The following is a 57,671-nucleotide window of genomic DNA, read 5'->3' on the forward strand; positions in this document are numbered from 1 at the left end:
TGGTTCTATCTTACTCTTTCTGAACATGAAAATACCCCCATATAGGACTTTTATATTTCATTGTCCTATATGAGGGTAGCATATCAGAATACACAGGGAGCCTTTTGCATATTTTTATTTTTTTGTGCTATCAGCATCGATGACAGACTGAATCTGTTTCATCAGAGTATCATAATTGTCTTGATTATCAATCCCGCCGAGCATCGGATCACCTACAATATTACCATTTCTATCGACCAGTATTGTTGTAGGAAATGCCATGATATCGGATGCGTATTTCCCTGCATCTGAAGAAGAGTCAATGGAAAGATTGCGATATTTAGCACCCTGGCTCTTGAGAAGAGTCTTTGCTTCTTTTATGGCAGTTTTATTTCCATCGAAGGTTTCTGTATTGATGCCTACGACTTCACCGCCCATTGATTTGATTGCATCGTTTAATTCGTTAAGTTTAGATAACTCGGCAACACAAGGCTTGCATCCGGTGAACCAGAAATTGATGACAGTTACTGCATTTTTGGAAAACAGGCTTTCATCAACAGAATTCCCATCATAATCCTGACCAGAAAAATTCTTGAAAGGAGATGCGTCGTTGGAACTGTTTTTCTGATTGGTGTTATCAGATCCTGTATTTTTCTTTTCAATCTCAGCGATCTGTTCCTCGATTTTTCGGATAGTTTCAATATCAGCGGTAAGTGTTTTCAGCTCGTCATCTGTAAAAGAGTCTTTGTTTGATTCAACAGTGTCAGCCAGATAATCCGCATAGTTTCCATTTTGATCTGCAGCACTTTTGCTCATCATGCCAAATGCTTTGTTCCATACATCTTCGTGATCTGCGAAGATCTGATTCTCCTGCTGATATAAATTGTCTAGTTTAGAGTTGGAATCGTCCGTAGATACGGAACTGGATTCAGTTTTTGTATCCTGCGATTTTTCTGTGCTTGCAGCTTCTTTTCCGCTACATGCTGTAAATAATAATGCTATGCAAAGTGTTAAAATAGAGAGAAATGTTCTTTTTGTTTTCATAAATAATTGCTCCTTAAAATAATAGTAATAAAATTAATAGTTACCGGTTGGTTATGGTTGATTGCTGCTGTTCTTTTTGGGGGCATGTTTTTCCCAGAAACTGATATTGGATCGCATCTTTTGGACAAGCCTTGATGCAAGCCCCGCATCGTATACATTCTGGATGATTTGGAGTCTTGCACACATCAATATCCATTTTACATGCCTTTGAACATTGATTGCATCCGACACATTTGCTGCCTTCAACCTTAATATTGAGAAAGCTGATCTTATTAAATAATGAATAGATCGCTCCAAGAGGACAGATCCATTTACAGAAGGGTCTGTAAAACAAAATACTCAACACAACAACTGTAATCAAAATAAGGCATTTAAAAGAAAAAAGTGTTCCAAGTGCAGACCTTATAGCGGTATTTCCAAGTGACAATGGTATGGCTCCTTCCAAAACACCTTGTGGGCAAATGTATTTACAGAAGAACGGATCCCCCATTCCTACAGAGTTCGTTACAAACATTGGCAGAAGGATAACGAAAACAATGAGGATCATATATTTTAGGTATCTTAGCGGCTTCAGCCGGGCTGTGGAAAATTTTTTTCCGGGGATTTTATGAAGTAAATCCTGAAACCAGCCAAACGGACATAAAAAACCACAGATAAATCTTCCGAGTGTCATACCGAGTAGAATGAAAAACCCGGTTATGTAATATGAAAATTTAAATCGGGAGGATCCGATAACCGCCTGAAAAGCTCCAATGGGGCAGGCGCCTGTTGCAGCAGGACAGGAATAGCAGTTTAATCCTGGCACACATACTGTTTTAATCTTGCCCTGATATATTTTGCCTTTAAGTAAATTGGGAATATGGATATTGGTAAGTAATGTGGCAATTGCCTGTATCCATCCCCGTATTCTGGCAACTTTTTTTGATAGTAATTTCGTTTTTTTATCCAATTCCAACACACTCCAGACATAATTTTATTGCTTTGCCAAAGACGGCAGCAGCTTCACCTCGGATCACACCATAGCCAATCATGGCTGTACCTGTGATGAATATTACAAATTGAAATATTTTTTTGCACTTCAAGATTTTGTTACTCCTTTCGTTGGTTGTATTTGTTGACCAGCTGACTTCGGTATTATACAATAGTTAGTGTGAAATTTTCGTTAAGAAGCGGGTGGAATGATTTTGAGATTATTAATAGTTGAAGATGAAAAACAAATATGTGATGCGGTTGCGAAAAGTCTGTATGATGCCGGGTACGAGGTGGATACCTGTTATGATGGGGAAGAGGCATTGGAATACATCCTGACAGAAAATTATGATTTGATTGTTCTGGATCTGAATCTGCCCGGCATGGATGGGATGGAAATCCTAAAAGAACTCAGGCAGAGCAATGAGGAGACAAAGGTTCTTATATTATCGGCAAGAGGGCAGATTGCAGATAAAGTCGAAGGGTTGGATGCTGGTGCGAATGATTATATGGAAAAGCCGTTTCATCTACAGGAACTTGAGGCTCGTATCAGAAGTCTGACAAGAAGGAAATTTGTACAAAAGGATGTATGTCTGGAAAGCGGCGATATCATGTTCGACACGATAAAACGTGAGGCATATGCAAAGAAAACAAAGATTTCCCTGACAAGAAAAGAAAAAGGAATTTTGGAATATTTGCTTCTTAACCTGGGAAGACCGGTAAGTCAGGAGGAATTGATGGAGCATGTCTGGGATGCATCTGTGGATAGCTTCAGTGGAGCCATCCGGGTGCATATGTCTTCGCTAAGGAGAAAGCTTAAGGCAGTGCTTGGATATGATGCAATTATGAATAAGGTGGGAGAAGGATATAAAATACGAGAGGAGTCTGATTGATGAAAAAAATGTCACTGCAGTGGAGACTTACTTGTATAACTACATTGTGTATTGCGATTATATGTGGGTGCCTGACAATGTTTGTCTATAAAAATGGTGTGTATTATATGGATTCCCTGCAAAAGGCTGTTGACGCTCAGGGAGATGACAGCGGAGGTGGTTCGGAAGAAATATACATCAGCATACCAGAGGATAAGTGGGATGAGTTCTCAAATGATTTTTCTGTTCAAGTGTACAATAATAAAGAAGACTACAAAAGAAACAGTCTGATAGTTTCGGCTTTATTGGCTCTCCTTGGTGGAGTGGCCGCATATTTTATAAGTGGACATGCGCTTAAACCAATTCGTGAGTTTTCTGATAAAATTGAAGAAGTACAGGCTCAAAACCTGGCAGATTCAGGAATAGAAGAATGTAAGATTAAAGAACTGAATCAGCTTAGTGTTTCGTATAACAAGATGCTTGAACGCCTCTCGGATGCATTTGAGATACAGAGACAATTTACTGCGAGTGCAGCACATGAGCTTCGAACTCCATTATCGTTAATGCAGGTACAGCTTGACTTGTATCATTCCACTCAGCATCCGGGCAGTGATGCAGACACCGTACAGATGATAAAGATGTTGACGGAACAAAATGACAGGCTTGGCAAGATGGTAAAAACACTTCTTGACATGAGTGAGCTTCAGACTGTAGGACGGGATGAAAAAATTATCCTTAATGATCTCGTTGACGAGGTATTGGAAGATTTGGAACCTCTTGCACAGGAAAAGAATATAAAACTTATTGGAAAATATAAGAATATAACGATGATTGGAAGTGATATCCTTATTTATAGGCTGGTATACAATCTTGTTGAGAATGCTATAAAATACAATCATTCAGATGGACAGGTTACAGTAAATGCATACAAAAACCAAAAACATATTTACCTGTCAGTAGAGGATACCGGAAGCGGAATTCCGAAAGAACTCAGGGAACGTGTATTTGAACCATTCTTTCGCGTGGATAAATCCAGAAGCCGAGAGCTTGGTGGTGTAGGACTTGGACTTGCTCTGGTTCATGAGATCGTGAGAGTACACGATGGCAGTATCAGCATTAAGTCAAACCCTGCAGGTGGAACAATCTTTGAGGTGATTTTTGACCAGAAATCAAAGGAATAGTTATTCAAAAAAAGAACAAAAAAAGATGCTTGTAAATAGGATTGACTCCTAACTGATTACCATATATTATTATATATTGGTAAACATTACTGAACGTTGATAAACGTTAGTCAGCATTTAGTGTTTTACAGGTTTTGTAGTAATTTACGATTTTGATCCCAAAATGCAACGAAAAACAGTAAAAAAACAGGCAGAAAAAAAGCCCAAAAAAAAGAAAATAATTAAAGATTTACGAAAAAAACAATAAGAAAATTATTGTGCAACATGTACAAAAATACAAGGAGATTTAATGAGAAAGCTTGCGTTAAATGATGAAATATTACTAAAAATAGAGAAACCGGCACGTTATATCGGGAATGAAGTGAACTCGGTCATGAAAGACCCTGAAAAGGTGTCTATTAGATTTGCCATGTGCTTCCCGGATGTCTACGAAATAGGAATGTCGCATCTGGGAATACAGATCCTTTATGACATGTTCAACCGCCGGGATGATGTGTGGTGTGAACGTGTCTATTCGCCGTGGACCGATCTGGATCAGATTATGAGAGAACAGAAGATTCCGTTGTTCGCACTGGAGTCGCAGGATCCGATTAAGGATTTCGATTTTCTTGGAATCACGATCCAGTATGAGATGTGTTACACCAACATTTTACAGGTGTTGGACTTAAGTGGGATTCCGATGCAGGCAGCAGACCGAACCTGGGATGATCCAATTGTGATCGGTGGGGGACCTTGTACGTATAATCCGGAACCGCTGGCGGAGTTCTTTGACCTTTTTTACATGGGGGAAGGTGAGACAGTCTATGATGAACTGCTAAATGTCTACAAAGAGAACAAGAAACGTGGCGGGACGAGAAAAGAATTTCTGGAGATGGCAGCAGAAATCGAAGGAATCTATGTGCCTGCGTTCTATGATGTGACATATAAGGAAGACGGAACGATCGAGAGTTTCCGTCCGAACAATCCACATGCAAAAGAAAAGATCAAAAAGCAGGTGGTTATGGACATGACCAGTGCAACGTATCCGGAGAAACCGGTCGTACCGTTTATCAAGGCAACACAGGATAGAGTTGTTCTTGAGATTCAGAGAGGCTGTATCCGCGGATGCCGTTTCTGCCAGGCCGGAATGTTATACCGTCCGACACGTGAAAAGGATGTAGAAGTCTTAAAAGATTATGCATATAAGATGTTAAAGAGTACCGGACACGAGGAGATTTCCCTCAGTTCATTAAGCTCCAGTGATTACAGCCATTTAAGAGAACTGGTAACTTTCCTGATCGATGAGTTCAAATCACAGGGAATCAATATCAGTCTTCCGTCCCTCCGTATAGATGCATTTTCACTGGATGTGATGGGACAGGTACAGGATATCCGAAAGAGCAGCCTGACATTTGCACCGGAAGCCGGATCGCAGAGAATGCGTAATGTGATCAACAAAGGCCTTACGGTAGAGGACATCATTGGGGGAGCCGGACAGGCGTTTGACGGTGGCTGGAATAAGGTAAAACTTTACTTTATGCTGGGACTTCCGACTGAAACCGAAGAGGACATGCGGGCAATCCCGGAACTTGCAGATCAGATCGCCAGACGTTACTATGAGATCCCGAAAGAGCAGCGGAATGGAAAATGTCAGATTACAACGAGTACATCATTCTTCATTCCAAAGCCGTTCACACCATTCCAGTGGGCAAGAATGTATACGAATGAAGAATACATTTCCAGAGCAGCGATCGTAAAGCATGCATTTAATGAACAGCTTAACCGAAAGAGCCTGAAGTATCACTGGCACGATGCGGAAGTTACTGTTCTGGAAGGTGTATTTGCAAGAGGTGATAGAAAAACTTCTGAAGTCATCAAAGAAGCTTACCGTCTAGGATGTCTGTATGACTCCTGGAGCGATCAGTTTGATAATGACAAATGGATGCAGGCATTTGAAAATACGGGCATTGATATCGCATTCTATAATCTCAGGGAAAGGCCTTTAGATGAGGTGTTCCCATGGGATTTCATCGATATCGGCGTAACAAAAGAATTCCTGAAACAAGAGTGGAATCATGCAATGAATGCAGAAGTAACACCGAACTGCCGTATGAAATGTTCCGGCTGCGGTGTCGCAAAATGGAAAGGAGGTGTCTGTATTGAAAGTAAGAATTAAATTCCGCAAATATGGAGTCATGCGTTTCATCGGACACCTGGATGTGATGCGTTATTTCCAGAAGGCGATCCGCAGGGCAGAGATTCCGATTGCATTTACAACTGGATACAGCCCGCATATGATCATGTCATTCGCACAGCCGCTCGGAGTCGGTGTGACAAGTGACGGGGAATATTTTGATATCGAGATCACGAAACCGATTTCTTCCGAAAACGCGGTTGCGCAGTTGAATGCAGTGATGGTGGAAGGAATAGAAGTCATAAGCTTCCGTGAGATTTCATCGGATAAGAAAGCCAGTGGTATGACGATCGTTGCTGCCGCAGATTATAAAGTAACATTTCCTGAGACGTTCAGGCATGCAGAAGAGATCCGCGTGCTCCCGGAAAGCTGGAAAGGAAAGGTGGAGTCATTCATGGCGCAGCCGGAGATCGTGGTGTTGAAAAAGACCAAGCGAAGTGAAAAAGAAGTTGATATCAAACCGATGATCTACAAGATGGCTGCACTGGACGATGGCATCTATCTGTATCTTGCAACCGGAAGTGAGCAGAATCTGAAGCCGGATCTGGTGGCAGAAGCGTTCTTGAAATTTGCAGGAGAAGATCCGGAAGAAACACCGGTGCATATTCATAGAATTGATGTGTATGCAAAGAATCCGGACGCAGAAGAAGGAAAGACAGAGTTCATTTCTCTGGATGGACTTGGGAAAGATATTTTATAAAGATATAACGGACTTCCATCAATCTGACAGGAGTGATTAAACATGAGTAAAAAGGAAGTAAAGACAAATGCCATGCGTATGCTGGACCGCGTAAAAGTTTCATATAGTTATGAAGAATATGAATGCGATGATTTTACAGACGGTATCCAGACCGCAGACAAACTTGGATATGACCACAAGCTGGTCTATAAGACGCTGGTAACAACAGGAAAAACAGGGAACCATTATGTATTCGTGATTCCGATCGAAGCCGAGATTGATTTTAAGAAAGCGGCAAAAGTTGTTGGTGAGAAATCACTGGAGATGCTGCATTTAAAGGATCTGACGAAAGTGACCGGATATGTCCGCGGGGGCTGCACGGCGATCGGCATGAAGAAGCAGTTCCCTACCGTGATTCAGGAAGATGCAAAGGAACTGGAATATATGCATGTCAGCGGCGGGAAACTTGGAATGCAGATTCGGCTTGCACCACAGGATCTTCAGAAGGTTGCAAAAGCAGAATTTGCAAATGTGATCCGCCCATAACCGCATGCAGTGATGCTGTGGGGAGAATCAGAGAGTACCTGAAAAGCATGTATATTTATGCAGTAGTTCTAAAAATCAATCGTTATTCCCGCACATATTAACACATTATTGCATTGAAGTGCGCGCAAAAATGATGTAAGATAAATACAGTTACGTTTTTATAGCGAAAGAATATGAATGCATTTCAGAAAATACTTGGTTGGAGGAATACGAAAAGTGAAAAAAGTTGTAAAATTTGGTGGTAGTTCGCTTGCAAGTGCCGAGCAGTTTAAAAAAGTAGGTAACATTATCAGAAAAGAGGAATCCAGAAGATATGTCATTCCGTCTGCACCTGGTAAACGTACGCCGGATGATACAAAAGTAACGGATATGTTATACAGTTGTTATGGACAGGCAATCCTTGGGGAAGATGCGGAAAAAGACTTTGAAGAGCAGTTAGAAGCAATCAAAGAGAGATATAACAGCATTATCAGCGGATTGGATCTGGAACTGAGTCTGGATGAGGAATTTAAGACAATCCGTACAAACTTCAGCAAGAAAATCGGAAGAGATTATGCGGCTTCCCGTGGAGAATATCTGAATGGTATCATTATGGCGGCATATCTTGGATATGAATTTATCGATGCTGCAGAAGTGATCGTATTTGATGAGAATGGTAATTTTGACGGAGATAAGACGCATGAGATCCTGTCTGCAAGACTGGAGAATACGGAACGTGCAGTCATTCCGGGATTCTACGGGGCAAAACCTGACGGAAGTATCCAGACATTTTCCCGTGGCGGATCTGATATTACAGGATCGATCGTTGCAAAGGCTGTGCATGCAGACATGTATGAGAACTGGACCGATGTATCTGGTTTCCTGATTGCTGATCCTAGAATCATCAAGAATCCAAAGCCGATCGATGTGATCACATACAGAGAACTGCGCGAGTTGTCTTATATGGGAGCAACCGTACTTCATGAGGATGCGATCTTCCCTGTACGTAAAGAGGGAATACCAATCAATATCCGTAATACAAATGCACCAGAAGATAAGGGAACGCTGATCGTAGAAGACACATGCAGAAAACCTCGTTTTACGATCACAGGTATTGCCGGTAAGAAGGATTTCGCTTCTATCACAATCGAAAAAGCAATGATGAACTCAGAAGTCGGATTCTGCCGCAAGGTATTAGAAGTTTTTGAAAATAATCATATTTCTATTGAACACATGCCGTCAGGAATCGATACTATGACGATCTTCGTTCACAGAGATGAATTTGAAGAAAAAGAACAGGATGTCATTGCGGGAATCCACAGAGCCGTAGAGCCTGACTTTCTGGAACTGGAGTCAGATCTGGCACTGATCGCTGTTGTTGGAAGAGGTATGCGTGCGACCAGGGGAACTTCCGGACGTATATTTGCAGCACTCGCACATGCAAATGTCAATGTCAAGATGATCGATCAGGGTTCCAGTGAGCTGAATATCATCATTGGTGTCAGAAGTCATGATTTTGATGCTGCTATCAATGCGGTTTATGATATTTTTGTAAATACAATAGTTTAATAAATTGGGGAGGCTTTCATTAGCTATGAATATTATGTTTTTTCTGAAGCCGAAAAGTGATCTTGCTTACATTTATGATTATCACACTTTGCGACAGGCTTTGGAGATTATGGAATATCACAAGTATTCCTGTGTACCGATATTAAATAAAGAGGGGAAATATGTCGGTTCTATCACAGAGGGAGATCTTTTATGGTCACTGAAGGAGCTGGATTTATTTAATATTAAAGAGGCAGAATCAATCAGTATCATGAAGATTAAAAGACGTGTGGATTATCAGTGCGTGACAGCAGAATCGAATATGGAAGATCTGATCGGACGCGCAATGGAACAGAATTTTGTTCCAGTGATCGATGATCAGGGACATTTCATCGGAATTATCACCAGAAGAGATATTATAGGTTACTGTTATGACAGATTAAAAGAATGTGGAGAGTAAAATGATCATTGATTTTCATACGCACATATTTCCAGATAAGATAGCCGGGCGGACGCTCGACTATCTTTCTGACATTTTTGGAGCAAGTCCGTTTGCAGACGGAACACATACCGGACTTTGTGATTCTATGAAGAAAGCGGGAGTTGATGTTTCTGTTTCACTTCCGGCGGTGACGAAAGTATCGCAGGTAGAATCTATTAACCGTTTTGCGTCTGCTTTTACAGAAGGGGCAGTTATTTCATTCGGGGGAATCCATCCGGAATGTGAAAATTATAAAGAAATATTAAAAGAGATCAAAAATCTGGGATTGAAGGGAATCAAACTTCATCCGGATTATCAGGATATGTATTTTGATGATATCCGCTATGAACATATTGTCGATACAGCATCGGAACTTGGACTTATCACGGTAGTCCATGCCGGAGCGGATCCGAAATGTCCAAAAGATGTACATTGTACGCCAAAGATGGCAAGAAAGCTTCTGGATGATGTAAAGCCGGAAAAACTGGTACTTGCCCATATGGGTGGAAACGAAATGTGGGATGAGGTGGAAAAATATCTGGTGGGGCAGAATGTATATTTTGATACGGGTGTCATTCTGGATAGAATGCCGGAGAAACAGTTCTTGCGGATGGTACATATGCATGGCGCAGACAGGATCCTGTTCGGAACGGATTCTCCATGGGCCGATCAGAAGAAATTTGTGACATTATTCGATCAGATGCCGTTGACAGAGGAAGAGAAGATGGCAGTCTTTTCAGGAAATGCAAAAAAACTGCTTGGAATATAAAAGATAAAAAATATTTCTGATAATGCTTGCATTTTCGGAAAACATATGCTATTATCTTCTAGTATGCCGCACAGTGAGGTTGAAGTTCTGCCGGAATCATCAGTCAGACACCGTAACTGGCGAGTAATGATAATAGGAGGTGCCATATGTACGCAATTATAGCAACAGGTGGTAAACAGTACAAAGTAGCCGAAGGCGATATCATTAAAGTAGAGAAACTTGGTGTAGAGGCTGGAGAGACTTTTACATTTGACCAGGTTCTTGCAGTAAGTGACAACGGATTAAAAGTTGGTAATCCGACAGTTGCAGGTGCAACAGTTGAAGCTTCTGTAGTTGAAAACGGTAAAGCTAGAAAAGTTATCGTTTACAAGTACAAGAGAAAATCTGGATACCACAAGAAAAACGGTCACAGACAGCAGTATACTGCAGTTAAGATTGAAAAAATCAACGCTTAATATTGGAGAGCATCCATGATTCATGTAACGATCTTTCAGAACAAGTATAAAGAGTGTGTAGGTTTTCAGACGGAAGGACATGCCGAATATGCAAATCCGGGACAGGATATTGTATGTGCCGCTGCTTCTATTCTGGTAATCAACACAATAAATGCAATTGAAGAATTTACGGAAGATGACGCAAGTCTGATTTCGGAAGATGAGACGGGAATGATTTCTTATCATCTGAATCATCCTTCAAAAGATGCAAGGCTTTTGCTGAATGCAATGATTCTTGGCCTGGAACAGATGGTAGATGATGACAACTATGCAGAATATATTGATTTAACATTCGAGGAGGTGTAACAACCATGATGAAATTAAACCTTCAGTTTTTCGCTCATAAAAAAGGTGTAGGTTCTACAAAGAACGGTAGAGATTCTGAGTCTAAAAGACTTGGTGCTAAAAGAGCTGACGGACAGTTTGTAAAAGCTGGTAACATTCTTTACAGACAGCGCGGAACAAAGATTCACCCGGGAATCAATGTAGGACGCGGCGGTGACGATACATTATTCGCACTCGTTGATGGCGTTGTAAGATTTGAAAGAAAAGGAAAAGATAAGAAACAGGTTTCTATCTATCCAGTAGCTTAATTATGAGTTGAAAAAGTGCGTTGCAATGATTAACTTCTTTCGGTTATGATGCAGCGCGCTTTTTTTGACTTCCGTTTATTTATTATAGATGAAAGGAATACAGTATGTTTGCAGACAGAGCAAGGATATTTATTAGAGCAGGAAAAGGCGGAGACGGTCATGTGAGTTTCCGGCGCGAGAAGTATGTAGCGAATGGAGGTCCGGATGGCGGTGACGGCGGATGTGGCGGTGACGTTATATTTGAAGTCGACGAAGGACTGAATACGCTTCAGGACTACAGGCACAAGAGAAAATTTACAGCAAGAGACGGTGAACAGGGCGGTAAGCGCAGATGCCATGGTGCGGACGGTGAAGATATTGTCCTGAAAGTTCCGGAGGGAACGGTTATTAAAGAATCAGAATCCGGTAAAGTCATCGCAGATATGTCCGGAGACAACCGCAGACAGATCATCTTAAAAGGTGGCAAAGGTGGTCTTGGAAACCAGCATTTTGCAACTGCAACCATGCAGGTTCCAAAGTATGCACAGCCGGGACAGCCTGCAAAAGAATTGTATGTTGATCTGGAATTAAAAGTGATCGCTGATGTAGGGCTTGTGGGATTTCCGAATGTCGGAAAGTCTACGTTCTTATCACGCGTAACTAACGCACAGCCGAAGATTGCCAATTATCATTTTACAACACTGAATCCAAGTCTTGGTGTTGTAGATCTTCCGGATGCGAATGGATTTGTAATCGCAGATATTCCAGGACTGATCGAAGGAGCATCAGAGGGTGTCGGACTTGGACATCAGTTCCTGCGTCATATCGAACGCACCAAACTGATGATCCATGTAGTAGATGCGGCTGGAACAGAAGGACGGGATCCGGTAGATGATATCTATAAGATCAACAACGAATTAAAGGCATATAATGCTGACATTGCGAACCGTCCACAGGTGATCGCAGCGAATAAGATTGATGCGATCTTTACAGAGGATGATCCGGTACAGCGTCTGAAAGACGAATTCGAACCACAGGGAGTAAAGGTATTTCCGATTTCCGGAGTAACCGGACAGGGAATTAAGGAATTACTTTATTATGTATCGAACGAATTACAGCATCTGGATCAGGAGACAATTGTATTTGAACAGGAATATTTCCCTGAGGAAGAGATTCCTATGAACGATCTTCCGTATACAGTCGAAAAAGAAGACGATATGTACGTGGTAGAAGGGCCGAAGATCGAAAAGATGCTGGGATATACAAATCTGGATTCCGAGAGAGGATTTGCATTTTTCCAGAAATTCCTCAAGGATTCAGGAATTCTGGAGCAGCTTGAAGAAGCTGGTATCCAGGAGGGAGATACAGTACGAATGTATGGCCTGCAGTTTGACTATTACAAATAATAGTTCAGATGCGGTCCGTTGATGGTATAAAGAGGAGATTAAAGATGACAACAAAACAGAGAGCTTATTTAAAAGGTCTTGCTATGAATTTAGATCCAATCTTCCAGATTGGAAAGAACAGCATGACACCGGAAGTTACCAAAGCTATCCAGGAGGCACTGGACGCAAGAGAACTGATCAAAGTCAGTGTACTTAAGAACTGCGCAGATGATCCGCGTGCACTTGCAGAAGTGATCGCAGAACGTACACATTCACAGGTCGTACAGGTAATCGGTAAGAAGATCGTATTATATAAAGAAGGCAAAGACAAACACAAGAAGATAGAGCTGCCAAAATAATACAGGTAGGAGATTCAAATGAAGATAGGGATTATGGGAGGAACCTTTGATCCGGTCCATAACGGGCATCTGATGCTGGGACATGCTGCATATGAAGCATTTTCCCTGGATCAGATCTGGTTTATGCCGAACGGGAACCCTCCGCATAAAAAGAGCGAGACAATAAAATCCACTGCAGAAGACCGGATGAAGATGACCAGTCTTGCGATTGCACCGTTTCCAGAGTTTGTTCTGCAGCCATACGAGGCATTGAGAGCGGAAGTATCCTGTTCTTACCAGACGATGGAACATTTTAGCAAAATATATCCGGACGATGAATTCTATTTTATCATTGGTGCGGACTCTCTTATGGCAATCGAGACGTGGGTACATCCGGAACGAATCTTTCCGACATGCACAATTCTTGCTACCTATCGTAATGAGGTGAAGACAAAAGAGGAGATGAACAGACAGATACAATATTTGTCTGAAAAATATCATGCAAAGATACGTCTGCTGGAGACGCCTCTTATGCCTGTCTCATCTCATGAACTGCGTGCCAGTCTTCAGTCCGGGGATTCCGTCTCGGAATATATGCCGGCTGCTGTATGCAGTTATATAAAGCAGCATCATTTATATCGATAGTATCAGAGAAAAAACAAAAGAAGGAATACGGTAATGGATGAAAGAATCATAAAAATACAGCATGTGCTAAAGAAAGAACTGGACGATAACCGCTACCAGCATACTCTGGGTGTGATGTATACGGCCGCTTCGATGGCTATGCGTTATGATGTGGACGTGCTGAAAGCCCTGTATGCCGGTTTGCTGCATGACTGCGCAAAATGTATCCCGAATGATAAGAAACTGCATCTGTGCGGGAAATACGGCTTTACAGTATCAGACATAGAAAGAGAGAACCCAAGTCTGCTGCATGCAAAACTGGGTGCCTGTCTGGCTCATGAAAAATATGGTGTGACAGATAAAGAGATTATTCATGCGATTGAAAGCCATACAACAGGGTGTCCGGCTATGACGATGCTGGAAAAAATCATATACATTGCGGATTATATCGAGCCGGGCAGAAGAGAACTGCCGAATATGGCGGACGTAAGACGGCTTGCTTTTCAGAATATTGATGAATGTCTGTACCGGATTTTAAAAGATTCACTGGTATACCTGAACAGCAGGAAGATTGCGGTGGATCCTATGACACAAAAAACGTATGATTATTATAAAAAAGAAATGGGAAAGGAGGATTAAGTATGGATCAGGCAAAGGAAATGGCAAAAATCGCATTTGAAGCGTTAGAAGATAAAAAGGGTGAAAATGTATGTGCGATTGATATTTCATCGGTATCTGTTCTTGCAGATTATTTTGTAATTGCAAATGGTAACAGTGACAGTCAGGTACGTGCACTTGTTGAGAATGTAGAAGAAAAGATGCATAAAGCAGGATATGCTGCAAAAGAGACAGAAGGACACAGAAGCGGAGCGTGGGTGTTGATCGACTTCGGTGATGTGATCGTACACATTTTTGACAGAGAAAACCGTCAGTTCTATAATCTGGAGCGTATCTGGAATGATGGAAAGAGAATTGATGATGTAAATGAATTATAAAGTATCATAAAATAAAAGTTTGTTAGTATTTAGTATGTAGAATGAACTTTTGTTAAAGACCCCAGGCAAATATATCATGTAAAACAGAAATCCGTTTTTTGATATATTGCCTGGGGTTTTTTTCTGAAAAATATCGTTTAGAAGAAACGGAAAACTCCGATCACTTTTCCCATAATCTGAAGATCACGGACGATAATTGGTTCCAACGCATCATTTTCCGGTTGTAAACGGAAGATACCTTCTTCTTTGTAAAATCTTTTGACAGTGGCACTGTCTTCAAGCAATGCGACTACAATATCTCCGTTATCGGCAACAGCAGACTGTTCGACCAGTACAAAATCTCCATCAAGAATACCAGCATTGATCATACTTTCGCCATGTACTTTGAGCATAAAAGTCTGTTTGTTAGGCATATATTCCATCGGGATAGGGAAGTAGTTCTCTATGTTCTGTTCTGCGAGAAGTGGTTCTCCTGCAGCAACATGTCCGATGACAGGCACATTTACCATTTCGCGGCGGTTAAAATTAAAAGAGTCATCCAGGATCTCAATCGCACGTGGTTTGGTTGGATCCCTTCTGATATATCCATTCTTCTCAAGAGTTTCCAGATGAGAGTGAACAGAAGAAGTAGATTTCAGATGAACTGCTTCACAGATATCTCTGACTGATGGCGGGAAGCCACGCTCCAGTATCTGGGATTTGATATATTCTAATATTTCTTCCTGCTTTGCAGTTATTTTCCCCTGCGCCATATTATGTCCTCCTTAAGATGGATTGTAAATTCGTTAATTATTATATATTTAATGATAACACAGGATATCGGAAAACGCAAACAGATGTTTAGAAAATATGTTCGAAATATATGGCGGAATCTATTGACAAACATTTGTTCGACTTGTATAATAGATGACGTAGAGAACAAATGTTCGCACAAAACTGTTTTGAAGAATAGATGGAGGGGTACGAGATGGATACAAAGAGAATCTATAGAGAAAGCAGAGGAAGTAATTATACCGGTTACAACAGGGCAAGCAGCCGAAGAAAAAGAAGTGTACATGTAAAGAAGCTATTTGTTGGTATTTTTTCTTTGTTTATGATTCTTGGACTCAGTGCATTTTATGGGAGCGGTCTTGTGAGTGCACACGATAACGTCAAGGATGATCCGGTAAGATGCAAGTACTATAAAAGTATTCAGATTCATTCAGGAGATACTCTTTGGAATATTGCAGAGGAATATATAACTGAAGATTATGAATCTTTCAATGCTTATATTACAGAAGTAAAAAAGATCAATAAGCTTTCATCCGATCAGATTCAGGACAGTCAGTATCTGACCGTTCCATATTACGATTACAGATGATTTTTTAAATCATTCTTTAAAACAGAATCATTCCGATATATATGCTGAAAGGCTTATATATATTATACTCACCCACGGCAATGAATGAAAAATAGTAGTTCATTGCCATTTTGTTATTGGTACATATCTATACGACAAATACCGATTTTTCCAAAAGATATAGACGGAAATAACGAATTCTGCTATAATTATATTGTTTTATGAGGAATTTTTATTATTTTATTGATACTTTTATTCCATCATTTCTATTCAGGAGGTTTTCTATTACATGATTGATTCATCTACCAACCTAACAAACACGGCATCAAACAAACCGCATAATTATCATGAACAGAGTCAGATTAATCAGACGTTACGCCTTCGTGAAGTCTTAAAGACTTTGCCGCCTTTTGCGAAGGACTATTTCCGTGCTATGGAACCAAAATCATCTGCACGTACCCGCATTAACTACGCTTACGATATCCGTGTGTTTTTCCATTTCCTTATGGAAAATAATCCTGTGTATAAGAATTATACGATGGACCGTTTTATGCCCCGGGATCTGGAGAACCTTGAACCTGTAGATATTGAGGAATATCTGGAATACCTGAAAGTATATAAACGCGATGAGGACGGTGAATTGATCACCAATGGGGAAAAAGGGCTGGCACGTAAAATGTCTGCTCTTAGAAGTTTTTACGGATATTATTTCAAACATCAGATCATACAGAAGAATCCGACACTTCTGGTAGATATGCCAAAACTACATGATAAAGCAATTATACGTCTAGATACCGATGAAGTTGCTTTGTTGTTGGATTTTGTGGAATCTGCAGGCGATCACCTGACCGGACAGGCACTGAATTACTATAAGAAAACGCGGGACCGTGATATTGCTATTCTTACGCTGTTATTAGGAACCGGTATCCGTGTGTCCGAATGTGTCGGACTGGATCTCAAGGATGTAGATTTTAAGAACAATGGAATTACGGTTACCAGAAAAGGTGGCAATCAGATGGTTGTGTATTTTGGCGATGAAGTTGCCGGAGCACTTGAAAATTATATAACGGGTGACCGCGAGGCAGCTACTCCCCTCTCCGGCCATGAACAGGCATTGTTCTTATCGACACAGAGAAAGCGTATGGGTGTCCAGGCAGTTGAAAATATGGTGAAAAAGTATGCCAGACAGGTAACGCCGAATAAGAAGATCACACCGCACAAACTTCGCAGTACCTATGGCACATCATTATATAAAGAGACCGGTGATATTTATCTTGTGGCGGATGTTCTGGGACATAAAGATGTAAATACGACGAAAAAGCACTATGCCGCAATAGATGACAACCGCCGCCGTAAAGCAGCTTCAGCAGTTAAATTGCGGGAATTGTAAGATATACAGAATCGAACATTTTCATGCCGTAACATGCAAAAAATCTCTGACATAAAATATACAATTTATATTTATACGTCAGAGATTTTTGATTTACAATTTTCTGTCTGTAACAGTTTCTTTTAATGCTACTAACTGTTCGATTGCCTTTGCTGTCCCGTCAATTCCAAGAAGAGAACTGTCAAGGCAGATATTATAGCTTTCGGCAGCACCCCATTTTTTATTGCTGTAATAGTTATAATAGCTGGAACGTCTCTTATCAGTCTTTTTAATCAGATCTTTGGCTTTTGCATCTGTCAGATCATAGATCCGTGCGATTCTGCGGACTCTTGCGTCCATGTCGGCATGAATGAATACACTTAAGACATTATTAAATTCTTCCAGTGCATAGTCGGCACAACGTCCAACAAGAATACAAGGACCTTCCGATGCGATCTTGCGGATGGTATCAAATTGTGCGAGAAAAATTTTATGATTGATCGGCATGTCTGTATAACTGGATGAAGGATATCCGAATGAGTAGGAATCCATAACCAGAGAATACAGAAAACTGTTCGTAGGTTTTTCATCGTGTGTTTCAAAAAGTTCTTCGCAGATACCACTTTCCTTTGCTGCGCGTTCCAACATTTCTCTGTCGTATAATTTGATTCCGAGATCTTCAGCAACTTTATATCCGATCTGGCGTCCGGCACTACCATATTCACGGCCGATCGTAATGATTGTATTTGTCTTTGCCATATATACCACGCTCCTATACATAAATTAATATAAACATATTATACAGCAAACTCGGAGAAATGTATAGAATTTTCACATAATTTACCTGCAAATATTCCTTAGTCTGTCTAATAGTTCGATAAAATATTCCGGAAGGGGTGCGTTGACTTCCAGGTATTCCCCGGTAGATGGGTGTATGATACCAAGAGTGCGTGCATGTAAAGTCTGTCCCTGCAATCCTTTAAAAGGACACTTTTTCGGCCCATAAACTTCGTCACCGACCAGAGGATGACCGATGCTCGCCATATGGACACGGATCTGATGGGTTCGTCCGGTTTCAAGCTCACATTGGATATAGGTATAATCTCCGAAACGTTCCAGAACTTTGTAGTGGGTAATGGCCTCCCGTCCGTTTTTACAGTGAGTACTCATTTTCTTGCGGTCTGTCGGATGACGTCCGACCGGTGCATTAACCGTACCGGAATCTTCTTTGATATTACCATGTACGATTGCAACATAGATACGACGGATAGAGTGTACCTTTAATTGTTCGGAAAGGCTCTGATGAGCTTTATCGTTCTTGCAGATGACCAGTGAACCCGTGGTGTCCATATCAATGCGGTGAACAATTCCGGGACGCATACAGCCGTTGATACCGGACAGTTCATTTCCGCAGTGATACATCAGTGCATTGACCAGTGTTCCGCTGTAATGTCCTGGAGCAGGGTGAACAACCATCTGTTTCGGTTTATTGATCATAATAATATCCTGATCCTCATATAAGATATCCAGTGGAATGTTCTCAGGCACGATATCAGGCTCTTTTGCTTCTGGAAGGGTAACTTCTACCCTGTCATCAAAAGAAAGCCTGTAATTGGATTTTACAGGCTTCTGGTTTACTTTTACATATCCATCTTTGATGATTTTCTGAATATAAGATCTTGATCTGTCTTCGAACTGTTCGGAAAGATAGAGGTCAATCCGCTGGCCTTCGGCATTAAGATCGATGGAAAATTCTTTCAAGGTCTTCCTCCTTATAGTAAACGAGTATTAATATAACTAACAGGAATGCTGCAACGGTAACATAGATATCTGCAACATTAAAAATCGGAAAGTCGATCAGTTTGAAATAAAAGAAATCGACTACATAATTCAGGCGGATACGGTCAATACAGTTACCGAAAGCTCCGCCAACGATCAATACCGCACAGATACGAAGCGGCAGATATTTTTTTTCCATAGGTACTTTGCTGTAGAACCAGATCACAGCTGCGGTAATCAGGAGTGCACTGATGTAAAAGAAAACTCTCTGGTTTTGCAGTATACCGAATGCAGCTCCTCTGTTTTCGAGATATTCTAATTGGAATATATTTCTGATCAGCACATAAGCCGGCCGGTCTTTTAAGTGTCCGACAACAAGATATTTTGTAAACTGGTCTATGCATACCAGTACAACAACACTGATCAGTGCTGTGATATAATGTGTGATACGTTTTGTATTTGTATTCATGATACTCCTTGCCGATCATACTATGAATCTATGACTTTTTTGAATTCATAGTACAAAAACTATATATATTTGCGTACAGAAATCATATAACGTCCTTTTTTTGTCTCAGACAGGATCCCATTATAGGCAATACGACCCATTTTACGAACGGAAATTATATCATTCTCTTTTAACCGGTATCCGTTACTGGTAATCAGTTTTCCATTCACAAACACTTTTCCGGCTTCAATCTGAGACGTGATCTTACTTCTGGAAAGAGGATATGCCAAAGCGAGAACACTATCGAGACGGACGGATGATACGGTTCCTTTTAATTCTTCGTATCTCGGTTCATAATCAACCTGAACACCGGTACCGATCGTTGCTTTTACATGAGTATGTCTGATCTGAGTCAGATTATCGGTGACATATTCTGCCATTTCTTCTTTGACAAATATCAGCGCTTTATGATCTTCTGCAATAATATCTCCGATCTTACAACGTTCAATACCAAGATTCATCAGTGCACCAAGATAATCGCGGTGAGTAAGATCTTCGGAAAACTTCTTATTCAGCGGGCTGACTTCTATTGTCTGAATCGGATATTCATACTCATAATAAAGAGCATCAGGTAGAAATACAGCCATCTGACGCTCTGATAAGTCATATCCACCATACGTCTTATACTGGGATAAGAACATGTCTTTCGGTGTCGTATGAAGAATATTCAATTCATTCAAATTAAGAAAGTCAGAAAATACAACAATTCCTCTGTTATATGCAAGTCTGGAAAGTTCAACCAGACGTTTCTGTAACATACTTTCTTCTTTGTTCATAATTAAAATCTTGTCCTCATAGATGAAGAATCCAAAGAAGTGTTCAACAGATCCTGAAGATCTCCCGAAATATCTACATTTGTAGGTGTTACCAGGAATATGTAATTCGAAATCTTCTGCAGGTTACCACTGATTGCAAATGTAGCACCTGAAGTAAAATCAATAATACGCTGTGCAATCTCAAGATCCAGTCCCTCCAGATTAAGGATCACTGTGCGTCCGCTTAACAGAGTCTCTGTGATCTCTCTGGAATCTTCAACAGAAGTTGGTTTAATTACACATACTTCCATATTTACACTGCTTCTTCTTGCAGGCTGACGCATAGGTGTTACTTTATTATTAGAGAATGAAGATTTCTGCTTTACAGGTGCTGTATATTCCTCCTCGTCATTCTCATCAAAATCTTTATCATTGTCTTTTGTGCTTTTATGAAAGAGGCTTCTCTTGGGCTTTTCTTCATAATCATCATCATATTCGTCATCGTCGAAGAATTCATCATCATCGTATTCATCGTCTCCGTCGTCTAACTTCATGATACTTAAGAACTTATCTAATACTCCCATTTTTAATAAATCTCCTATCTTCCGTTTATACTTGATGAGTATAGTCTCGTGCTCCGAAGATTCCGGTACCAACACGGACCATGGTAGCTCCTTCTTCTATGGCTACCTGATAGTCATTTGTCATACCCATAGAAAGAATACTCATAGTAATATTATCAATGTTTTTCTTTGCGATGTCAACAGATAATTTGCGTAAATTGGCAAAAACAGAGCGATTATCCTCAGGATTTTCTACAAATGGAGCAATTGTCATAAGACCTTTTACACGGATATGTGAAAATTTTGATATCTGCTCTACGAATGCAGGAACTTCTTCCGGCATAAGTCCGAACTTACTTTCTTCTTTCGCAACATTCACTTCGATCAGTATATTGGCTGTAACGTTATGTTTTTCTGCTTCTTTATCAATTGTTTCAGCTAATCGGACAGAATCCACAGAATGAATAAGATCTACTTTATCAATAATATATTTGACCTTATTACGCTGCATATGACCGATCATATGCCAGTGGATATCTTTTGGCAGAACTTCATATTTGGAAGCGAGTTCCTGTGCTTTGTTCTCTCCATTGATACGAACACCCAGATCATATGCTTCCTGCAGCATCTCTACAGGTTTTGTTTTGCTTACTGCGATCAACGTAACCTCTTCTCTCTTACGGCCGGCGCGGTCGCATGCAGCCTGGATATTTTCTTCTACTTTTGCAAGATTTTCTTTTAACATAATTTCTAGCTCCTTTTCTCTTAATATCAAATTAAGAAATGACATCACCCTCATGTACGTCTTTTCCTGTCAGTGCAATGTGGTCATAATTGGACAGACCATAATCATTTCCACTTTGTACAATATAGTAATCATCGCTTTCGCATAAAATCTGTACCTGACGGAATACCGCATACCCCCGGTTGATATTATAAACTCCCTTTAATTGCTTTGTTTCTGATAATTGATAAGTATCTGAAGAGCCTGCTTTTTTTAAGGTTGTATTTTTTTCAAAATCATCCGGATCAACATAGACAGAACCGGTCTGTGTATCGCGGTAATAGATATCAACAGCCTGAAATTCTGCATTCTCTTTCCCGGTATCGATCAATACACCGGTACTGTTACTATTTCCGCCCTGGGTAAGATAATCTTCCGGAATTACATAGAAGTCCTTCTTTGTAATCGCTGATTTCGGTATTTTAAGTCCGGACTGATCTTCGAGTATCAGTTCTACGTCAACAAAACGATCCTGGGCATAGCGTACCATCGAAGAATCAAATGCAAGATATCCGAGATAAGACCCTTTTACTTTTTTCATGGAAAATGCAGCGGTCATAGTTTCATTATCTTTTGGAAAACGTACATGGACACTAGAAGAATCTTTCAACTCTTTTGCACACTCTTTGGTTAAAGGAATAACCAAAGTCCAGTCATCATCTTTGATTAATTTGTATACCGGGGTGCCGGATTTAATCCGGGTATTGTTCTTCTGCTCTTTTTTACGATAGCCTTCTTTGCTTAACATATCAGGGGTTACATCATCCGCAGTAGTTTTTTCGAATCCGTCCACATAATAACATATGATACCGTCAGAATCCGCAGAAAACACATGAAGTCCGTCGGTATCTGTATCGGTCAGAGCAGCAAGCTGAGTCTGACGGTTCTGATTTGATTTTCCATCCAGCACACTTGAGATATTACTTTTTAATGTATATACATCTCCGAAACTTTCATCAGAATAATTTTCGCAGAAAGTCTGGGTCTTCTGACGTATATTGTTCTGCTCAACGGAGGTTAATTTCTGACTTTTTCCTGATTTTGATTCAAACTGTAACTTGTGGTCAGAAAGAGAATAAATCTGTGTTTTAGCACCGACTTTACTACCGGCTGAAACAAAGTAATTAACGTATCCATTGTCTTCGGAGCGGATTACTGTTTCATTACGGATGGCAAGACCGGTATAGGAATTGTCTTTGAGAATGGATCCTTCCCGAACCTCATAAACAGAAATATGTTTTTCTGTCAGATACATTAATACAGTTACAACAAGATAAATAAATATAACACCAAAAATGATGATCCCAATATTTAAATGTTTTTTCTTCTGATATACTTTTATATTTGATGATTGCGTGTTTCCAGCCAAATTTCCGGCCTCCTATCTTTATTGCTTTAACATACGTAACGCTGATCCATTTAAATAGTGAAATGCCTTTCCCTGATAACTTTGCCTTTCTGTCATGATTTCAAATAGTTCATCTCTTAACTTCCACCAGCTGGTGTCCCAGTTACAGAATACAGCATCCTTTTCCGGAATACGGCTGAACAGGCGCTCAATTGCAATATCCGGTCTCAGATATTCCAGAAACAGGATGAGGCGGTTCAGGTACTCTTCTTTTTTACATAGAGATATTGTACCATTTTCATACGCTTCGCACAACTTTGTATTCTTAGCAATATAAAGAGAATGTGCCTTTACGATCTGTACCGGAAGTGCAGATAATATTTTTGCCGTTTCAATGCTGTCATCCAGATCATCTCCCGGAAGATTCAGGATTACATGGGTACAGATATCGAAAGAATATTTGTTGATATGCAGGACCGCATCGATAAATTCCGCAAGAGAATGACCTCTTGATATTTGTTTTAAGGTATGATAATTCACTGTTTGAAGTCCGAGTTCGACCGTAATCTGGATTCCGGTTTTTTCCCGGACTGTATGTAATACATCCAGGTAGTCATCCCGTATACAATCCGGACGTGTAGAGACGGCAATTTCAACAATATCAGGAACGCGGGATGCTTCCTCGATATATGAACGGAATATTTCAAGCGGTAAAAATGTATTCGTAAAGTTCTGAAAATACGCAATAAACTTATGCGCATGATAACGTTTTTCAATGTAGTCGCGAGTCCTAAGAAGCTGTTCTGTGACAGATACGGCAGAGTCCATTGCTTCAAATCCGGTTCCCTTTTCTGCACAGAACGAACAGCCGTTTCCGTTAATTCTATTTGGACAGCTGACCGGGAGGTTTACCGGAAGTTTATATACTTTTTCTCCATATCTTTCTTTGAGATATTGTGAATATGGATAATATTTTTCACTTTTATCCATGATAAAAATCCTTTCCGCAATGTATAATCCCACTTTTTCCGGCAATACTATTATCATTCGATAAAAGGAGGATTACTCAGATGAAATGGTTTGATAACACTGCATTGACGCTTGTGATCATCGGTGCACTTAACTGGCTTCTGGTTGGTATATTTAAACTGGACATCGTAGCCGTAATCTTTGGAAATCTCACATGGATTTCCAGAATTATTTATACCATTATCGGTCTATGTGGACTTTATCTCATCAGCCTTTATGGAAGAATCGGAAGTTCATCCTAAAAAAGGGGTATCCGTATTATGGATGCCCCTTCTATATTTTTACATATTATTTTTCAGGAATTGCTTCCACAATTGCTGTCATATCTTTATAAAGCAATGGCTTTGTATCAGCATTCATTACAATAGAGATATATGGATGATTGTTCTCATCCTCTGTAAGAAGAACGAGACAATTCCCGGCCAGCTTGGTTGTTCCTGTTTTTCCGCCGATGACAGTTACATTATCTGGTTTTTCTGCTTCACCGGTAGCATAAAAATTAGTAGGTTCCCAGGTAATACTTCTTACAGCACCACTACTTCCGGTAACCTTTGCGGTATGTGATTTTGATTTGATGATTTTGACAAAATCATCATTTTTAATGCATTCATTAAAAATGAGATAAAGGTCATAAGCAGTTGTATAATGGTCGTCATTATGAAGACCATTAGAATTTACAAAATGTGTGCCTGTTGCCATTAACTTTTTCGCTTCTTTATTCATCATTTTGGCAAATCCATCCATACTTCCGCCCACATATTCTGCAATTGCTGTTGCATTGTCATTTCCGGAATGAAGTAACAGACCATATAATAAATCGGATAATGTAATCTTATCGCCAGCCTGTATTCCGCAAGTTGCTTCGTCAGCAGCAAAGCTGTTCATATCGGCATTCTGAGACACTGTAACAACGTCTGACAGATCAGCGTTTTCCAAAGCAACCAGAGCAGTCATAAGCTTGGTTGTACTTGCCGGATAGATTTTATCAAACATTTGATAGGAAAAGTCAACTTTTTCCCCGTCAACATCAAACAAGGCTGCTGAATGAAGTGTATCTGTTTCGGCAGAGGTAATCCCTTTCAGATTGACATCACCAGATGCAACACACAGATCAGAAGCAAATAAATCACCTGTATACAGATTTTTGTTATAATTTTCGATTTCATAATCTGCTACTACATTCTTTGAACCAAAACCACAACCGGTTGTCACCATTGCCGTCAATGACAGCATAGCTATTAATTTTGAGTATTTACCGATACATTTCACGCCAGTCTAAATCTCCTCTGTCAATTGCTAAGATAATAATTTCTGCTGTTGCAAGATTCGTTGCCAGCGGAATATTATAAGTGTCGCACATACGGATCACATCATTAAGATCCGGGTCGTGAGGTTTTGGATTGGAAGGCTCTCTCAAAAAGATCAGAGCATCAATATCATTCTGCGCAATCTGCGCTCCTAACTGCTGCTTTCCTCCTAAGGGACCGGCCAGATATTTATGAACTTTCAGGTTTGTAACTTCTTCAATTAATCTCCCTGTCGTTCCTGTAGCATAAAGACTGTGTTTGCTTAAAATTCCTCTATATGCGATACAGAAATTTTGCATCAGTGCTTTTTTTGAATCATGTGCTATCAGACCTATATTCATATTATTCACTCCTTACTGGTATTTTTTAGGTTGTAATCCTACGTTCAAGACTAATCCAATTCCAATATATAAACTTACAAGAGATGTCAGTCCATAACTTACAAAAGGTAATGGTACTCCAGTATTAGGTAATATCTTGGTGGCAACACCAATGTTAATAAAACTTTGTATGCCAATCAGTCCCCCAACACCACAGCATATGATTCTTCCTGCAAGGTCTTGCGATCGTATCCCAACTAAAATACATTGTATCACAATTAATAGTAAGAACGCAATAATTATACAACCTCCGACAAAACCTAATTCTTCACCAATGATCGCGAAAATGAAATCTGTCTGTGGTTCAAGAATGAAATTACCGTTTTTTACGGATGTGGTCGTGTTATTATCCAGCCCTTTTCCTGTTAGCTGACCGGAACCAATTGCCATGACAGAGTTTTTCTGCTGGTAAGCTTCATCACTTTCATATTTTTCGGGTTCGATAAAAGCAAGGATACGCTTCTGCTGATAATCCTTTAAAAGCTTCTGGTCAGGCTGAACAACGATACTTAAAAAGATGACTGCGACCGGTATTAATATGACAAGGACGGTACCGATGAATTTATAACTTAGTCCGGCTACATAGATCATAAGACAGATCATAAGAGCGGTACAAATGGTTGTGGACAGGTTTGGCTCAATTAAGATCAATACCAGCGGAATACCTGCGAGGACAGCATATTTCAACAGTGTAAATTTATCATTGATATCTTCTTCGTGTTCCATCAAAAATTTTGCAAAAAATATGATCAGTAATATTTTTGCAAGTTCTGAAGGCTGGAATTGGATAAAGCCTACCTTGATCCAGCGGGTTGCACCATTTACATTCTCACCAAATAATTTTACTGCAGTAAGCATAATGATAGAAAGTATATACAATACCCAATAAAAATTTATGATCCACATATAGTCAATCAGTGACACGATGATCATAGCCGCAAGACCTATCACGACACCAAGAATCTGTTTGTTCTGAAGAGATTCTTTTGCACTGCCTACGACTAAGATACCGAAAATGGATAAAATACCTACAAGTGCAACAATTCCGAATTTGTAATTTTTCCAGTTATATGGTTTTGTAAATCTATGTGATCTCACGTTTCTTCTCCTGCTATTCTTATCACTATCTGTGAACGGTTAATCTCTACTTGAAAATCATCTTCTGTAAGTTCCACGTATTTGGAAAGGGTTTGATATAAGTCCCGGCAGATATGATCATAAACGGAAGGCGTACATTGTACCCGATCCGATACGACCAATGCGCGGAGACGGTTTTTTGCAATGGATACGGAAGAGCTTTTCAACATATTCAGGGCCTCCTAATTCTTCTTGAATACATGTGAGATCCTTGAGAAGAATCCCTTTCCGGTATCAAGATTTATATAAGGAACTTCCAATCCCAGAATACGCTTACAAATATTTAAATATCCTTTTCCTGCCGTTGAATCGAGACCAATTACCGGTTCCCCCTGGTTAGTCCCGATAACAACCTGTTCGTCATCAGGAAGGATTCCGATTAAAGGTACCGAGAGGATTTCGGTGACATCATCAACGGACATCATATCTCCCCGCTTCACCATGTCCATCCGGATGCGGTTGATGATCAGGTCAATCTTACGGATCTGATTCTGTTCCAGAAGTCCAATGATACGGTCAGCATCACGAATGGATGATACTTCCGGAGTTGTAACAACTAATGCACGGTCAGCACCGGCAATGGCATTTTGAAAGCCTTGTTCAATACCGGCCGGACAATCCAAAAGTATGTAGTCAAATTCTTCTTTTAATTCAGAAGTGAGCTTTTTCATCTGTTCCGGTGATACCGCCGACTTGTCTTTTGTCTGGGCGGACGGGAGCAGATATAGATTTTCATATCGGCTGTCACGGATCAATGCCTGTTTCAAGCGGCATCCGCCGGTCACAACATCGACCAGATTATATACGACCAGATTTTCCATGCCCATCACAACATCCAGATTCCGCAGCCCTAGATCAGTATCTATGATCACTACCTTTTTGCCAAGCTTCGATAAACCTGCTCCTACATTTGCAGTTGTAGTCGTCTTTCCAACTCCACCTTTTCCTGATGTAATTACGATAACTTCGCCCATGAATAACTTCCTCCTATAACTGGTTTTACTTTTACTTCTCCTATACGCAGTTTTTTCGACTGCATACGGAGAGCTGCTATGACAGCATCTCTGCGTCCGGAGGCACCTGCGATCACCGTACCGTATATGGTACCGGTTACAATTACATTTCCTTTGGATGCAACGGTAGCACCTTCTTCGATATCACCTATGATCACAATGCTCTGTTCGGACTCAAGAACCTGTCTTCCTCTTAATGTACCCTTATAGAACTGCCCGTCTTTTTCATGGATGGCTTCAAGGCTTTCGTCCAGCATTTTTTTATGGACTTGTTCTGTAACAGTATTTTTCTCAATGATACAAAGTATTTCGATATTGGCAGCTGATTCAATTTCTCTTGTCAGCTGCCGCTCTTCATCTTCTGTGAAAGAACGGCCTTCATATTCCACAGCCATTTTTGCGTGAGCAAAGAACCTGGAAGCAGATTGGAATTTCTTTTTTACGACTTCCAGAAGTTCCTCGAATGAAATGTCTGAATCAAAATAAATAGTGATGCCGTATTTGTTACTCTTGATGAGCACCTGGTCTTTCACATAGAATCATCCTTTCTTTAATCTCCACCATTTGATCCGGTACCAATATCTGATGCAGATCCCGTGATCAATTCGTTTTCCGGTGTGACTTTATAGTAGTACTCCATGACATCATTACCGACTTCAGCTGCAAATGTCGAACTGTAGCCGTTGGCAATACGGATTGCAAATGCAATCTGTGGGCTGTCACTAGGAGCAAATCCTACAAACAGACCGTGGTCTGGATGAGTCTGACTTTGCTGTGCAGTTCCGGTTTTACCGGATAATGCAATACCACTCGAATTTAATTTTGTAAAAATATCTTTATCTTCTGAAGTTATAACTGCTCTCATACCTTCATGGACTGCCTGCCATGTAGAGGCGGACACATCGGTAACTTTATTTTTCACTTCAGGAGTATAGTCTTTGATCGTTTTCCCTTTAGGGCTTGTAACCTTATCTAAAAGACTTAAGTTGTATACGGTTCCATCATTTGCAACTGCTGTGATATATCTTGCAAGCTGACTGGTAGTATAGTTGTTGGTACCCTGTCCGATAGCAGATAATACAGAGTTGTCATCGGATATCTGCGGGGCAGATTCAGGAATTTCCATACCAGAAGTATCTCCAAGACCGAATTCTTCCGCATATTTTTGAAGTTTTGCAATACCACGTTCGCTTGAATAATAATTCTGTGTACTCTTTCCATCTGAGGTATCACTGTCCAGCTTTGAATCACCGACATTATTGAGCCCCAGTCTGTAACCGACTTCATAGAAAAAGTCATTACAAGAATGCTGAATACCCTGTGATACATTCAGGTTACCATGTGATGACGGATAAATCCAGCATTTTGGATTCGGTGTGACTTTCTTATATACTCCGGCACATGGAAGATATGTGTTAACGTCAATGACACCTTCGGTCAGACCGGCAATTGCAGATAATGGTTTGTAAGTGGAACCAGGTGCTGTCTTTTCCTGTGTTGCATTGTTGTAGAATGGACGGGACTGATTGGTAAGCAGTTTGCTGTAGTAATCAGAATCCATGGTATTTGCAAGACGGTTGTTGTCATATCCGGGATAAGAGACGCATGCAAGTACTTCACCGGTGTTCGGATCTGTTGCAACCAATGAACCGGTACAAGGCTCCAGTCCTAACTGTCCGGGTGTAATCTCCAAAGACTGGATTTTACTCCGCATAAAGTCATATGCACCGACATTTCCTGCTTTCAGACCGTTATACTGCTCATCATCCTGATCCAGTATTCCCTGTTCATAGAGCATCATGCATACCTGCCTGCCGGTAATTGTTCCGGATTTTATCATATAGCGGTAGATCAGTTTGTCAAAACTATTGTCTGAATCAACATAATCCAAAATATAATTAATAATTCCCTGATATACTTCACTGGAATCAGAATACTGTTCATTTGATTTTATATAATCTTTCAATAGTGAAGTATCTATCCAGTTCTTTGAAATAGCATAATTCAGATAGTTATATACATTAATAGATTCATCATCTTTCCAGGCTTTATAAGTATCATCTTTGGTATTGATGGATTTTGACATTACTACACCTGTTACGTTTGTCAGCACATCCGATACCAGATAGGTGAGGTACGCCTGTATTTCTTTCGGCTGGTCTTTATATGCTGCTGCATTGGAATCGCTGAATATTTTCGTAAGAGAATTCTTCACTTCTTCTTTTCTTACGGCGAATGCAGATGCAACCTCTTTTTCGGCTTCACCGGCATTTGCATCTGTAAAATGCGTCATATCAAGTACGTCATTGTTGATCATAGCGTTATATACATCACCAATCGGAATGATAACGTCACTTCCGTCGTCAACTTTGTTACGGTCAAAATCCAGATTGTTTTGTATTTTGGCAAGCAGTACGCCCGCAAGTTCCTGTTCCAGAATGTTATAAGCAGCTTTTTGAAGATTGGCATCAATCGTCAGATACAGGTCATTTCCGGCTTTGGGATTTGTGCCCTTTACTGTTTTGATTACTTTTCCGACGTTATTAACATAAAGCTTCTCACTTCCCTTTTTTCCCTGAAGCTGGGAATCCAGTGCCTTTTCAAGACCAGCTTTACCGACGGTGTCTGTTTTGCTGTATCTTTCCTGATCTGCGTCACTTAATGCATCATACTCTTCCTGAGAAATCTGACCGGTATATCCTATGATGTTTGCAAAGCAGTTACTGTCAGCATATTTTCTCAGTGACTCTTCTTCTACATTGATACCGGACAATTTGTCCAGATTTTCCATGATGTCTGCGACTGTTGCATCACTGACATCTTCGGCAATTGTAGTTGAAATGTATTTCTGATAACTGTTCAGCCAGATCTGATAACGGATATTGATCAGTTTTAATACCATGGACTTGTCCATAGATTTTTCATCAATACCGAATTTCTGCTTATTTGTACACAGATAATGAATCAGTTCATCGGCAGTAGTCTCTTTCTGTTTTTTGGAAAGCTTATCAATTGTAGATTTACCGTATACATCAGCGATAAAACGTAATTTCTGCGTTTCATTCTGTGCAACAAATTGATACATATTATTACTGTCCAAAATGATTCCAAAGTTATTGATCACGGTATCGCCATTGGATTCTACCATTTTAATAACAGAAGAAATCGTCTTGTTTAAAACTTTATTCTGCTGTGCAATACTGTCATAAGAACCATTGTCTTCAATTGTGACAGAGTATGCCAGTTCATTATAAGCCAGTAGGTTGCCGTTACGGTCATATATATTACCACGGGTTCCCTGAATCTCTTTTGTTTTCTGAATCTGCAGTTTATAATCGTCAAGGTATTCCTGTCCTTTTACAATCTGAAGATAAAATATCCGCTGTACCAGAATTGCCGATGTAATACAAAAGACAATGATCAGCACGAATATTCGAGATTGTACGAATTCTGCAATGCCGGATTTGATCCGTTCCCATAAACTATACAAATTTACTTGCACTCCTTTGCTCTTCTGCTTCCAGTTTCTTGTTAATGTGTAATATGATCTGATACAGAATCAGTGTGACCAGGATTGTATATACAAGCTCAGGCATAATGATCTGTCTCAGGTATGCTTCAAAAGCAAAATCCCCCCGCAAAAGATACATACAGAAGTATGTAACTAAACCATAGATCAATTCGCTGACTGCGATCAGTGCGATTGGAAGTTTAATGTCATCATCATAAAAAAGTCTTCGGAATGATCCGTTCAGATATCCGATCACTGAGAAAAGTAACGTATAGAATCCAAGTGTATTCCCCCAGAATACATCCGTCAAAAAGCCGGAAAGGAATCCTACGGCAAGCCCCTCTTTCTTTCCACGCATAAATCCGAACGATGAAGTGATGATAATCAGCAGGTTCGGTTTGATGGATGCAAAAGACAATCGGTGGAAGATGGTGCATTCCATTAAAAAGCATATGATGATAATACAAAATGTAATCAACTTTCGTTTCATGAATTACTCTCCCTTTGTATCTGCGGATTCTTGTTTGATCAGGTCGTTTTTCGTTGTGGTAATAACGAGAACCTCCTGCAGTTTAGTGAAATCTACAGCAGGTGTAATATATCCGGACCGGGTCAGGTTATTAGAATCCACTTTCACTTCACTGACGTATCCGACAAAAAGTCCCTGAAGGAACCGATCACTGACATGAGATGTAACAACCTGTTCTCCGACTTCAATCTTATTATCGTTATTGGCAAGTTTTTCAAACCGGATCCTGCCGTTTTCCATCTGTTTCAAGTCTCCTCTGACTACGCAGGTGTCAGAAGTTGAAAGGAGCATTGCACTGATATTACTTTCGTCGTCAATAATGGAACGTACTCTCGCATAATGCGGACCAACCTCCGTTACAATTCCGACCAGTCCGCTTCCGGCGAGGACATTGCAATTCTTTTTAATGCCGTCCTTCTTTCCTTTGTCGATCGTAAAATCACTGAACCAGTTGGAGCCGTTATTGGAAATGACGTGTGCACCTACTTTTTTGTAATCAGAATAATTTTCATCCAGTTTATATAATTCTCTCAGCCTCTCCAGTTCATATTGATCCTGGCGTAGTCGCGTGTTGTCGATCGTAAGGTCGTCTACTTTGGACTGTAATTTTCTATTTTCTTTTTTCATGTCCTGTAGTGTTTCAAAGTTATCGGAAAGATCGCTCATATAGCGTCCAACATATCCGATCCCTTTCTGCATAGGAATGACTGTATAGTTTGCAACGAAACTGATTGGTCCGTTCCCTCCGGTAATACGTTCCACACCCATCAGGATGACGCAGATAACGATTACGATGATCAGCCAGTATTTACTTGGAAGGGAAGATTGATTTTTTGTCTTCATTATCTCATCCACCTATAATTATCTTCTATCATTGAAAATGTCAGTTTTCTTAAGTCTTTCGACATAATAATACGTTTCAGGCCATTGACTGCACAGGTGTCCGGTTCCAGGGCAGTTCTTGACTTGATGCCTACCATCTGTTCGATATAAATTTCAAGGCCGGGCATATTTGCAAGTCCGCCAGTGAGGAAAATACCATTCTCATAGATTGCTTTGCGGACTTCCGGAGGTGTTCTATCAAGAAGGGAATGGATGGCTTTGACGCATTCCAGTAACGGATCTTTCATTGCAGCACGGATCAGCATGATAGAAACCGGCTTCCGCATCGGTACACCTGTGATCAGGTCTCTGCCGGCTACCGATAAGATAGAATCAGAATCTCCGGTAAAGACATTGAAATTCCGTCTCAGTACTTCAGCAGTCTGCCGACCGATCAGGAAGTCGTGACTGTGCTTTACAAGATTGATAATCCCCTGATCAAACGTATGTCCGCCTACTTTTACGAGACGGTTCAGTACCATTCCGCCTCCGGCCAGTACAGACAGTTCGGTAGTTTCACCACCGAAATTCGCGATCATGATTCCTTTTGTATTCTGAATATCCAGATTTAATCCGACTGCATCGGCAATCGAACGTTCTACGATATTTACTTCTTTTGCTTTGGCTGTTGAATGGATCACAAGATCAAAGAACGCCTTCTTTTCTACTTCGGTAACGTCTGTTGGAACAGCAATTACATATTCAGAACCACGGGAAAACTGTCTTCCTCTTTTTAATAAGTTCTGAAGAAGAAACTGCATGTCGTTAAATCTGGAAATAACGCCCTCTTTCATCGGAAATGTGATCTCGATGTTTGAGGGAGCTTTCCCATACATACTAAATGCATCATCACCAACCGCAAAAATATCACGGTCACGATTGTCTTTAAATGCGATCACGTTCTTCTCTTTCCAGATTGTGTCTTTTTTCTTATCATAGACCTTGATGTCATAAGACCCAAGATCCAGTCCGTATACATTTCTTGCCATCTGACAGAATCCTTTCTATCTTGGTTGCAGAATTTTACAGCATTCCCTCTTCACGAAAACTTATATAACAATTATTGCCAATTATAATATGGTCTAACAGCTCAATTCCAATTAATGCACCTGCATCCTGAATCCTTTTTGTTGTCAGCATATCTTCCCGGCTTGGAGACGGATCTCCGCTTGGATGATTGTGTAAGATGATAATGGATACTGCATTTTTCTGCAATGCTTCTATAAAAAGCTCTCTTGGCGTGACCAGGGATGCATTCACAGTCCCTTTGGAAATGGTAGTTTCGCCAAGCAGCTTTGCCTTCGAGTTTAACATTAATAATTTCATATGTTCCTGTTTCTCATGTCTTAAATCTTCCATATAATATTGCGCAATCGTTTTTGGATCGGTAAAACATACTGTATCCTGATAAGACGCTTTTGCAAGCCTTTTTGCAAGTTCAGATATACATGATATCTGAATTGCTTTTACGTTGCCAATCCCTTTGATCTGCTTCAGACGTTCAGCGTTAAACTGATGAATTCCGAGAATGCCGATTCCGCCGGCATGATAAAGAATTCTTCCTGCAAGTTCCAATGCATTTTCACCGCGGGTACCGGTTCGTAACAGCACTGCCAGCAATTCAACGTCACTTAAATGTTCGGCTCCGAGACGGGAACACTTTTCATATGGTCGCTCGTCTCTCGGCATTTCTCTTATGGTATTTGATTGATTCATATTATTCTTTAGATTCGCACGACATTTTTACAGACTCAGTCAAAAGACAGATTCTGTAAATTATAAGAAACGATATATGATAATGGAAAGAATCACGCCAATGATACTTGCCATGGTTATCTTTATCGATAGACCAAATGTTATGACCATTACTCCGAGATTCAGAACGATCGGATCGTCTATCCCGAAAGATTGTCCATAGCCCAGCCAGGATAAAGCTGGCACCCCTTTTGCCAGTTCACCAATAAAGCCACCAAGAACTACTCCTGCCAGCAGAAGCAGAAATAAAGCCCAGGCGTTTTTACTTCCTGCACCTTTCATATGTACTCCTCCTCGTTTTTCCTATCTAAAAAACTCAATACATTTTATCACATTTCAGAAAAAGTGTATAGGTTTATGATATTAAAAAATTCTTAAACTTCTTTTCATTTTTTTACATAAAATGATCAGATTAGATAAAAAATTAAGATTCGATCTTGAACGGATGATAAACGGAAGCAATCATTTCGGCTGCTTTGATTCCGTCCATAGCCGCAGAGGTAATCCCGCCTGCATAGCCTGCGCCTTCGCCGCAAGGATAGATCCCGCGGATTTCGCTCTGAAGGGATTGGTCTCTTATAAGTCGTACAGGCGAAGAAGTCCGGCTTTCTACTCCCGAGATGACGGCATCGCACCGCGCATATCCGGGAAGCTTGTGGTCAAAGATCTGAATTCCTTCTGTCAGCGACTCTGCAATGAATTCCGGAAAAATATTTCTGACGTTTGCAAGCTGATACATACCTTTTATATGCGGAGTGACTCTACCCAGCTGCACGGAAGGTCTGTTTTCACAGAAATCCCCAAATAACTGTACCGGAACTTTGCCGTTTCCCTCGAGATATGCCGCTTCTTCAAGCTTTCTCTGGAATTCGACACCAGCGAGCGGATGATCACTTTCAAAATCATCGGGTGAAACAGTAACGATCACTGCAGTATTGGCATTCTGGCTATCCCGGCGGCTGTAACTCATTCCGTTAACGGCAAGCCGGTGTTCTTCGGAAGAAGCATTTACGACATATCCGCCCGGACACATACAGAAGGTATATACGCCTCTTCCATTATCGAGGTTAGCGGTCAGTTTATACGGTGCTGCCGGAAGAAAGGAAGGATAATTCTTACCGTATTGATCCTGATTGATCATTTCCTGAGGATGTTCGATTCGTACACCAACAGCAAATGCCTTCGGCTGCATTGGAAGGCCGTGCTGATATAACATGGAAAAAGTATCCCGTGCACTGTGACCAATGGCAAAAACTGCAAGATCTGTATCGAGCAGATATGTTTCCTTCTTTTGCGAATCGTAGATTTTAAGTTTGCGGAGAATCTTTTGACCGTTGTCGGAATGTGTCTGAATATCAGTGACTTGTGAGTGAAACCGTACTTCTCCACCATGAGCACAGATATATTTCCGCATTTCTTTTACAACTGCAGAGAGCACATCGGTACCGATATGAGGTTTGCTCTCGTAGGTGATGGATTCCGGAGCACCGTGTTCGGCAAAGATACGTAGTACTTCATGGTTGCGTCCGAATTTATCTTTTACCAGAGTGTTCAGTTTTCCGTCAGAAAATGTTCCGGCGCCACCCTCACCGAACTGAACATTTGATGAAAGATTCAGCCGCCCGTTTTCCCAGAATGCTTCCACATCTTTTGTACGCTGATCTACATCAGCTCCGCGTTCCAGAAGAATTGGCTGATATCCGTGCGTAGCGAGCATATAACCACAGAACAGTCCGGCAGGACCTGTTCCGATAATGACCGGCCGGTGTGTTAGTTCCTTTGTCCCTTTTACTTCGAAATGGTAGCTGTCCGGCTTAACCTGGAACTGTATCTGATTATTTTTGACCGTTTTCTTAACTTTTGCTTCATCTCTTACCTGGACATCTACAGAATAGACATAGTAAAGAACAGGCTTTTTTCTGGCATCGATCGACTGTTTGCGGATTTGAAAGCCCTGAAGTTCCTCTTTTTTTATGCAAAGTGTTTTTAAAATCTTGCGTTCAAAATCGTCTGATGTATGTTCAATATTCAGTTTCATCTGGTTGATCCGAATCATATGTTTTTACTCCTTTACAGTTTGTCATCTATCTGATGATATATCGTTTGCAGCAGCAGTTCCGGCAAGATAACCGGTCGCCCAGGCCCATTGCAGATTGTACCCTCCGCAGATGCCGTCCACATCCAGCAATTCCCCGGCAAGATAAAGGTGCCGGACATAACGGGATTCCATAGTGTCGGGAGTGATTTCTTCTGTTGAGATTCCTCCGGCACAGACTTGTGCATTATCAAAACCATTAGTGGTATCAATTGTTACTACGTTATTCTTAACTACCTGAACAAGACTTTTTATCTGTGTATCCGACAGATCACCTGTCAGTGTATGCATCCGGATGCGTGCCTGTTCTAAAAATCTTGGGATCAGCTTCTGGTGAAAGATTCCAAGAAGATAATCTGCGCAGGTCATCTGCTCTCTTCCATTTCTACGTTTCAGCAAGAACTCAAAAAATGCCTCTTCCGTAAAAGCGGGCAGGAAATCAATGCTCACTTTTGCATCCTGTTTTAAATACAGAGATTTGGCAATATAGCGGCTGATCTGGAAAACCGGTATTCCGGAAATGCCGTAAGCCGTAAGCTGTAATTCCCCGTGATCGGAAGCTGCCGGTTGTCCATGGCATACTGCAGTTACGACAGCATCCGTACGGACCCCTGCGGCTTTGGCAAACGGATGATTCTTTACTTTTAATTGAACCAGAGCAGGTACGACCGGAACCATCGTATGTCCGAGCTCCTTTGCAAGTGCATAACCACTTCCGTCGGATCCGAGCCTGGAATTCGCTTTTCCGCCGCAGGCAAGGATTACGGCATCTGCCTTTTGCTTCTGATGATCCGTCTGTACTGTAAAACCATGAGATGTCGGAACAATACCCGTTACCGTTACGTCAGTGGTGATTTTCACATGCAGACGATCCAGTTCTGATTTCAACAAATCAAGAACGGTGGAAGCCTGGTCGGAATAAGGATAGACGTAATTTCCTCTTGCCTTTGTCAGAAGCCCAAGAGATGTGAAAAACGCAATGGTGTCTTCATAGCCGAATTTCTGTAATACTTCTTCTACAACGGAAAGATTGTCGCTGTGGAAATAAGAGGCGTTCATATCTTTGTTTGTCAGGTTGCATCTCCCGTTTCCGGTTGCAAGGATTTTTTTGCCTGCGCTGTCTTTCTTTTCGTATATCAGGATCTGTGCCTGCGGGTTCGTCCTTGCGGCTGCAATTGCCGCCACAAGACCGGAAGCACCGCCGCCAATGATTGCTATTTTCTTCATATCTATTCTTCCAAATATTGCAATGATTATATATATTGAGGGTTACAAAGTTACAATTCCGGCACGTACCAGATACTCTAATGACATCAGTATTCCAAGCTTGGCATGCGGCCAGGTGAGACCTCCCTGAAAATATACGGCATACGGCGGTTTGATCGGTCCGTCTGCGCTCAATTCGATGGATGATCCCTGAACGAAAGCACCTGCTGCCATGATAACGTCAGAATCATATCCCGGCATCGGCCATGGTTCCGGAGTTACATAGGAATCGACCGGTGCTGCTGCCTGAATTCCTTTGCAGAACTCAATGACGCCTTCCGGAATTCCAAATTCTACAGCCTGAATGATATCGTGTCTGCTTTCTGTGCTGTTTGGAATAACAGGGAACCCCAGTTTTTCATAAATATTAGCTGCAAAGATCGCACCTTTTAGTGCAGCTGCTGCCACTGTCGGGGCAAGGAATAATCCCTGGTAAAAATCTTTCATGATACCAAGAGATGCACCAACCTCTCTTCCGAGGCCCGGGGAAGTCAGTCGGTATCCGCATGCATCGATCAGATCTTCGCGACCCGCGATATACCCGCCGATCGGGGCAAGTCCCCCGCCGGGGTTCTTGATCAGTGAGCCGACTGTCATATCTGCACCGACATCACTTGGTTCGATCGTTTCGACAAACTCACCGTAACAGTTGTCCACCATACAGATCAGATCCGGTTTGAGCCGTTTGACAAATGCGATCAGCTCGCCGATCTGCTCAACCGAAAAGCTCGGTCGTGTCTGATAGCCTTTGGAACGCTGGATTGCAACCATCTTTGTTTTCTCGTTGATTGCTTTTTCGATATTTTCGTAATCAAAGGTTCCGTCTTCCAGAAGATCTACCTGAGAGTAAGTAATGCCATATTCTGCAAGAGATCCATTTGACGGGCGGATACCGATGACTTCTTCCAACGTATCATATGGTTTTCCGGCAGGTGCCAGAAGCTCATCACCCGGTCTTAGGTTTGCTGCAAGAGCCAGTGCCAGTGCATGTGTTCCGCAAGTGATCTGCGGACGTACCAGAGCGCTTTCGGTATGGAAAATAGACGCATATACTTTTTCGAGGGTATCTCTTCCCTGGTCATCATAACCATAACCGCTGGCATAGTTAAAACATCCTGCGCTGACGCGGTTATCCTGCATTGCTTTTACTACTTTTAACTGATTGTATTCGGCAATCTCATCAATTTTTTCAAAACGTTTTTTCAGGTCTTTTTCTATTGTATTTCCGAACGAAAGGACTGTTTCACGGATGCCCATTTCGCTATAAATTGTGTTGATCGGTGTCATAATCTATATTTATCCTTCTTTCTGATTTTTTATTTTGATTTGTCGTAAATATTTTGAGAAAATCACCGGACTTCCAGCAGCTTGAAACGCAGGGATTCACACATAGCATCAAATGTTGGATTAATGGATGGAATCTGTTTCAGAACCGTTTCTGCTTCACGGTACCTTCCCATGTCATATAAAAGAGAAGCTTTATTAAGATCAAACATTGCCTGCTCGCCTTCGTACCGGATCATGGATTCCAGGCCGAGCAGTTCGCGGTAAGCAAAAGCAGTGTCCTGATTACGTGAATATATTTCCATCAGTTCATTCATTTTTTTCAAAAATTTGGATTTTCCTCTTAACTTTTTCTTCAGCATATTCTTCCCTCCAGATGCGAGAGCATTGCCTTTAGGATCCTGTCTTCATCATAATCATACACTTCTTTCTGAATCCACGTCACCTGACGTTCGCGCCGGAACCAGGTGAGCTGCCGTTTGGCAAAATGCCGGGTGTCACGTTTGATGGTATAGACAGCTGTGTCCAGATCACATTCCCCGTCAAGATATGCCAGGATTTCTTTATAACCGAGTCCCTGCATGGAAACCATCTCTTTCGTACAGCCAAGTTCTTTCAAATGTTTTACTTCGTCAACGAGTCCCTCTTCTATCATCTGGTCTACACGTCTGTCAATTCTTGCATACAGCTGCTCTCTTGGCGCATTCAGAACAAAATAGACGAATTCATACGGGGATTCTTTCCGACGTTCCTCTTCGTTGTGTTCTGACATTTTCTGCCCGGTCTGACGGTAATATTCCAGCGCACGGATCACTCGTTTCACATTATTGGCGTGAATATCTTCTGCGGATTTCGGATCAACTTTCCGCAGCATATTATGCAGGTATGCTGCCCCCTTTTCCTTTGCAAGATTTTCCAGCTCTGCCCGGTAAGTGTCATCCTGGGCGGTACCGGTGAAATCAATATCGTACAGTAATGCCTGGATATAGAATCCTGTTCCGCCGACAACGATTGGAATATGTCCGTTGGCATAAATCTGCTCCATTGCATTTTTAGCCATCTGTTGAAATCGGACGACATGGAATTCATCCCATGGTTTCAAATCATCTATCAGATAATGAGGAACACCCTGCATCTCTTCCGGGCGTATTTTGGCAGAACCAATATCCATGTACTCGTATACTTGCATGGAATCGGCAGAAATAATCTCCCCGCCAATCGCTTTTGCTAGTCCGATCGAAGCTTTTGTCTTCCCGACGGCCGTAGGCCCTGTTAGTACTACTAGTGGTTTCTTCTTCATTTTATACGATCCTCTTGAATTTCTTTTCTAATTCTCTCTTTGTCATTGCGATAATGGTTGGTCTTCCATGCGGGCAATGATAGGGGTTGTCCAATGATAACAGTTCACCGATCAACGCATCAACTTCCTGCACGGATAATTTCATATTTCCTTTTACGGCAGCCTTGCATGACATCGAAGCAATCTTTTCATCAATGAGATCTGGAGACTGATTGCGGGCAATCTCATCCGAAAGGCTGTCAAGCATTTGGATCAGCAGTTCTTTTTTCGCAATACTGAACAGATTATCCGGAACAGCACGAACTGCATAAGAGTCCTGTCCGAACTCTTCAATCTCGAACCCTATCCTTGTAAACCGGTCCATATAAGTGTTCAGCAATTCTGCTTCCCGCATACTTAAATTCAATACAATCGGCGGACTGATCATCTGCGAGGTGAATTCCCTGGTTTGCATAGATTTCAGAGTTTTTTCATACAGAACCCGTTCATGCGCTGCATGCTGATCGATAATATACAGACTGTTATCGTATTCTACCAGCCAGTAGGTTTCGAATACCTGACCGACTACTTTATATTTCTGCATGGCCTCTCTGGTAAGCAGATGATCTTCGAAAAGTTCCATTTGTTTTGGTGGTTCTGACGCAGTTGTCTGTGTTGATATTTGCGGTCTGACGGCAGTATTCTGCATGTAAGGTGTTTTTTCTTCTGCAATAGTTTGTATCGTATTTACCGGTTGTTTTGTTACAGCCTCTTCTTTTTTCTTCTTTTCTTCATGCTCAGCCAGTACCCGTTCTTTCATTTTGGACATGAAGTATTCCAGATTATGTTCCGGAGCAGATCGGACGGCAGGCTTTGGTTCCGGAGCAGATCGGACGACTGTCTTTGGTTCCGGTGTAGACTGGACGGCAGGCTTTGGTTCCGGTGTAGACTGGATGGCAGGCTTTGGTTCCGGCATCTCTACATGCGGAATCAGTTCTTTTTCGTGAAGTCCCTGATCAACTGCCGAATAGATAGCGTTATAGACTTCCTGTTGATTGTTAAAGCGTAGTTCCATCTTCGTCGGATGTACATTGACATCTACATGTTCTCCGTCAATCTCTATATGCAGTACCACAAACGGATATTTATGCTGCATGGTAAAATCCTTATATGCATCCTCGATGGCTCTGGAAATGATACTGTTTCTGGCATACCGGCCATTCACATAATAATTTTCAAAATTCCGGTTTCCTCTGGAGATGATTGGTTTTCCTAAAAATCCGGTGATTTTAAGTCCCGGTGTATCATATTCTGCTTGCAGAAGATTTGAAGCAATTTCGCGTCCGTAAATGTGATAGATGACATCTTTCAACTTTCCGTTACCGGATGTATGTAATTTGGATTGTCCGTTATTAATAAATTGAAACGAAATGTGTGGATGAGAAAGTGCAAGTCGCGTCATCAGGTCTCCGACATGGCTCGCTTCGGTCATCGGTGTTTTCAAAAACTTCCTTCGGGCAGGTGTGTTATAAAACAACTGCCGTATGATAAAGGTTGTTCCATCCGGTGCACCGGTATCTTCCAGAGTTTCTTCTTTGCCGCCTGCAATACGGTATAACGTGCCAAATGTCTGATCTTTTGTTTTTGTGATCAGTTCTACCTGTGCAACTGCCGAGATACTGGAAAGTGCCTCTCCGCGGAATCCCAGTGAACCGATGTGAAGCAGATCATCGACAGAACGGATCTTACTCGTTGAGTGCCGCAAAAACGCAGAGCGTACATCTTCCCGGTCTATTCCGCAGCCATTGTCTGTAATACGCATGAACGAGATCCCGCCATCCTTAATCTCTACGACAACTGCTGTAGCACCGGCATCAATGGCATTTTCCACCAGCTCTTTTACAACAGAAGCCGGTCGTTCGATCACTTCTCCTGCTGCAATCTTATCAATTGTAATCGGGTCTAACACCTGAATTTTACTCATCGTTTACCACCTGTTTTTTAGTTTGTTCTGAAGTTGATATAATGTATTCAATGCATCGATCGGAGTCAGATTGGCAAGATCCAGTTCTTTGATCTCCTTGATGACATCATCATCTTTTACAGTATCAAAAAGTGACATCTGGGCAAGATCTACCTCATCAAAATGCTTTGCCTTTGGTTTGGATGTTTCCTGCCCCTGCACTTCGATCTCTTTGATCTTACCGGTTACATCTGCCTGTACCAGTTCTTCTACGATCTCTTTTGCCCTGTCTGTAACTGACTGCGGAACACCTGCAAGCCTTGCAACCTGGATTCCGTAACTTTTATCCGCACCGCCCTTGACAATCTTACGCAGGAAGATGATATCGTCACCTTTTTCCTTTACGGCAATACAGTAATTGTTAACATTTTCAATTTTTCCTTCCAGTTCAGTCAGCTCATGATAATGTGTTGCAAATAAAGTTTTTGCTCCTAACAATTTGCTGTTACTGATATATTCAATCACTGCCCAGGCAATACTCAAACCGTCAAAGGTACTGGTACCGCGCCCAATCTCATCAAGGATCAGAAGGCTCTTATTCGTCGCATTTCGGAGAATATTGGCCACTTCTGTCATCTCCACCATGAAGGTACTCTGTCCGCTTGCAAGGTCATCTGAAGCACCTACACGGGTAAAGATACGGTCAACCACACCGATATTTGCCGAAGAAGCAGGGACAAACGAACCGATCTGTGCCATCAGGACAATCAGGGCTGTCTGTCTCATGTATGTTGATTTACCGGCCATATTCGGACCCGTAATAATGGAAATCCGTTCCTTTTTGTCATTCAGATATGTATCGTTACAGATGAACATGTCATTGGAGATCATCTTTTCGACTACCGGATGACGGCCGTCTTTGATATCAATGAGTCCTTTGTCATTCATCTTTGGTCTGACATAATTATTTTGTTCTGCAACCAGTGCAAGAGAGGCAAATGCGTCTAATTTTGCAATGGCTTTAGCCGTCTTCTGGATGCGGACAACTTCTTTTCCGATAGTATCTCTGACTTCGGAATAAAGCTGGTATTCAAGAGCATACAACTTATCTTCTGCACCAAGAATCGTATCTTCCAGCTCTTTTAATTCCGGTATGATATAGCGCTCTGCATTGGCAAGCGTCTGTTTTCTTGTATAATAATCCGGCACCAGATTTTTGAATGAATTGGTAACTTCCAGATAATAGCCGAATACTTTGTTATATTTAATACGCAGGTTCTTGATACCGGTCTTTTCACGTTCTTCTGTTTCCAGCTTTGCCAGCCAGTCTTTCCCGTCAGATTTGGCGTTGCGGAGTTTGTCCACTTCTGCATTGTAACCGTCTTTGATAATGCCGCCTTCTTTCATGGCGATCGGCGGATCTTCTTTGATGGAATCACTGACCAGCTTGCACAGATCTCCGAGCGTATCCAGTTCTTCATTCAATTCCTTTAAAAGAGGTGTCTGCATATCATTCAAGATATATTTTATATGCGGAAGCATTGCAAGAGAACTTTGGAATGCGATCAGATCTCTTGGATTCGCAGACTGATATGTGATCCTGCACACAAGCCGTTCCAGATCATAGACCGGTGAAAGGTATTCACGGATCTCCTCTCTGGAAATTGCATTTTTCACTAATTCATCTACAGCATCCAGTCGTTTTTCAATAGCGCTCTTGTCAATCAACGGCTGTTCAATATATTTGCGCAGGGTTCTTGCACCCATGGCAGTCTTCGTCTTATCCAGCACCCACAGAAGGGAACCTCTTTTCTGTTTGTCACGCAGTGTTTCACACAGCTCCAGATTTCGTCTGGTTGAGCTGTCCAAAAGCATATATTTTCCGGAAGCATAGATTGTCAGGTGGGAAATGTGTGATAAATCTCGTTTTTGTGTCTCCACCAAATACTGCATGAGTGCACCGGCTGCAATTACACCGCAGTCATAATCGGTAAGTCCCAGTCCTTCAATCGTACCGGCATGGAAATGTTCTTTCAAAACACGTTCACAGACTGCATCGTCGAAATACCATGAATCCAGAGAATATACGGTAATTCCAAGCTTTTCTTTTAACAATTCAAAATCCATACCGCTCATATAAAAGGCTTCATTACAGATCAGCTCTGACGGCATGAACTTATAGATCTCGTCAAACAATTTCTCAGAATTTTCAATCTCGGTTACCATGTACTCGCCGGTTGATACATCGGCGACAGATACGCCGTAATGATCCGATGCGTAAGCGATACACATGATATAATTATTCTTTGTTTCATCCAGTGCCTGCGTGTCCAGGTTGGTTCCGGGAGTTACGATTCTTACAACATCCCTTTTTACAATTCCTTTTGCAGCAGCCGGATCTTCCAACTGTTCACAGATGGCCACTTTATAACCTTTGGATACCAGTCTGTTCAGATATCCGTCCACTGCGTGATACGGGACACCGCACATTGGTGCGCGTTCTTTCAGTCCGCAGTTCTTTCCGGTTAATGTAATCTCCAGTTCTTTGGATGCAGTCAACGCATCGTCAAAGAACATTTCATAAAAGTCTCCCAATCTATAAAAGAGGATGCAGTCCGGATATTCTTTTTTCGTCTGCATATATTGCTGCATCATTGGTGTTAATTCTGCCACTTTTTTTACTCCTCTGATCATTTAAATTTTACATTTCATTATAGCATTTATATTTTGAATTTAAAAGGATAGATTTTTTCAAAAACTGAGGCTTTTCTTCATCATACAGAAGATAAAGAATATTGGCGCTCAGATAGATCCCTGCTGCGCAGAGACATGTAAATAGCATGGTGTACGGCAGACATATCTGACCAAACAACTGAAATGGCATACAGCTGTAATCCCATACATGAAGTGCAAACCATTTATTTACGATAATACCTGTAATGAATTCTGCTGCTGTTACAAAGATGCTGCAGCGGAATACCTGCAGAAGAAAATCATCCTGCCAGTGTACCTGCTGTCCCTGATAGGAGAAAAACATCATACAGATCCCGCCCAGCACGAACATGGACCAGTGGGAAAAACCACGGAAAAGAATTTCCAGCGTATAATAGATCCAGCCACCGATCCCCCACAAAAATAAATACTCACTGATTTTTTTCATACAAAAACGCCCTCACTATCTTGTTGATATTACATAGTTTGAGCGTTTTCATGGTTAATTATAATACATTTATTCTGCCAGTTCTCCCAGATAATAGAAACCTTTGCATTCCGTCAGTCTGACATCGGCAAGCCGTCCAATCATTCCCTTATCACCTTTGATGTGTACCAGCAGATTATTACTTAAACGTCCTGTTACCATGGATGGGTCGTGTTCACTTACCGATTCGATCAGAGCGGTCTGAATGGTTCCTTCATGTACAGCGCATACTTCTGCCGCAATCGTATGTACTTCTTTCAGCAGTCGGTCAAAACGGTTTTTGACCACATCTTCCGGTACCTGGTCTTCCATCACGGCGGCAGGTGTTCCGGTACGTTTTGAATAGATGAAAGTGAATACGCTGTCATAACGCACTTTTCTTACAATATCCATAGTTTCTTCGAAGTCTTCTTCTGTCTCTCCCGGGAAACCAACGATGATATCAGTTGTAAGAGACACATCCGGAACATTCTTGCGGATTTTTTCTACCAGTTCCAGATACTGCTCTTTTGTATAATGACGATTCATCTTCTTTAAGATACGGCTGCTTCCGGACTGTACCGGCAGATGCAGGTGTTTGCAGATCTTTTTGGATCTTCCCATAACTTCAATGAGTTCATCAGATAAATCCTTTGGATGAGACGTCATAAAACGGATACGCTCCAATCCTTCGATCTGCTCGATCTTCTCCAAAAGCCGGGCAAACGTAATCGGATTTTCCAGATTCTTTCCGTATGAATTGACGTTCTGACCAAGCAGCATGACTTCAACCACACCATCTGCAACCAGCTGGCGGATTTCCGATATGATTGCCTCCGGGTCACGGCTTCTTTCTCTTCCACGTACATATGGGACGATACAGTAACTGCAGAAATTATTGCATCCGAACATGATATTTACTCCGGATTTAAAGGAATATTTGCGGTCATTCGGAAGGTTTTCAACAATCTTGTCGGTATCTTTCCAGATATCGATCACCATACGTTGTGATTCAAACCGTGTCACGATCAGTTCGGCAAATTTGAAAATATTATGTGTTCCGAAGATAATATCCACATAGCGGTAACTTGTTTTCAGCTTTTCTACAACCTCCGGTTCCTGCATCATACAGCCGCAGAGACCGATCATCATATGCGGATTTTTCTTCTTTCTTGGTTTTAACTGTCCGAGACGTCCGTAGACACGCATGTTGGCGTTCTCTCTTACCGTACAGGTGTTGAAAATGATAAAGTCAGCCTCATCTTCAGGCGCTTCTACATAACCGATCTTTTCTAGGATTCCACAGAGTTTTTCGGAATCACGGGCGTTCATCTGACAACCGAATGTTGTGACACAGAATGTCAGCGGACGTCCCAGTTCTTCGGATTCGCGCTGTACATAAGCTTTTGCTTTTTCGATAAAATAATACTGACGGGCAGTATCATCCGCAGGCGGTTCTTTTGTAATATCTATATCGTAATTCATAGTATTAAGCATTCTCTTTGCTCCTTTGTATTATTCATTATTAGTCTTTCACAGAAAGTGAAGACAACAGCTTTTTGCAGGATGTATGGCAATCTAGACAAATTGCTGTATGTCTGAATCATATGCATAATCAATCAACTTCAAAGCACTTATAATTTCTTCTTTATTGACATTCATATCGTCACATAAAGCATCCAGGCTGTGATAATAGTCTCTTAGTTTTGTATTGACCACACTGAGTAACAGCATGGGATCTCTGGGTAATCCGTTTGCCATTCTGGCTCACTCCTTTAAGTATTATATTTTTTCATATCTTAATCAGAAATTACAAAAAACATTCACCTGATTCCAATGGATAGATATGCTTTTCTGTAATAACTTTTTCCGGTTTTATATCATGTTCCTCAAAAGGTAGTTCTCTGTACATCTGCAATTCAAAAGCAACTGCAATCGTATGCAGATCCGGATGTGTTTTCAGATATTTGTCATAAAAACCGCCGCCATATCCGATTCGGTGACATTCTTCGTCAAAAGCGACACCCGGCATGATCAGAAGTCCGTCATATCCGTCGGCTTTGTATTCACCTGTCGGTTCCAGAATTCCATATGCACCAGGCTGCAGATCCTCTTTTTGTTCTACCAGATAAAAATTCATCTCGCTGCCCTCGACTCTTGGAAACCATACACTTTTACCCAGTTTCCAGGCTTCCTCCATGATTGCCAAGGTTCCGGTTTCGCCATTGTAATTCGCATAACAGTAGATGTCAGTCGCTTCTAAAAACAGTGGATGATTAATCACTGTTTCCGTGATAGTATTGGTGGCCTGTTGCCACACAAGCGGATCCATCTCTTTTCTGAGACGGATGATCTTATGTCTAATTTCCTTTTTTGTTTCCAAATTTCTCACCCAAATTCGTAATACTTCCGTCTTTTTCCTTTATAGAAATGTTGTTTAGCTGTCCGCGCAGATTTCTTTTGAAAGAATCAATGTATTCTTTTCTCAATATCTGCTGTTCTTTTAATTCCTCCGGTGTCAGACCTTCGGCTTTAGACTTGTGATATAATTCATTGATTCTTGCTACTTTCTTATCATCCATTATCTTTTGTCCTTCCTTAATATACTCAGATTTAACTCGAATAATTCTCGAGAAATCCGTATAGGGCTGCTGATGTCTCAACGTATTTTCCATTATGGATCTCCTGCTGCAGTGTCTCAGGAAGACCATCCAGTGGAATATCTGTGTATTCATATACCGTTTTTTTATCATTCAGATATACGACTACATAGCCATTCAGAGATTTCAGATAGTAACAGTCTTCTTTTAAAGCCTGTCCATCTGCGGCAATAGAAAGATCTTGTGTTTTTTGCTTCTCCGCTGTTTTCTCTGCCTGAATTTCACGTTTTCCCCTGTTTAAGCTAAGCTGATAAGCACAGGTGATTCCGAATACGATGAGGATCAGAAACAGTAAAAAGCCAATACCATACTTGTTTTTCATAATGAAGACTCCTTTTTTGAGTACAGTATTCGCTCAACTCACCCTATTTATACAATTTTCTTCAATGTTCTTTCAATTAAAAGGCCTTCCCGTTCCGGATAGTCATACTTTTCGCTTTCTCTGATACAGGCACAAACAAACGCATGCGAAGCCTGTACACTTTCCAAAAGGGAATTTCCCTGCAGAAGCTTTGCCAGGAACATTCCGTCAAATGCGTCTCCGGCTCCATGAAATTCTTTCAGGTTTTCACCATTTCCGATATAAAGAAATGCATTGTCTTCGTATAACACGATACCCTTTTTACAGTCGTCTTTTGGAACGCTGGTAATGATCATGTTTTTTGCTCCCAATTCACGGAGGATTTCACACAAATGCAGTACATTTCTGTGATTGCCTGTGAGCTGATATTCTTTTCCGGCGAGCAGATACATTTCTGTCAGATTTGGCAGAATTATGTCTGCATACGGAAGGATTTTCCGCATTGCAGCACCATAAGATTCGTCAAAATTTGTATAATAAACTCCGTGATCACCCATGATAGGATCTAAAATAACCTTTGTGTCCGGAAATTGACTAATGAAATAGATGACGGCATCAATTACATCAGCTTTTCCAAGGTATCCGACAAAAATAGCATCAAATGTAATATGTTCTTTCTTGTAATGATCTGCACATGCACGTATATAGTCTCCGGGTACATGGCAGACCGCCGGAGTGCTATAGCCACCGGTATGTGTTGATAACAGTACTGTCGGTACCGGACATACCTCGATTCCCATCATGCTTAAGATCGGTGTCATATTCATCATGGCTGCTTTGCCGACACCGCAGATATCGTGTAACAGAGCAATTTTTTTTACTGGTCTCATACTTACTTGTATTCCCCTCTTATCAAATGTAGTCTCCGGCATATTGTCACAAGGGCTGCTCCTTTTGGCATGCCAAGTAATTCTTCTTCCGTAATCCCGCCAAGTGCAACGATAGATACTCCATATGCTGCAACTGCTGCCAGAAGTGCAATGATTGTTGCGATATACGGACCGGCGAATAATTCGAAGATCAGATGAATCACAATTGCGATCACACCCATGATCAGGGAAGCAAGTGTCGGGATTAAGAATGTTTTCTTTTTCTCCTGAACATAACCGATTCTGTCACGAAGTGCTTTCGCGTTCAGTATGCAGATTGCTCCGGAGAATATGATCTTACTTAATACAACCGCATAAATGTTCCATTTTAATACTACCAGCATCAGGAATAATGTCACGATATGGATCACCAGTGAAATTGCCGCATTTTTTACCGGTGTCATCATATCATCCAGTCCCTGTAATACAGAGTTGGTCACTGTTGACAGACAGAAAAAGACAACTGAAAGCGCCCCCATCTGAAGCATCCGTGCTGCTGTAGTATTATCCTGTGTAAAATATAATAAATTCAGGATCGGTTTTGCAAGTGTGATAAATCCAACTGCACATGGGATTGCGATCAACATGTTGAAACGGCTTACGGTATTAATCTTGTTATGTACCTGCTTACGGTTACCGGTCTGTACAGTGGCAACCAGACTCGGCACCAGTGAGGCGGCAAGTGCACTTGAGATAGAGAGCGGCACATTGATCATTGTACTGTACTGTCCCTGAAAGATTCCAAGAAGACTTGCGTATTCTTTTTTGCTGAATCCCTGGGCAGCCATGACATTGTTAAAAAGTGCAGTATCTACAAAATCACTGATATTATATACCGTTGCACTTAAAATGACAGGTGCGATGGTCACAAACAACACTTTGTATACGGTTCTGTAACTTTCTCTTTTTCTTGAATGATCGTGTTTCATTTTCTTTTTGAATACTTTGTGGTATGCGAGAAAAATGAATCCGACAAATATCAAGGCGCTCAATGCACCAAGGACTGTTCCAAGTGTTCCGCCTGCTGCCGCATAGGCAGGACCGAAGGATTTGTCGCCTCTGGTCTTTCCGACAGCTCTTCCTGCATTGAATAATAAATATGCACCTGCGATCGATACAACAGCATTTACAATCTGCTCGATCACCTGTGAGATTGCTGTCGGGATCATAGATCCCATTCCCTGGAAAAATCCGCGTAACACCCCGAGAAGTGCTACGATCAGGATGCATGGTGCGAGAACACGGAGCGCATAGGCACTCATGTCAAGATGCATAATGGTTGTTGCAATAAAATCTGCTCCGAAAAATACCAGAAGAGAGACAATTCCACCGGCAAGAAGTGCAAAGGTCATAGCACCCCGGAAGATTTTGTTTGCATTTTTATATTCGCCGACAGCCACTCTTGCCGATACAAGCTTTGACACAGCTAACGGCAGACTGTACGAAGTCAGCATCAATGCAACTGAATAAATTGAAAATGCAACCGAATAATATCCGTTTCCTTCTGTTCCGATAATATTCAAAAGCGGAATCCGGTAAAAGGCTCCGATCAGCTTTGTGATAACTCCGGCAATTGCAAGAATCGATCCCTGTATCAGAAAATTTTTTTCATTTTTTTTATGTTGTTCCGACATACAGCTTTAACTCCATCGTTTTGTAAAAATTTATTAAGATCAATGATTATCTCAGAATGTCCAGGCGTTCCATGATCTCACGCTGTTTCTGTTCCATCACCTGACGTTCTTCCTCTTCCATATGGTCATAACCTGTTAAGTGTAACACAGAATGGGCAATAAGAAAAGCATATTCTCTCTTTGGACTATGCCCGTACTCTTCTGCCTGCGAAAGAACTTTTTCTTTTGATATCACGATATCCCCAAGCGTCAGTTCTCCGCTTTCCGGATCAAAGCAATCTTCTTCCTCTTCCAGAAAATCAAATGTTCCGGGTTCCGGATAGTCGATCATCGGAAAAGACAGTACATCGGTCGCACGGTCAATGCCTCTGAATTCTCTGTTCATTTCATGAATCTGTTCATTTTCTGTCAGTAGCAGATTCACCTGTGCTTCGTACGGACAATTTACATAATCCAATGCTTCTTCTACTACTTTCTTTGCAAGTGTTTCGCATTCCAGAGGAAGCTTTATTTCGCCTTCTTCTTCAAAGTATAATGTCATGATTTTCGCCTCTTATCTTTTCCTTTGTATTTTGCGTCATTACCGCGACGATTTTGTCTGCTTTCGTAATCTTCGTATGCTTTTACGATTTTTTGTACCAGTGGATGACGTACAACGTCCTTGCTGGTAAGGTGACAGATACTGATATCTTCGATATCTTTTATAACTTTTGCCGCCACATCAAGACCGGACACCTGTCCGGACGGAAGGTCTTTTTGTGTTGCGTCACCAGTGATCACGACTTTTGAGCCGAAACCGATTCGGGTAAGAAACATCTTCATCTGTGCCGGTGTTGTGTTCTGTGCTTCATCCAGAATAATAAAGGCATTATCTAATGTACGGCCACGCATATAAGCAAGCGGCGCAACCTCAATCAGACCTTTTTCCGAATTCTTTATAAAGCTTTCCGCACCCATGATCTGATACAGTGCATCATAGAGGGGACGCAAATAAGGATCGATCTTACTCTGAAGGTCGCCCGGAAGGAATCCAAGCTTCTCTCCTGCTTCGATTGCCGGACGTGTCAGTATGATACGTCCTACTTCATTGTTCTTGAATGCAGTGATCGCCATTGCCATCGCAAGGTAAGTCTTACCGGTACCGGCCGGTCCGAGTCCGAATACGATCATCTGTTTACGGATTGCATCGACGTATTTTTTCTGACCGAGTGTCTTCGGCTTGATCGGTTTTCCCTGTAAGGTATGGCAGATAATATCTTTATCGATCTCCAGTACGTTTTCTTCGCTGTCTTCCATAACCAGTGCCAGCGTGTAATCTACATTCTGTTCCTGGATCGTATTACCTCTTTTTGAAAGTTCTACAAGCTGATCCAGCACTTTTTTTGCTTTTTCTACTTTCAAAGCATCTCCCATGATCTTGACGCTTTCACCTCTTGCGATCAGTGTTACATGAAGAGTGCGTTCTATTTTTTTTGCATATGCATCGAACTGTCCGAACACATTGGCTTCGTGTTCCGCAGGTATATCGATGACTGTCTCCATTAATCCCATGCATTAGTCTCCATTCTTTGTGTCGTCTTCCGCAATATAGTCCGGCGGAAGCGGTGTGGACGGAACCTGCTTTCCAACGGAGCATCTGACCTTCAGTGTTCCTTTTGCAGAGTACGTCTCAGACCCTGTGTATATTTTAACATCATTCTGGATAATTTCTACCCCTTTTTTCTTCATTTCTTTACAGTAATTCTGAAAATCTCCGGATAATATCTTCCGGATTTGCGCTTTTGTATAATTCTTATGTCTTTTCCGGTAAGGAGTTACTGTAATTTCTTCGAAGGTAAGAGGGAATATATTCAACGGCCTGAACTGCCACTGGAAGACGTGCTTTTCAAAATAAGGATATGTGTTTTTTACAGAACCTATTCGGATCATATATCTTCCTGCCCGGACTGCATATTCTTTTTTCTGGATAAAATGATATCTTGATTTGTAATATTCTTTTTCGAAATAGTTTTTTGAGAGCGTCTTTTGATACGGAATACAGGTTTCGCCGGATATGTCAGCATCCGATCTACAGGGTGAGTACCCTGTAATTTCTTTTGCATCATTGCAGATGGGAATCTGTCCCGATACCAGAAGATCACCTTTTTTTACCTGTACACCTTTTTTTACCTGTGCGATACCGGTTCTGGTAGTAATACTTGTGATGGTGCAGTCAATGTCGGCAATGATATCTGTAGACTGGTCGTTTATCCGGGATATAATGCTGTTATCCGCAAGGCCGTCTTCGTTTTCTTTTATCTGAATGACCAGCCTGCAGCCATCTATGGAAGCAGATACCCATATGATCCCGTCATATGTGCGCCTTAGATCCCGGACAATCTTCTGACAGTCTACATTTGTCTTTTTCATACCATTTTTAATCTGTTCGGATGCCAGAAATTTCTTTAAAGTATCATCCGTATACGACAGGTTCCCGCGGATATCAATTCCCCAGATATAACGTGTCATAAAAAGGATAAGACAAATACAGAGAATAAATCCGGAAAACAGTATATGACGTTTCCGGTAGCGGTGAAAAAGAAAAGGAAGACCGCTGCGGCGGATGATACAAACCTTTGTGCCGGTCTTCCTTATAATTTCCTTCAGTCTGTGGAACCCACTGACCGACAGATTCATTTCATATACTCCACAGACACGTTTCAGATCCCATATATAGATGTTTTTATAACGGCAGGCATTCAGAAAACGTTCGGGTGAATATCCTGACACACGTATCCGGACATAGCCTTTCAGATACCAGATGAACTGTTCAAACACGGTGGTCCCTCCTATGTTTGGTATTCGATCGTCCTGATGTGACCGTGAATCATCATCTCATCATTGGTGTAATAGATGATTTCCAGTTTCCTGCCGCCGATTTTAATCTGTCCGCATCTGGTCTGCAGCCGGATAATCTGATCTGTATATTCCGTTATTCCTCTGTAATTTTCCACACATAGTTCATCCGTACCGGTAATCGTAAGAATCGGGAGCCCCATTGCTACATCTTTTGGGACTCCCGACATTTCCGCCGCTTTTTCTTTCCATTCCTGACGATTCATATCCATACCACTTTTGTGATTTATATCACTTTATGCATTCCGCCTCAGATATATACCTGCCCGGATTTAAGGAATCTCGTGGTATGCCTTAGCGTAAAAATATTCCTGTGCATTTACCGGTGTAAGATCATTACTCACACGGTGATAATTTCCATCTGCTTCCAGTTTTCTTGCTTTCTGATTATCAGAAAGCATAACGTCGAACATTTCCTGTAATTTCGTTTTCAGTTTGTCATTATATACCGGTGCAGCAACCTCTACACGTCGTACAGTATTTCTGGTCATGAAATCTGCAGATGCAATGTAATATTTCCTTCTTTCTTTGCTTCCGAAGATATAGATTCTGGAATGTTCCAGGAATCTTCCGACAATGCTGATGATGCGGATGTTTTCTGTCTTTCCTTCCACTCCGGGGATCAGGCAGCAGATACCGCGGATGATCATATCGATCTTGACTCCGGCCTCAGAAGCCTCGATCAGTTTGTCGATGATCTTTTTGTCCGTAAGGGAATTCAGTTTGAATCCTGCATAAGCTTCTTCCCCGTTTCTTGCATGTGCGATCTCTTCGTCCAGCATATCCAGCACTTTATTCTGCAGACACTTCGGTGCTACAAGAAGATGCCTGGTATGTTCAACAACTTCTCCCTTCGACAGTGCCTGAAATACATTGGAAGCTTCCAGCCCGATCTCTACATTGGATGTCATCAAAGAGAGATCCGTATATAATCTGGAAGTTTTTTCGTTATAATTACCGGTACCAATCTGGGTGATATATTCTACCTGTCCTGCATTTTTTCTGGTGATCAGACAGAGTTTTGAATGCACTTTATATCCGTCTAATCCATAGATCACCTGACATCCGGCATCTTCCAGACGTCTGGACCATTCAATATTATTTTCTTCATCAAAGCGGGCACGAAGTTCAACTAATACAACGACCTCTTTCCCGTTTTCTGCGGCCTCTATCAATGCCTCTACAACCTTACTCTGCTTTGCAACACGGTATAAGGTCATCTTGATCGAGATAACATCCGGGTCTTCGGCAGCTTCTGTCAGCAAATGCAAAAACGGACGGATGGATTCATAAGGATAAGATAACAGTTTATCTTCTTCTTTGATCTGTGCTATAATGCTCTTTCCATCCTGAAACTGGTCGGATTTCTGAGGTGTTCTTTTCGGAAAATATAATTCCGGATTTTTTCTCAGCAGATCCTGGATCTGGAATACGAACGAAAGATCCAATGGTGTTGAGGACATGAATACATGATTTTCATCCAGTTCCAGATACTCGCACAATACGGCAATTCCTTTTTTGTCCATATCTCTGGAAAGTTCCAGACGGATCGGAGCCAGTTTCTTACGCTGTTTGATCAGACCTGCCATGAATTCGCGGTAGTCCAGATCTTCATCGTATAAAGCATCCGCATCAATGTCAGCATTTCTTGTGATGCGCAGCAAAGATTTGGATTTGATCTTGTACCCTTTGAATACAACCGGTGCAAAATGAAGAATCAGTTCTTCAGCAAGCATGTATGTGCCAGGTATACCAGGTACTGCGATCAGACGTCCGAAAATATTGCTTGTACATGGAATGATTCCGAGACGGTCTTTTTTCCCTTTTGCGCCGAGTACTGCTACGGCATAGATCTCTTTGTTTTTCAAAAACGGGAATGGCTGTCTTCTTCCGATAACAGTAGGCGAAATAAGCGGTGCGATCTCTGACTTAAAATAACCTTCCAGATAACGGGCACCGTCTTCATCCAGTTCATTAAAACGCAAAATACGGATTCCCTGCTCTGCCACACGTGCCATCAGTTCTTCGTATACGGCTTCTTTTCTCTTGTTGATCAATTTAGTCTGCTTTAAAATTGCATCAATCTGTTCCTGCGATGTCATTCCTGTTTTGTTTTCGCAGATCTTCTTATCGAGAAGTGTCTGATCATATAAAGAACCCACACGCACCATGAAGAATTCATCCAGATTGCTCTGATAAATCGATGCGAATGTCAGTCTTTCGCACAACGGAACTTCCGGGTTCTCTGCCTCCTCAAGAACACGTTCATTAAACTTTAACCAGGAAAGTTCCCGGTTCATATATATCTTATTCATAACTTTTTCACCTTTCTTTGTATTGCATTTCCAATGTTTCTAATGTATCATAGTAATTCCAAACGATTATTAGATTTACGTTAAATCTATGTAAAATCAGCCTGCATCATTGCATCAAGGTCAGATAGTATGGTTTTGAAATCCATATATTTTAAGGAGGTTTTATCTATGCATACATCATTTCTTGTTTTGATCATATTGGCACTTGTTATTGTTGCATCGATCATCACATCCATTGTTACGTATCTTATCCTTGCGGGGAGAAACAAAAGAATCCGTCTTGCCGAGCAGTACCGGCAGATCGGGATTACCGATGGCTATCTGAGCATTCAGGAAGAGATAGAGAAAAATATCAAATCGGAACACATTAAGTTTACAACAGTTTCTCCTGTAAAAGCTCCGGATTTTGCGGATGAAGAACATACAGAACAGGAATCCGATCCAAAAGATATCTGGGTTGTTGTCCGGGGAAAAGATAGTAATACATCCGAAAAGATCTTTGAATACTGGCATTTTATATATCAGGATTCCAGATGGATCTGTAAAGAACGTAAGAAAAAAGCTGGCTAAAAATACCAGCTTTTTTTCTTATCTTTCTTCCTGTTCTTTTTTATAGACTTTCTGCTGTGAAAATCCTCTTCCTCGTACTTCATTTACATTTCCGATAATCATAAATGCATGTGGATCAGTCTCCTGTACCAGCTGGTTCAGCCGCATCAGTTCGCGGTTGGATACAACGGTAAGGATCATCGGCTGATCATTTTTCAGATATCCGGTCTGTGTGTAAACAAGTGTTGTTCCACGGTCAAGCTGCTCCTGGATCAGACGGTTCAGCTCTTCATATTTTTCTGTCATGATCTCTACTTTTGTACGTGTAGATCCCATCAGAAGCACCTTGTCTAAAATGACTGTGTAAATCAGTACCAACAAGATACCATATACAATCTCTTCTTTATTGGTGAAGAGCATCTGTGAGATTAAGATAACAAAATCAAATGCGTACAGCATCACAGATACCGGAAGACCAAACTTCTTGTTCAGAACCAGCGGCGGAATATCCATTCCTCCGGTAGAGGCTCCGCACCGGATCACGACGCCGATCCCCATCCCAATCATCAGACCGCCGCATATAGTAGATAACATCTTATCGTCTGTTACATTCTGAAGTGCAGGCATTTGCTCCAGCACTCCCAGAATAACCGGATAATAAAAGGTACTGACCAATGTCGTAAGTGCAAATTTCATTCCAAGGACAG

64 protein-coding genes and 1 pseudogene (1 of these 65 running past the window's edge) are annotated in these 57,671 nt (G+C 41.3%); 20 read left to right on the top strand and 45 right to left on the bottom strand.

Annotated features, from left to right (window positions below; genetic code table 11):
• Positions 1-114: 114 nt before the first annotated feature.
• Genes OCV72_RS12745 through OCV72_RS16820 form a run of 3 tightly spaced genes read right to left on the bottom strand, consistent with a single transcriptional unit; the run spans position 115 to position 2,108 of the window.
• On the bottom strand, positions 115-1,023 hold the full coding sequence (locus OCV72_RS12745; RefSeq protein ID WP_055284216.1) for a TlpA disulfide reductase family protein: 909 nt from the start codon (positions 1,021-1,023) through the stop codon (positions 115-117).
• Positions 1,024-1,063: 40 nt separating this feature from the next.
• Positions 1,064-1,972 (bottom strand): 4Fe-4S binding protein, encoded by a 909-nt coding sequence (locus tag OCV72_RS12750; RefSeq protein WP_055284217.1) that lies wholly within the window; start codon positions 1,970-1,972, stop codon positions 1,064-1,066.
• Complete coding sequence (locus tag OCV72_RS16820) at positions 1,965-2,108, bottom strand: CD1871A family CXXC motif-containing protein (protein WP_044919706.1); 144 nt, start codon at positions 2,106-2,108, stop codon at positions 1,965-1,967. Before OCV72_RS16820 ends, OCV72_RS12750 begins: the two co-directional genes overlap by 8 nt.
• 93 nt (positions 2,109-2,201) lie before the next feature.
• On the opposite strand from OCV72_RS16820, the gene OCV72_RS12760 reads away from it, so the two are divergent.
• The 16 genes from OCV72_RS12760 (at position 2,202) to rsfS (ending at position 14,628) form a co-directional block, all read left to right on the top strand.
• Positions 2,202-2,885: a response regulator transcription factor gene (locus tag OCV72_RS12760; RefSeq protein WP_055284218.1), complete on the top strand. Its 684-nt coding sequence runs from the start codon at positions 2,202-2,204 to the stop codon at positions 2,883-2,885.
• Positions 2,885-4,045 (top strand): HAMP domain-containing sensor histidine kinase, encoded by a 1,161-nt coding sequence (locus OCV72_RS12765; RefSeq protein WP_055181802.1) that lies wholly within the window; start codon positions 2,885-2,887, stop codon positions 4,043-4,045. Before OCV72_RS12760 ends, OCV72_RS12765 begins: the two co-directional genes overlap by 1 nt.
• A gap of 289 nt (positions 4,046-4,334) precedes the next feature.
• Positions 4,335-6,200, top strand: a complete 1,866-nt coding sequence (locus OCV72_RS12770) for a TIGR03960 family B12-binding radical SAM protein (protein WP_055284219.1) — start codon at positions 4,335-4,337, stop codon at positions 6,198-6,200.
• 19 nt (positions 6,201-6,219) lie between these two features.
• Positions 6,220-6,918: a TIGR03936 family radical SAM-associated protein gene (locus OCV72_RS12775; RefSeq protein ID WP_055284271.1), complete on the top strand. Its 699-nt coding sequence runs from the start codon at positions 6,220-6,222 to the stop codon at positions 6,916-6,918.
• A 42-nt stretch (positions 6,919-6,960) separates the two neighbouring features.
• A complete protein-coding gene (gene ybaK / locus OCV72_RS12780; RefSeq protein WP_055284220.1) occupies positions 6,961-7,443 on the top strand; it encodes a Cys-tRNA(Pro) deacylase in 483 nt (160 codons plus the stop codon).
• A gap of 216 nt (positions 7,444-7,659) precedes the next feature.
• Positions 7,660-8,991, top strand: coding sequence for an aspartate kinase (locus tag OCV72_RS12785; RefSeq protein WP_055284221.1), 1,332 nt, complete (start codon positions 7,660-7,662; stop codon positions 8,989-8,991).
• 25 nt (positions 8,992-9,016) lie between these two features.
• On the top strand, positions 9,017-9,430 hold the full coding sequence (locus tag OCV72_RS12790; protein WP_055284222.1) for a CBS domain-containing protein: 414 nt from the start codon (positions 9,017-9,019) through the stop codon (positions 9,428-9,430).
• Between the two features lies 1 nt (position 9,431).
• The gene (locus tag OCV72_RS12795) at positions 9,432-10,220 is read left to right on the top strand and encodes an amidohydrolase family protein (protein ID WP_055284223.1); all 789 of its coding nucleotides are present in this window, start codon (positions 9,432-9,434) and stop codon (positions 10,218-10,220) included.
• 146 nt (positions 10,221-10,366) lie between these two features.
• Positions 10,367-10,675 (top strand): 50S ribosomal protein L21, encoded by a 309-nt coding sequence (gene rplU, locus OCV72_RS12800; protein ID WP_028085911.1) that lies wholly within the window; start codon positions 10,367-10,369, stop codon positions 10,673-10,675.
• A gap of 15 nt (positions 10,676-10,690) precedes the next feature.
• Positions 10,691-11,020: a ribosomal-processing cysteine protease Prp gene (locus tag OCV72_RS12805; protein WP_028085912.1), complete on the top strand. Its 330-nt coding sequence runs from the start codon at positions 10,691-10,693 to the stop codon at positions 11,018-11,020.
• 5 nt (positions 11,021-11,025) lie between these two features.
• The gene (rpmA, locus tag OCV72_RS12810) at positions 11,026-11,307 is read left to right on the top strand and encodes a 50S ribosomal protein L27 (RefSeq protein ID WP_006426549.1); all 282 of its coding nucleotides are present in this window, start codon (positions 11,026-11,028) and stop codon (positions 11,305-11,307) included.
• Between the two features lie 104 nt (positions 11,308-11,411).
• Entirely contained in the window at positions 11,412-12,692 is a 1,281-nt protein-coding gene (gene obgE, locus OCV72_RS12815; protein WP_055284224.1) for a GTPase ObgE, read from the top strand.
• 44 nt (positions 12,693-12,736) lie between these two features.
• A complete protein-coding gene (yhbY, locus tag OCV72_RS12820; RefSeq protein WP_028085914.1) occupies positions 12,737-13,030 on the top strand; it encodes a ribosome assembly RNA-binding protein YhbY in 294 nt (97 codons plus the stop codon).
• An 18-nt stretch (positions 13,031-13,048) separates the two neighbouring features.
• The gene (nadD, locus tag OCV72_RS12825; protein WP_055284225.1) at positions 13,049-13,654 is read left to right on the top strand and encodes a nicotinate-nucleotide adenylyltransferase; all 606 of its coding nucleotides are present in this window, start codon (positions 13,049-13,051) and stop codon (positions 13,652-13,654) included.
• A gap of 33 nt (positions 13,655-13,687) precedes the next feature.
• Positions 13,688-14,272, top strand: coding sequence for a bis(5'-nucleosyl)-tetraphosphatase (symmetrical) YqeK (gene yqeK, locus OCV72_RS12830; protein ID WP_028085916.1), 585 nt, complete (start codon positions 13,688-13,690; stop codon positions 14,270-14,272).
• 2 nt (positions 14,273-14,274) lie between these two features.
• Positions 14,275-14,628, top strand: a complete 354-nt coding sequence (gene rsfS / locus OCV72_RS12835; protein ID WP_028085917.1) for a ribosome silencing factor — start codon at positions 14,275-14,277, stop codon at positions 14,626-14,628.
• 137 nt (positions 14,629-14,765) lie between these two features.
• On the opposite strand, the gene lexA is transcribed toward rsfS, so the two are convergent.
• Positions 14,766-15,380, bottom strand: a complete 615-nt coding sequence (gene lexA, locus OCV72_RS12840) for a transcriptional repressor LexA (protein ID WP_055284226.1) — start codon at positions 15,378-15,380, stop codon at positions 14,766-14,768.
• Between the two features lie 215 nt (positions 15,381-15,595).
• Between lexA and OCV72_RS12845 the strand changes: the two genes are divergently transcribed.
• The gene (locus tag OCV72_RS12845) at positions 15,596-15,988 is read left to right on the top strand and encodes a LysM peptidoglycan-binding domain-containing protein (RefSeq protein WP_117597469.1); all 393 of its coding nucleotides are present in this window, start codon (positions 15,596-15,598) and stop codon (positions 15,986-15,988) included.
• Between the two features lie 268 nt (positions 15,989-16,256).
• The gene (locus OCV72_RS12850) at positions 16,257-17,357 is read left to right on the top strand and encodes a tyrosine-type recombinase/integrase (RefSeq protein WP_055284227.1); all 1,101 of its coding nucleotides are present in this window, start codon (positions 16,257-16,259) and stop codon (positions 17,355-17,357) included.
• A gap of 93 nt (positions 17,358-17,450) precedes the next feature.
• Here the strand turns inward: OCV72_RS12850 and OCV72_RS12855 are convergent, their stop codons facing one another.
• The 8 genes from OCV72_RS12855 to mnmL all read right to left on the bottom strand — a co-directional run bounded on the left by OCV72_RS12855 (position 17,451) and on the right by mnmL (position 24,063).
• Entirely contained in the window at positions 17,451-18,095 is a 645-nt protein-coding gene (locus tag OCV72_RS12855; protein WP_055284228.1) for a cytidylate kinase-like family protein, read from the bottom strand.
• Positions 18,096-18,176: 81 nt separating this feature from the next.
• Positions 18,177-19,097 (bottom strand): RluA family pseudouridine synthase, encoded by a 921-nt coding sequence (locus OCV72_RS12860; RefSeq protein WP_055284229.1) that lies wholly within the window; start codon positions 19,095-19,097, stop codon positions 18,177-18,179.
• Positions 19,072-19,584 (bottom strand): signal peptidase II, encoded by a 513-nt coding sequence (gene lspA / locus OCV72_RS12865; protein WP_055284230.1) that lies wholly within the window; start codon positions 19,582-19,584, stop codon positions 19,072-19,074. The genes OCV72_RS12860 and lspA overlap by 26 nt, the downstream gene beginning before the upstream one ends.
• A gap of 59 nt (positions 19,585-19,643) precedes the next feature.
• Positions 19,644-20,399: a YlmH family RNA-binding protein gene (locus OCV72_RS12870; protein WP_055284231.1), complete on the bottom strand. Its 756-nt coding sequence runs from the start codon at positions 20,397-20,399 to the stop codon at positions 19,644-19,646.
• A 2-nt stretch (positions 20,400-20,401) separates the two neighbouring features.
• The gene (locus OCV72_RS12875) at positions 20,402-20,962 is read right to left on the bottom strand and encodes a cell division protein SepF (protein ID WP_028085924.1); all 561 of its coding nucleotides are present in this window, start codon (positions 20,960-20,962) and stop codon (positions 20,402-20,404) included.
• 25 nt (positions 20,963-20,987) lie between these two features.
• The gene (locus OCV72_RS12880) at positions 20,988-21,686 is read right to left on the bottom strand and encodes a YggS family pyridoxal phosphate-dependent enzyme (RefSeq protein WP_055284232.1); all 699 of its coding nucleotides are present in this window, start codon (positions 21,684-21,686) and stop codon (positions 20,988-20,990) included.
• Positions 21,687-21,717: 31 nt separating this feature from the next.
• Positions 21,718-23,094 carry a biotin/lipoyl attachment domain-containing protein gene (locus OCV72_RS12885; RefSeq protein WP_055284233.1) on the bottom strand — a complete coding sequence of 459 codons (1,377 nt, stop codon included), beginning with the start codon at positions 23,092-23,094 and terminating at the stop codon, positions 21,718-21,720.
• A gap of 18 nt (positions 23,095-23,112) precedes the next feature.
• Positions 23,113-24,063 (bottom strand): tRNA modification radical SAM protein MnmL/YtqA, encoded by a 951-nt coding sequence (gene mnmL / locus OCV72_RS12890; RefSeq protein ID WP_055284273.1) that lies wholly within the window; start codon positions 24,061-24,063, stop codon positions 23,113-23,115.
• A gap of 80 nt (positions 24,064-24,143) precedes the next feature.
• On the opposite strand from mnmL, the gene OCV72_RS12895 reads away from it, so the two are divergent.
• Positions 24,144-24,344, top strand: a complete 201-nt coding sequence (locus OCV72_RS12895; RefSeq protein ID WP_028085928.1) for a DUF378 domain-containing protein — start codon at positions 24,144-24,146, stop codon at positions 24,342-24,344.
• A gap of 46 nt (positions 24,345-24,390) precedes the next feature.
• Here the strand turns inward: OCV72_RS12895 and OCV72_RS12900 are convergent, their stop codons facing one another.
• The 32 genes and pseudogenes from OCV72_RS12900 to ppk1 form a co-directional block, all read right to left on the bottom strand.
• Positions 24,391-25,371 carry a D-alanyl-D-alanine carboxypeptidase family protein gene (locus OCV72_RS12900; RefSeq protein WP_242859265.1) on the bottom strand — a complete coding sequence of 327 codons (981 nt, stop codon included), beginning with the start codon at positions 25,369-25,371 and terminating at the stop codon, positions 24,391-24,393.
• Positions 25,355-25,750, bottom strand: a complete 396-nt coding sequence (gene mgsA / locus OCV72_RS12905) for a methylglyoxal synthase (RefSeq protein ID WP_006426567.1) — start codon at positions 25,748-25,750, stop codon at positions 25,355-25,357. Before mgsA ends, OCV72_RS12900 begins: the two co-directional genes overlap by 17 nt.
• A gap of 12 nt (positions 25,751-25,762) precedes the next feature.
• Positions 25,763-26,887: an FtsW/RodA/SpoVE family cell cycle protein gene (locus OCV72_RS12910; protein ID WP_055284234.1), complete on the bottom strand. Its 1,125-nt coding sequence runs from the start codon at positions 26,885-26,887 to the stop codon at positions 25,763-25,765.
• The gene (locus OCV72_RS12915; protein ID WP_028085931.1) at positions 26,884-27,096 is read right to left on the bottom strand and encodes a cell division topological specificity factor MinE; all 213 of its coding nucleotides are present in this window, start codon (positions 27,094-27,096) and stop codon (positions 26,884-26,886) included. Before OCV72_RS12915 ends, OCV72_RS12910 begins: the two co-directional genes overlap by 4 nt.
• Before the next feature lie 12 nt (positions 27,097-27,108).
• Positions 27,109-27,900, bottom strand: a complete 792-nt coding sequence (gene minD, locus OCV72_RS12920) for a septum site-determining protein MinD (protein ID WP_055284235.1) — start codon at positions 27,898-27,900, stop codon at positions 27,109-27,111.
• Positions 27,882-28,472 carry a septum site-determining protein MinC gene (locus OCV72_RS16670; protein WP_055284236.1) on the bottom strand — a complete coding sequence of 197 codons (591 nt, stop codon included), beginning with the start codon at positions 28,470-28,472 and terminating at the stop codon, positions 27,882-27,884. The genes minD and OCV72_RS16670 overlap by 19 nt, the downstream gene beginning before the upstream one ends.
• Before the next feature lie 17 nt (positions 28,473-28,489).
• Positions 28,490-31,429 (bottom strand): penicillin-binding transpeptidase domain-containing protein, encoded by a 2,940-nt coding sequence (locus tag OCV72_RS12930; RefSeq protein ID WP_242859266.1) that lies wholly within the window; start codon positions 31,427-31,429, stop codon positions 28,490-28,492.
• A complete protein-coding gene (gene mreD, locus OCV72_RS12935) occupies positions 31,422-31,940 on the bottom strand; it encodes a rod shape-determining protein MreD (protein WP_028085935.1) in 519 nt (172 codons plus the stop codon). The genes OCV72_RS12930 and mreD overlap by 8 nt, the downstream gene beginning before the upstream one ends.
• A 3-nt stretch (positions 31,941-31,943) precedes the next feature.
• On the bottom strand, positions 31,944-32,822 hold the full coding sequence (gene mreC, locus OCV72_RS12940; protein WP_055284238.1) for a rod shape-determining protein MreC: 879 nt from the start codon (positions 32,820-32,822) through the stop codon (positions 31,944-31,946).
• Positions 32,822-33,850 (bottom strand): rod shape-determining protein, encoded by a 1,029-nt coding sequence (locus OCV72_RS12945; protein WP_055284239.1) that lies wholly within the window; start codon positions 33,848-33,850, stop codon positions 32,822-32,824. The genes mreC and OCV72_RS12945 overlap by 1 nt, the downstream gene beginning before the upstream one ends.
• Positions 33,851-33,884: 34 nt before the next feature.
• Positions 33,885-34,577 (bottom strand): RadC family protein, encoded by a 693-nt coding sequence (gene radC, locus OCV72_RS12950; RefSeq protein ID WP_055284240.1) that lies wholly within the window; start codon positions 34,575-34,577, stop codon positions 33,885-33,887.
• A 60-nt stretch (positions 34,578-34,637) separates the two neighbouring features.
• Positions 34,638-34,898 (bottom strand): DUF4321 domain-containing protein, encoded by a 261-nt coding sequence (locus OCV72_RS12955; RefSeq protein WP_028085939.1) that lies wholly within the window; start codon positions 34,896-34,898, stop codon positions 34,638-34,640.
• Positions 34,899-35,040: 142 nt separating this feature from the next.
• Positions 35,041-36,672: an NAD(P)/FAD-dependent oxidoreductase gene (locus tag OCV72_RS12960; RefSeq protein ID WP_055284241.1), complete on the bottom strand. Its 1,632-nt coding sequence runs from the start codon at positions 36,670-36,672 to the stop codon at positions 35,041-35,043.
• Between the two features lie 24 nt (positions 36,673-36,696).
• Positions 36,697-37,938, bottom strand: a complete 1,242-nt coding sequence (locus OCV72_RS12965; RefSeq protein WP_055284242.1) for a BaiN/RdsA family NAD(P)/FAD-dependent oxidoreductase — start codon at positions 37,936-37,938, stop codon at positions 36,697-36,699.
• A 42-nt stretch (positions 37,939-37,980) separates the two neighbouring features.
• The gene (locus tag OCV72_RS12970; protein WP_055284243.1) at positions 37,981-39,264 is read right to left on the bottom strand and encodes a methionine gamma-lyase family protein; all 1,284 of its coding nucleotides are present in this window, start codon (positions 39,262-39,264) and stop codon (positions 37,981-37,983) included.
• Positions 39,265-39,326: 62 nt separating this feature from the next.
• Entirely contained in the window at positions 39,327-39,623 is a 297-nt protein-coding gene (locus tag OCV72_RS12975; RefSeq protein ID WP_055284244.1) for a hypothetical protein, read from the bottom strand.
• Entirely contained in the window at positions 39,617-40,561 is a 945-nt protein-coding gene (miaA, locus tag OCV72_RS12980; RefSeq protein WP_055284245.1) for a tRNA (adenosine(37)-N6)-dimethylallyltransferase MiaA, read from the bottom strand. The genes OCV72_RS12975 and miaA overlap by 7 nt, the downstream gene beginning before the upstream one ends.
• Position 40,562: 1 nt before the next feature.
• Positions 40,563-42,524 (bottom strand): DNA mismatch repair endonuclease MutL, encoded by a 1,962-nt coding sequence (mutL, locus tag OCV72_RS12985; protein ID WP_055284246.1) that lies wholly within the window; start codon positions 42,522-42,524, stop codon positions 40,563-40,565.
• A gap of 3 nt (positions 42,525-42,527) precedes the next feature.
• A complete protein-coding gene (gene mutS / locus OCV72_RS12990; protein ID WP_330376609.1) occupies positions 42,528-45,176 on the bottom strand; it encodes a DNA mismatch repair protein MutS in 2,649 nt (882 codons plus the stop codon).
• A gap of 28 nt (positions 45,177-45,204) precedes the next feature.
• Complete coding sequence (locus OCV72_RS12995) at positions 45,205-45,663, bottom strand: putative ABC transporter permease (RefSeq protein WP_055284247.1); 459 nt, start codon at positions 45,661-45,663, stop codon at positions 45,205-45,207.
• A gap of 69 nt (positions 45,664-45,732) precedes the next feature.
• Positions 45,733-47,178: a tRNA (N6-isopentenyl adenosine(37)-C2)-methylthiotransferase MiaB gene (gene miaB / locus OCV72_RS13000; protein ID WP_055284248.1), complete on the bottom strand. Its 1,446-nt coding sequence runs from the start codon at positions 47,176-47,178 to the stop codon at positions 45,733-45,735.
• Between the two features lie 81 nt (positions 47,179-47,259).
• Entirely contained in the window at positions 47,260-47,442 is a 183-nt protein-coding gene (locus OCV72_RS13005; RefSeq protein WP_055284249.1) for a DUF4250 domain-containing protein, read from the bottom strand.
• 49 nt (positions 47,443-47,491) lie between these two features.
• Positions 47,492-48,073: a 5-formyltetrahydrofolate cyclo-ligase gene (locus OCV72_RS13010; protein WP_227080271.1), complete on the bottom strand. Its 582-nt coding sequence runs from the start codon at positions 48,071-48,073 to the stop codon at positions 47,492-47,494.
• The gene (locus OCV72_RS13015) at positions 48,042-48,263 is read right to left on the bottom strand and encodes a DUF896 domain-containing protein (protein ID WP_028085951.1); all 222 of its coding nucleotides are present in this window, start codon (positions 48,261-48,263) and stop codon (positions 48,042-48,044) included. Before OCV72_RS13015 ends, OCV72_RS13010 begins: the two co-directional genes overlap by 32 nt.
• Before the next feature lie 31 nt (positions 48,264-48,294).
• The gene (locus OCV72_RS13020; protein WP_055284251.1) at positions 48,295-48,663 is read right to left on the bottom strand and encodes a hypothetical protein; all 369 of its coding nucleotides are present in this window, start codon (positions 48,661-48,663) and stop codon (positions 48,295-48,297) included.
• Positions 48,664-48,710: 47 nt separating this feature from the next.
• Entirely contained in the window at positions 48,711-49,532 is an 822-nt protein-coding gene (locus OCV72_RS13025; RefSeq protein ID WP_055284252.1) for a pyridoxamine kinase, read from the bottom strand.
• Positions 49,533-49,534: 2 nt separating this feature from the next.
• Complete coding sequence (locus tag OCV72_RS13030; RefSeq protein WP_055284253.1) at positions 49,535-51,205, bottom strand: putative polysaccharide biosynthesis protein; 1,671 nt, start codon at positions 51,203-51,205, stop codon at positions 49,535-49,537.
• Positions 51,206-51,251: 46 nt separating this feature from the next.
• Positions 51,252-51,746, bottom strand: coding sequence for an rRNA maturation RNase YbeY (gene ybeY, locus OCV72_RS13035; protein ID WP_055284254.1), 495 nt, complete (start codon positions 51,744-51,746; stop codon positions 51,252-51,254).
• Positions 51,743-52,756, bottom strand: coding sequence for a PhoH family protein (locus OCV72_RS13040; protein ID WP_055284255.1), 1,014 nt, complete (start codon positions 52,754-52,756; stop codon positions 51,743-51,745). The genes ybeY and OCV72_RS13040 overlap by 4 nt, the downstream gene beginning before the upstream one ends.
• A 3-nt stretch (positions 52,757-52,759) precedes the next feature.
• Positions 52,760-54,022, bottom strand: coding sequence for a sporulation protein YqfD (locus OCV72_RS13045; protein WP_055284256.1), 1,263 nt, complete (start codon positions 54,020-54,022; stop codon positions 52,760-52,762).
• 11 nt (positions 54,023-54,033) lie between these two features.
• A complete protein-coding gene (locus OCV72_RS13050) occupies positions 54,034-54,306 on the bottom strand; it encodes a YabP/YqfC family sporulation protein (protein ID WP_055284257.1) in 273 nt (90 codons plus the stop codon).
• Positions 54,307-54,372: 66 nt separating this feature from the next.
• A pseudogene (gene ppk1, locus OCV72_RS13055) lies at positions 54,373-56,421 on the bottom strand (polyphosphate kinase 1); the annotation flags it as partial.
• 162 nt (positions 56,422-56,583) lie between these two features.
• Between ppk1 and OCV72_RS13060 the strand changes: the two are divergent.
• Positions 56,584-56,985, top strand: coding sequence for a hypothetical protein (locus tag OCV72_RS13060; RefSeq protein ID WP_055284259.1), 402 nt, complete (start codon positions 56,584-56,586; stop codon positions 56,983-56,985).
• Between the two features lie 18 nt (positions 56,986-57,003).
• Here the strand turns inward: OCV72_RS13060 and OCV72_RS13065 are convergent, their stop codons facing one another.
• Positions 57,004-57,671 carry the 3' portion of a YitT family protein gene (locus OCV72_RS13065; protein ID WP_081021071.1) on the bottom strand. The gene runs 205 nt beyond the window's last position, so only the last 668 of its 873 coding nucleotides appear in the window; its start codon lies off the right edge, out of view — the gene reads right to left on this strand; it ends in the stop codon at positions 57,004-57,006.

This window comes from Dorea amylophila, from assembly GCF_025567265.1.
GTDB lineage: Bacteria > Bacillota > Clostridia > Lachnospirales > Lachnospiraceae > Dorea_A > Dorea_A amylophila.

What these genes read in the sequence shown, in the direction of transcription:
- OCV72_RS12745 (WP_055284216.1), bottom strand. Translation starts at nt 1,023, where the DNA reads ATGAAAACAAAAAGAACATTTCTCTCTATTTTAACACTTTGCATAGCA.
- OCV72_RS12760 (WP_055284218.1), top strand. Translation starts at nt 2,202, where the DNA reads ATGATTTTGAGATTATTAATAGTTGAAGATGAAAAACAAATATGTGAT.
- OCV72_RS12765 (WP_055181802.1), top strand. Translation starts at nt 2,885, where the DNA reads ATGAAAAAAATGTCACTGCAGTGGAGACTTACTTGTATAACTACATTG.
- OCV72_RS12770 (WP_055284219.1), top strand. Translation starts at nt 4,335, where the DNA reads ATGAGAAAGCTTGCGTTAAATGATGAAATATTACTAAAAATAGAGAAA.
- OCV72_RS12775 (WP_055284271.1), top strand. Translation starts at nt 6,220, where the DNA reads ATGCGTTTCATCGGACACCTGGATGTGATGCGTTATTTCCAGAAGGCG.
- ybaK (WP_055284220.1), top strand. Translation starts at nt 6,961, where the DNA reads ATGAGTAAAAAGGAAGTAAAGACAAATGCCATGCGTATGCTGGACCGC.
- OCV72_RS12790 (WP_055284222.1), top strand. Translation starts at nt 9,017, where the DNA reads ATGAATATTATGTTTTTTCTGAAGCCGAAAAGTGATCTTGCTTACATT.
- OCV72_RS12795 (WP_055284223.1), top strand. Translation starts at nt 9,432, where the DNA reads ATGATCATTGATTTTCATACGCACATATTTCCAGATAAGATAGCCGGG.
- rplU (WP_028085911.1), top strand. Translation starts at nt 10,367, where the DNA reads ATGTACGCAATTATAGCAACAGGTGGTAAACAGTACAAAGTAGCCGAA.
- OCV72_RS12805 (WP_028085912.1), top strand. Translation starts at nt 10,691, where the DNA reads ATGATTCATGTAACGATCTTTCAGAACAAGTATAAAGAGTGTGTAGGT.
- rpmA (WP_006426549.1), top strand. Translation starts at nt 11,026, where the DNA reads ATGATGAAATTAAACCTTCAGTTTTTCGCTCATAAAAAAGGTGTAGGT.
- obgE (WP_055284224.1), top strand. Translation starts at nt 11,412, where the DNA reads ATGTTTGCAGACAGAGCAAGGATATTTATTAGAGCAGGAAAAGGCGGA.
- yhbY (WP_028085914.1), top strand. Translation starts at nt 12,737, where the DNA reads ATGACAACAAAACAGAGAGCTTATTTAAAAGGTCTTGCTATGAATTTA.
- nadD (WP_055284225.1), top strand. Translation starts at nt 13,049, where the DNA reads ATGAAGATAGGGATTATGGGAGGAACCTTTGATCCGGTCCATAACGGG.
- yqeK (WP_028085916.1), top strand. Translation starts at nt 13,688, where the DNA reads ATGGATGAAAGAATCATAAAAATACAGCATGTGCTAAAGAAAGAACTG.
- rsfS (WP_028085917.1), top strand. Translation starts at nt 14,275, where the DNA reads ATGGATCAGGCAAAGGAAATGGCAAAAATCGCATTTGAAGCGTTAGAA.
- lexA (WP_055284226.1), bottom strand. Translation starts at nt 15,380, where the DNA reads ATGGCGCAGGGGAAAATAACTGCAAAGCAGGAAGAAATATTAGAATAT.
- OCV72_RS12845 (WP_117597469.1), top strand. Translation starts at nt 15,596, where the DNA reads ATGGATACAAAGAGAATCTATAGAGAAAGCAGAGGAAGTAATTATACC.
- OCV72_RS12850 (WP_055284227.1), top strand. Translation starts at nt 16,257, where the DNA reads ATGATTGATTCATCTACCAACCTAACAAACACGGCATCAAACAAACCG.
- OCV72_RS12855 (WP_055284228.1), bottom strand. Translation starts at nt 18,095, where the DNA reads ATGGCAAAGACAAATACAATCATTACGATCGGCCGTGAATATGGTAGT.
- lspA (WP_055284230.1), bottom strand. Translation starts at nt 19,584, where the DNA reads ATGAATACAAATACAAAACGTATCACACATTATATCACAGCACTGATC.
- OCV72_RS12870 (WP_055284231.1), bottom strand. Translation starts at nt 20,399, where the DNA reads ATGAACAAAGAAGAAAGTATGTTACAGAAACGTCTGGTTGAACTTTCC.
- OCV72_RS12875 (WP_028085924.1), bottom strand. Translation starts at nt 20,962, where the DNA reads ATGGGAGTATTAGATAAGTTCTTAAGTATCATGAAGTTAGACGACGGA.
- OCV72_RS12880 (WP_055284232.1), bottom strand. Translation starts at nt 21,686, where the DNA reads ATGTTAAAAGAAAATCTTGCAAAAGTAGAAGAAAATATCCAGGCTGCA.
- mnmL (WP_055284273.1), bottom strand. Translation starts at nt 24,063, where the DNA reads ATGGATAAAAGTGAAAAATATTATCCATATTCACAATATCTCAAAGAA.
- OCV72_RS12895 (WP_028085928.1), top strand. Translation starts at nt 24,144, where the DNA reads ATGAAATGGTTTGATAACACTGCATTGACGCTTGTGATCATCGGTGCA.
- mgsA (WP_006426567.1), bottom strand. Translation starts at nt 25,750, where the DNA reads ATGAATATAGGTCTGATAGCACATGATTCAAAAAAAGCACTGATGCAA.
- OCV72_RS12915 (WP_028085931.1), bottom strand. Translation starts at nt 27,096, where the DNA reads ATGTTGAAAAGCTCTTCCGTATCCATTGCAAAAAACCGTCTCCGCGCA.
- minD (WP_055284235.1), bottom strand. Translation starts at nt 27,900, where the DNA reads ATGGGCGAAGTTATCGTAATTACATCAGGAAAAGGTGGAGTTGGAAAG.
- mreD (WP_028085935.1), bottom strand. Translation starts at nt 31,940, where the DNA reads ATGAAACGAAAGTTGATTACATTTTGTATTATCATCATATGCTTTTTA.
- mreC (WP_055284238.1), bottom strand. Translation starts at nt 32,822, where the DNA reads ATGAAGACAAAAAATCAATCTTCCCTTCCAAGTAAATACTGGCTGATC.
- OCV72_RS12945 (WP_055284239.1), bottom strand. Translation starts at nt 33,850, where the DNA reads ATGGCAAGAAATGTATACGGACTGGATCTTGGGTCTTATGACATCAAG.
- radC (WP_055284240.1), bottom strand. Translation starts at nt 34,577, where the DNA reads ATGAATCAATCAAATACCATAAGAGAAATGCCGAGAGACGAGCGACCA.
- OCV72_RS12955 (WP_028085939.1), bottom strand. Translation starts at nt 34,898, where the DNA reads ATGAAAGGTGCAGGAAGTAAAAACGCCTGGGCTTTATTTCTGCTTCTG.
- OCV72_RS12960 (WP_055284241.1), bottom strand. Translation starts at nt 36,672, where the DNA reads ATGATTCGGATCAACCAGATGAAACTGAATATTGAACATACATCAGAC.
- OCV72_RS12965 (WP_055284242.1), bottom strand. Translation starts at nt 37,938, where the DNA reads ATGAAGAAAATAGCAATCATTGGCGGCGGTGCTTCCGGTCTTGTGGCG.
- OCV72_RS12970 (WP_055284243.1), bottom strand. Translation starts at nt 39,264, where the DNA reads ATGACACCGATCAACACAATTTATAGCGAAATGGGCATCCGTGAAACA.
- OCV72_RS12975 (WP_055284244.1), bottom strand. Translation starts at nt 39,623, where the DNA reads ATGCTGAAGAAAAAGTTAAGAGGAAAATCCAAATTTTTGAAAAAAATG.
- miaA (WP_055284245.1), bottom strand. Translation starts at nt 40,561, where the DNA reads ATGAAGAAGAAACCACTAGTAGTACTAACAGGGCCTACGGCCGTCGGG.
- mutL (WP_055284246.1), bottom strand. Translation starts at nt 42,524, where the DNA reads ATGAGTAAAATTCAGGTGTTAGACCCGATTACAATTGATAAGATTGCA.
- OCV72_RS12995 (WP_055284247.1), bottom strand. Translation starts at nt 45,663, where the DNA reads ATGAAAAAAATCAGTGAGTATTTATTTTTGTGGGGGATCGGTGGCTGG.
- miaB (WP_055284248.1), bottom strand. Translation starts at nt 47,178, where the DNA reads ATGCTTAATACTATGAATTACGATATAGATATTACAAAAGAACCGCCT.
- OCV72_RS13005 (WP_055284249.1), bottom strand. Translation starts at nt 47,442, where the DNA reads ATGGCAAACGGATTACCCAGAGATCCCATGCTGTTACTCAGTGTGGTC.
- OCV72_RS13015 (WP_028085951.1), bottom strand. Translation starts at nt 48,263, where the DNA reads ATGGATGATAAGAAAGTAGCAAGAATCAATGAATTATATCACAAGTCT.
- OCV72_RS13020 (WP_055284251.1), bottom strand. Translation starts at nt 48,663, where the DNA reads ATGAAAAACAAGTATGGTATTGGCTTTTTACTGTTTCTGATCCTCATC.
- OCV72_RS13025 (WP_055284252.1), bottom strand. Translation starts at nt 49,532, where the DNA reads ATGAGACCAGTAAAAAAAATTGCTCTGTTACACGATATCTGCGGTGTC.
- OCV72_RS13030 (WP_055284253.1), bottom strand. Translation starts at nt 51,205, where the DNA reads ATGTCGGAACAACATAAAAAAAATGAAAAAAATTTTCTGATACAGGGA.
- ybeY (WP_055284254.1), bottom strand. Translation starts at nt 51,746, where the DNA reads ATGACATTATACTTTGAAGAAGAAGGCGAAATAAAGCTTCCTCTGGAA.
- OCV72_RS13040 (WP_055284255.1), bottom strand. Translation starts at nt 52,756, where the DNA reads ATGGGATTAATGGAGACAGTCATCGATATACCTGCGGAACACGAAGCC.
- OCV72_RS13050 (WP_055284257.1), bottom strand. Translation starts at nt 54,306, where the DNA reads ATGAATCGTCAGGAATGGAAAGAAAAAGCGGCGGAAATGTCGGGAGTC.
- OCV72_RS13060 (WP_055284259.1), top strand. Translation starts at nt 56,584, where the DNA reads ATGCATACATCATTTCTTGTTTTGATCATATTGGCACTTGTTATTGTT.